This is a genomic window from Streptomyces sp. NPDC056160, from assembly GCF_042268205.1.
In the GTDB taxonomy this organism is placed as follows: Bacteria; Actinomycetota; Actinomycetes; order Streptomycetales; family Streptomycetaceae; genus Streptomyces.
Map to the genome: position 1 here is coordinate 1 of NZ_JBHJUW010000042.1, position 55250 is coordinate 55250.

General features: G+C 71.2%; 57 protein-coding genes and 1 riboswitch (1 of these 58 running past the window's edge). Of the genes, 28 read left to right on the plus strand and 29 right to left on the minus strand.

Annotation, left to right across the window (positions count from 1 at the left end):
• Positions 1-142: 142 nt before the first annotated feature.
• From ACFC02_RS17590 to ACFC02_RS17600, 3 genes are all read left to right on the plus strand, one after another.
• Positions 143-325, plus strand: coding sequence for a DUF6104 family protein (locus tag ACFC02_RS17590; RefSeq protein ID WP_019075209.1), 183 nt, complete (start codon positions 143-145; stop codon positions 323-325).
• Positions 326-573: 248 nt separating this feature from the next.
• A complete protein-coding gene (locus ACFC02_RS17595; RefSeq protein WP_376357472.1) occupies positions 574-1491 on the plus strand; it encodes a DUF4097 domain-containing protein in 918 nt (305 codons plus the stop codon).
• A gap of 1 nt (position 1492) precedes the next feature.
• Complete coding sequence (locus ACFC02_RS17600) at positions 1493-2575, plus strand: helix-turn-helix transcriptional regulator (protein ID WP_376357474.1); 1083 nt, start codon at positions 1493-1495, stop codon at positions 2573-2575.
• Between the two features lie 43 nt (positions 2576-2618).
• On the opposite strand, the gene ACFC02_RS17605 is transcribed toward ACFC02_RS17600, so the two are convergent.
• The 4 genes from ACFC02_RS17605 to ACFC02_RS17620 all read right to left on the minus strand — a co-directional run bounded on the left by ACFC02_RS17605 (position 2619) and on the right by ACFC02_RS17620 (position 5844).
• Positions 2619-3188 carry a Clp protease N-terminal domain-containing protein gene (locus ACFC02_RS17605; protein ID WP_376357476.1) on the minus strand — a complete coding sequence of 190 codons (570 nt, stop codon included), beginning with the start codon at positions 3186-3188 and terminating at the stop codon, positions 2619-2621.
• Positions 3188-3397, minus strand: a complete 210-nt coding sequence (locus tag ACFC02_RS17610; protein ID WP_018571396.1) for a helix-turn-helix domain-containing protein — start codon at positions 3395-3397, stop codon at positions 3188-3190. The genes ACFC02_RS17605 and ACFC02_RS17610 overlap by 1 nt, the downstream gene beginning before the upstream one ends.
• A gap of 80 nt (positions 3398-3477) precedes the next feature.
• Positions 3478-4443 (minus strand): zinc-binding dehydrogenase, encoded by a 966-nt coding sequence (locus tag ACFC02_RS17615; RefSeq protein WP_376357479.1) that lies wholly within the window; start codon positions 4441-4443, stop codon positions 3478-3480.
• 177 nt (positions 4444-4620) lie between these two features.
• Complete coding sequence (locus tag ACFC02_RS17620; protein WP_376357481.1) at positions 4621-5844, minus strand: NADP-dependent malic enzyme; 1224 nt, start codon at positions 5842-5844, stop codon at positions 4621-4623.
• A 547-nt stretch (positions 5845-6391) separates the two neighbouring features.
• On the opposite strand from ACFC02_RS17620, the gene ACFC02_RS17625 reads away from it, so the two are divergent.
• Genes ACFC02_RS17625 through ACFC02_RS17635 form a run of 3 tightly spaced genes read left to right on the plus strand, consistent with a single transcriptional unit; the run spans position 6392 to position 9126 of the window.
• Complete coding sequence (locus ACFC02_RS17625; RefSeq protein WP_360969419.1) at positions 6392-7354, plus strand: ABC transporter substrate-binding protein; 963 nt, start codon at positions 6392-6394, stop codon at positions 7352-7354.
• Positions 7355-7387: 33 nt separating this feature from the next.
• Entirely contained in the window at positions 7388-8323 is a 936-nt protein-coding gene (locus ACFC02_RS17630) for an amino acid ABC transporter permease (protein WP_376357483.1), read from the plus strand.
• Positions 8324-8373: 50 nt separating this feature from the next.
• Complete coding sequence (locus ACFC02_RS17635; RefSeq protein WP_376357563.1) at positions 8374-9126, plus strand: amino acid ABC transporter ATP-binding protein; 753 nt, start codon at positions 8374-8376, stop codon at positions 9124-9126.
• Positions 9127-9246: 120 nt separating this feature from the next.
• Here the strand turns inward: ACFC02_RS17635 and ACFC02_RS17640 are convergent, their stop codons facing one another.
• Positions 9247-10023, minus strand: a complete 777-nt coding sequence (locus tag ACFC02_RS17640; protein WP_376357485.1) for a class I SAM-dependent methyltransferase — start codon at positions 10021-10023, stop codon at positions 9247-9249.
• A 101-nt stretch (positions 10024-10124) separates the two neighbouring features.
• Between ACFC02_RS17640 and ACFC02_RS17645 the strand changes: the two genes are divergently transcribed.
• The gene (locus tag ACFC02_RS17645; RefSeq protein WP_376357487.1) at positions 10125-10754 is read left to right on the plus strand and encodes a CGNR zinc finger domain-containing protein; all 630 of its coding nucleotides are present in this window, start codon (positions 10125-10127) and stop codon (positions 10752-10754) included.
• Here the strand turns inward: ACFC02_RS17645 and sodX are convergent.
• Positions 10658-11092, minus strand: coding sequence for a nickel-type superoxide dismutase maturation protease (gene sodX / locus ACFC02_RS17650; RefSeq protein WP_376357565.1), 435 nt, complete (start codon positions 11090-11092; stop codon positions 10658-10660). The genes ACFC02_RS17645 and sodX overlap by 97 nt on opposite strands.
• A 145-nt stretch (positions 11093-11237) precedes the next feature.
• On the opposite strand from sodX, the gene sodN reads away from it, so the two are divergent.
• The gene (gene sodN / locus ACFC02_RS17655; RefSeq protein WP_055688839.1) at positions 11238-11633 is read left to right on the plus strand and encodes a superoxide dismutase, Ni; all 396 of its coding nucleotides are present in this window, start codon (positions 11238-11240) and stop codon (positions 11631-11633) included.
• Between the two features lie 129 nt (positions 11634-11762).
• Here the strand turns inward: sodN and map are convergent, their stop codons facing one another.
• Complete coding sequence (map, locus tag ACFC02_RS17660) at positions 11763-12545, minus strand: type I methionyl aminopeptidase (protein WP_376357490.1); 783 nt, start codon at positions 12543-12545, stop codon at positions 11763-11765.
• Positions 12546-12611: 66 nt separating this feature from the next.
• On the opposite strand from map, the gene ACFC02_RS17665 reads away from it, so the two are divergent.
• From ACFC02_RS17665 to ACFC02_RS17680, 4 genes are all read left to right on the plus strand, one after another.
• On the plus strand, positions 12612-12905 hold the full coding sequence (locus ACFC02_RS17665) for a helix-turn-helix domain-containing protein (RefSeq protein WP_376357492.1): 294 nt from the start codon (positions 12612-12614) through the stop codon (positions 12903-12905).
• Positions 12906-12967: 62 nt separating this feature from the next.
• Positions 12968-13378 (plus strand): helix-turn-helix transcriptional regulator, encoded by a 411-nt coding sequence (locus tag ACFC02_RS17670; protein ID WP_376357494.1) that lies wholly within the window; start codon positions 12968-12970, stop codon positions 13376-13378.
• A 24-nt stretch (positions 13379-13402) separates the two neighbouring features.
• Positions 13403-13819, plus strand: a complete 417-nt coding sequence (locus ACFC02_RS17675; RefSeq protein WP_360969432.1) for a VOC family protein — start codon at positions 13403-13405, stop codon at positions 13817-13819.
• Positions 13820-13884: 65 nt separating this feature from the next.
• On the plus strand, positions 13885-14700 hold the full coding sequence (locus ACFC02_RS17680; RefSeq protein WP_376357566.1) for a VOC family protein: 816 nt from the start codon (positions 13885-13887) through the stop codon (positions 14698-14700).
• Here the strand turns inward: ACFC02_RS17680 and ACFC02_RS17685 are convergent.
• From ACFC02_RS17685 to ACFC02_RS17695, 3 genes are all read right to left on the minus strand, one after another.
• Positions 14660-15241 (minus strand): dihydrofolate reductase family protein, encoded by a 582-nt coding sequence (locus ACFC02_RS17685; RefSeq protein WP_376357496.1) that lies wholly within the window; start codon positions 15239-15241, stop codon positions 14660-14662. The genes ACFC02_RS17680 and ACFC02_RS17685 overlap by 41 nt on opposite strands.
• 421 nt (positions 15242-15662) lie before the next feature.
• On the minus strand, positions 15663-16853 hold the full coding sequence (locus tag ACFC02_RS17690) for a family 2 encapsulin nanocompartment cargo protein polyprenyl transferase (protein WP_376357498.1): 1191 nt from the start codon (positions 16851-16853) through the stop codon (positions 15663-15665).
• A 118-nt stretch (positions 16854-16971) separates the two neighbouring features.
• Positions 16972-18378 (minus strand): family 2B encapsulin nanocompartment shell protein, encoded by a 1407-nt coding sequence (locus ACFC02_RS17695; RefSeq protein WP_376357500.1) that lies wholly within the window; start codon positions 18376-18378, stop codon positions 16972-16974.
• A gap of 256 nt (positions 18379-18634) precedes the next feature.
• On the opposite strand from ACFC02_RS17695, the gene ACFC02_RS17700 reads away from it, so the two are divergent.
• Positions 18635-19546, plus strand: coding sequence for a 1-aminocyclopropane-1-carboxylate deaminase/D-cysteine desulfhydrase (locus tag ACFC02_RS17700; RefSeq protein WP_376357502.1), 912 nt, complete (start codon positions 18635-18637; stop codon positions 19544-19546).
• Between the two features lie 105 nt (positions 19547-19651).
• On the opposite strand, the gene ACFC02_RS17705 is transcribed toward ACFC02_RS17700, so the two are convergent.
• Positions 19652-21247 (minus strand): Na+/H+ antiporter, encoded by a 1596-nt coding sequence (locus tag ACFC02_RS17705; protein WP_376357504.1) that lies wholly within the window; start codon positions 21245-21247, stop codon positions 19652-19654.
• 79 nt (positions 21248-21326) lie between these two features.
• Between ACFC02_RS17705 and ACFC02_RS17710 the strand changes: the two genes are divergently transcribed.
• The 3 genes from ACFC02_RS17710 to ACFC02_RS17720 all read left to right on the plus strand — a co-directional run bounded on the left by ACFC02_RS17710 (position 21327) and on the right by ACFC02_RS17720 (position 23460).
• A complete protein-coding gene (locus tag ACFC02_RS17710) occupies positions 21327-21587 on the plus strand; it encodes a UBP-type zinc finger domain-containing protein (RefSeq protein WP_360969444.1) in 261 nt (86 codons plus the stop codon).
• Positions 21588-21844: 257 nt separating this feature from the next.
• Positions 21845-22261, plus strand: coding sequence for an anti-sigma regulatory factor (locus ACFC02_RS17715; protein WP_146465655.1), 417 nt, complete (start codon positions 21845-21847; stop codon positions 22259-22261).
• A gap of 17 nt (positions 22262-22278) precedes the next feature.
• Entirely contained in the window at positions 22279-23460 is a 1182-nt protein-coding gene (locus tag ACFC02_RS17720; protein ID WP_376357567.1) for a SigB/SigF/SigG family RNA polymerase sigma factor, read from the plus strand.
• Positions 23461-23513: 53 nt separating this feature from the next.
• On the opposite strand, the gene ACFC02_RS17725 is transcribed toward ACFC02_RS17720, so the two are convergent.
• Entirely contained in the window at positions 23514-23972 is a 459-nt protein-coding gene (locus ACFC02_RS17725; protein ID WP_376357507.1) for a hypothetical protein, read from the minus strand.
• 116 nt (positions 23973-24088) lie between these two features.
• Here ACFC02_RS17725 and ACFC02_RS17730 point away from each other — a divergent pair, with 116 nt between their 5' ends.
• Both ACFC02_RS17730 and ACFC02_RS17735 read left to right on the plus strand, forming a co-directional pair.
• Positions 24089-25057 carry a diacylglycerol kinase family protein gene (locus tag ACFC02_RS17730; protein WP_360969448.1) on the plus strand — a complete coding sequence of 323 codons (969 nt, stop codon included), beginning with the start codon at positions 24089-24091 and terminating at the stop codon, positions 25055-25057.
• Positions 25058-25376: 319 nt separating this feature from the next.
• Positions 25377-25634, plus strand: a complete 258-nt coding sequence (locus tag ACFC02_RS17735) for a WhiB family transcriptional regulator (protein WP_016639615.1) — start codon at positions 25377-25379, stop codon at positions 25632-25634.
• A 320-nt stretch (positions 25635-25954) separates the two neighbouring features.
• Here ACFC02_RS17735 and ACFC02_RS17740 read toward each other — a convergent pair whose 3' ends face one another.
• Together ACFC02_RS17740 and ACFC02_RS17745 are read right to left on the minus strand one after the other, a co-directional pair.
• On the minus strand, positions 25955-27421 hold the full coding sequence (locus ACFC02_RS17740; RefSeq protein ID WP_360969624.1) for a PAS domain-containing sensor histidine kinase: 1467 nt from the start codon (positions 27419-27421) through the stop codon (positions 25955-25957).
• Positions 27422-27909: 488 nt separating this feature from the next.
• A complete protein-coding gene (locus ACFC02_RS17745; protein WP_376357510.1) occupies positions 27910-28572 on the minus strand; it encodes a TetR/AcrR family transcriptional regulator in 663 nt (220 codons plus the stop codon).
• A 105-nt stretch (positions 28573-28677) separates the two neighbouring features.
• Here ACFC02_RS17745 and ACFC02_RS17750 point away from each other — a divergent pair, with 105 nt between their 5' ends.
• Positions 28678-29466: an SDR family oxidoreductase gene (locus tag ACFC02_RS17750; protein ID WP_376357570.1), complete on the plus strand. Its 789-nt coding sequence runs from the start codon at positions 28678-28680 to the stop codon at positions 29464-29466.
• 352 nt (positions 29467-29818) lie between these two features.
• Positions 29819-30604 (plus strand): glucosamine-6-phosphate deaminase, encoded by a 786-nt coding sequence (gene nagB / locus ACFC02_RS17755; protein WP_376357512.1) that lies wholly within the window; start codon positions 29819-29821, stop codon positions 30602-30604.
• A 419-nt stretch (positions 30605-31023) separates the two neighbouring features.
• On the opposite strand, the gene ACFC02_RS17760 is transcribed toward nagB, so the two are convergent.
• The 4 genes from ACFC02_RS17760 to ACFC02_RS17775 form a co-directional block, all read right to left on the minus strand.
• A complete protein-coding gene (locus ACFC02_RS17760) occupies positions 31024-32532 on the minus strand; it encodes a glycoside hydrolase family 3 protein (protein WP_376357514.1) in 1509 nt (502 codons plus the stop codon).
• Positions 32533-32541: 9 nt separating this feature from the next.
• On the minus strand, positions 32542-33408 hold the full coding sequence (locus ACFC02_RS17765; RefSeq protein ID WP_360969457.1) for a carbohydrate ABC transporter permease: 867 nt from the start codon (positions 33406-33408) through the stop codon (positions 32542-32544).
• Positions 33405-34391: a sugar ABC transporter permease gene (locus ACFC02_RS17770; RefSeq protein WP_360969459.1), complete on the minus strand. Its 987-nt coding sequence runs from the start codon at positions 34389-34391 to the stop codon at positions 33405-33407. The genes ACFC02_RS17765 and ACFC02_RS17770 overlap by 4 nt, the downstream gene beginning before the upstream one ends.
• A 138-nt stretch (positions 34392-34529) precedes the next feature.
• Positions 34530-35813 (minus strand): extracellular solute-binding protein, encoded by a 1284-nt coding sequence (locus ACFC02_RS17775; RefSeq protein ID WP_376357517.1) that lies wholly within the window; start codon positions 35811-35813, stop codon positions 34530-34532.
• 466 nt (positions 35814-36279) lie between these two features.
• On the opposite strand from ACFC02_RS17775, the gene ACFC02_RS17780 reads away from it, so the two are divergent.
• From ACFC02_RS17780 to ACFC02_RS17805, 6 genes are all read left to right on the plus strand, one after another.
• Complete coding sequence (locus ACFC02_RS17780) at positions 36280-37044, plus strand: GntR family transcriptional regulator (RefSeq protein WP_360969463.1); 765 nt, start codon at positions 36280-36282, stop codon at positions 37042-37044.
• Positions 37045-37247: 203 nt separating this feature from the next.
• Positions 37248-37526 (plus strand): DUF3311 domain-containing protein, encoded by a 279-nt coding sequence (locus ACFC02_RS17785; RefSeq protein WP_376357519.1) that lies wholly within the window; start codon positions 37248-37250, stop codon positions 37524-37526.
• Entirely contained in the window at positions 37523-39148 is a 1626-nt protein-coding gene (gene mctP, locus ACFC02_RS17790; protein WP_376357521.1) for a monocarboxylate uptake permease MctP, read from the plus strand. Before ACFC02_RS17785 ends, mctP begins: the two co-directional genes overlap by 4 nt.
• A gap of 75 nt (positions 39149-39223) precedes the next feature.
• Entirely contained in the window at positions 39224-39730 is a 507-nt protein-coding gene (locus ACFC02_RS17795; RefSeq protein ID WP_376357523.1) for a GNAT family N-acetyltransferase, read from the plus strand.
• A 53-nt stretch (positions 39731-39783) separates the two neighbouring features.
• A riboswitch (cobalamin riboswitch) is annotated at positions 39784-39951 on the plus strand.
• Positions 39952-40072: 121 nt separating this feature from the next.
• A complete protein-coding gene (locus tag ACFC02_RS17800; protein WP_376357525.1) occupies positions 40073-42442 on the plus strand; it encodes a ribonucleoside-diphosphate reductase subunit alpha in 2370 nt (789 codons plus the stop codon).
• Complete coding sequence (locus tag ACFC02_RS17805; RefSeq protein ID WP_376357527.1) at positions 42442-43458, plus strand: ribonucleotide-diphosphate reductase subunit beta; 1017 nt, start codon at positions 42442-42444, stop codon at positions 43456-43458. Before ACFC02_RS17800 ends, ACFC02_RS17805 begins: the two co-directional genes overlap by 1 nt.
• On the opposite strand, the gene ACFC02_RS17810 is transcribed toward ACFC02_RS17805, so the two are convergent.
• Positions 43371-43643, minus strand: coding sequence for a hypothetical protein (locus ACFC02_RS17810; protein ID WP_376357529.1), 273 nt, complete (start codon positions 43641-43643; stop codon positions 43371-43373). The two genes, ACFC02_RS17805 and ACFC02_RS17810, sit on opposite strands and share 88 nt — an antisense overlap.
• Positions 43644-43736: 93 nt before the next feature.
• On the opposite strand from ACFC02_RS17810, the gene ACFC02_RS17815 reads away from it, so the two are divergent.
• Positions 43737-44702, plus strand: coding sequence for a helix-turn-helix domain-containing protein (locus tag ACFC02_RS17815; RefSeq protein WP_376357531.1), 966 nt, complete (start codon positions 43737-43739; stop codon positions 44700-44702).
• A gap of 28 nt (positions 44703-44730) precedes the next feature.
• Here ACFC02_RS17815 and ACFC02_RS17820 read toward each other — a convergent pair whose 3' ends face one another.
• The 10 genes from ACFC02_RS17820 to ACFC02_RS17865 form a co-directional block, all read right to left on the minus strand.
• Positions 44731-46107, minus strand: a complete 1377-nt coding sequence (locus tag ACFC02_RS17820; protein WP_376357533.1) for a cytochrome P450 — start codon at positions 46105-46107, stop codon at positions 44731-44733.
• On the minus strand, positions 46104-47141 hold the full coding sequence (gene cyc1, locus ACFC02_RS17825; RefSeq protein ID WP_376357535.1) for an epi-isozizaene synthase: 1038 nt from the start codon (positions 47139-47141) through the stop codon (positions 46104-46106). The genes ACFC02_RS17820 and cyc1 overlap by 4 nt, the downstream gene beginning before the upstream one ends.
• Before the next feature lie 384 nt (positions 47142-47525).
• On the minus strand, positions 47526-48176 hold the full coding sequence (gene def / locus ACFC02_RS17830; RefSeq protein ID WP_376357537.1) for a peptide deformylase: 651 nt from the start codon (positions 48174-48176) through the stop codon (positions 47526-47528).
• Between the two features lie 74 nt (positions 48177-48250).
• On the minus strand, positions 48251-49231 hold the full coding sequence (locus ACFC02_RS17835; RefSeq protein ID WP_360969482.1) for a hypothetical protein: 981 nt from the start codon (positions 49229-49231) through the stop codon (positions 48251-48253).
• A 124-nt stretch (positions 49232-49355) separates the two neighbouring features.
• Positions 49356-50558 carry an HD-GYP domain-containing protein gene (locus ACFC02_RS17840; protein ID WP_376357539.1) on the minus strand — a complete coding sequence of 401 codons (1203 nt, stop codon included), beginning with the start codon at positions 50556-50558 and terminating at the stop codon, positions 49356-49358.
• Complete coding sequence (locus ACFC02_RS17845; protein WP_376357541.1) at positions 50558-52018, minus strand: HD domain-containing phosphohydrolase; 1461 nt, start codon at positions 52016-52018, stop codon at positions 50558-50560. Before ACFC02_RS17845 ends, ACFC02_RS17840 begins: the two co-directional genes overlap by 1 nt.
• A gap of 113 nt (positions 52019-52131) precedes the next feature.
• Positions 52132-52461 (minus strand): mycothiol system anti-sigma-R factor, encoded by a 330-nt coding sequence (gene rsrA, locus ACFC02_RS17850; protein ID WP_360969487.1) that lies wholly within the window; start codon positions 52459-52461, stop codon positions 52132-52134.
• The gene (sigR, locus tag ACFC02_RS17855) at positions 52458-53153 is read right to left on the minus strand and encodes an RNA polymerase sigma factor SigR (RefSeq protein WP_376357572.1); all 696 of its coding nucleotides are present in this window, start codon (positions 53151-53153) and stop codon (positions 52458-52460) included. Before sigR ends, rsrA begins: the two co-directional genes overlap by 4 nt.
• Positions 53154-53411: 258 nt before the next feature.
• Positions 53412-54050 (minus strand): alpha/beta family hydrolase, encoded by a 639-nt coding sequence (locus ACFC02_RS17860; RefSeq protein ID WP_376357543.1) that lies wholly within the window; start codon positions 54048-54050, stop codon positions 53412-53414.
• Between the two features lie 26 nt (positions 54051-54076).
• The gene (locus tag ACFC02_RS17865) at positions 54077-54892 is read right to left on the minus strand and encodes an SOS response-associated peptidase (protein WP_376357545.1); all 816 of its coding nucleotides are present in this window, start codon (positions 54890-54892) and stop codon (positions 54077-54079) included.
• Between the two features lie 50 nt (positions 54893-54942).
• On the opposite strand from ACFC02_RS17865, the gene ACFC02_RS17870 reads away from it, so the two are divergent.
• Positions 54943-55250: the 5' end (the start) of a M50 family metallopeptidase gene (locus tag ACFC02_RS17870; RefSeq protein ID WP_376357547.1), read on the plus strand. It continues 415 nt past the right edge of the window; the window shows 308 of its 723 coding nt (coding positions 1-308); the start codon lies at positions 54943-54945; the stop codon falls past the right edge of the window.

The following is a 55250-nucleotide window of genomic DNA, read 5'->3' on the forward strand; positions in this document are numbered from 1 at the left end:
TTGGTGCGCGTGTTTTTCGTGGTGTGCCCCCCGGGGGGGGCTCCCGCGCTCCCGCGCCCGGCGCCCGCCGGGGCCCCCCCCCCCCGCCGGGGGTGCGGCCCGGCCGTTTCCGCGACGTTTCGGCGCCTCTATCCTTGACCTCATGTACTTCACTGACCGTGGCATCGAAGAGCTGGAGAAGAGGCGGGGCGAGGAGGAGGTCACCTTCGAGTGGCTCGCCGAGCAGCTGCGGACCTTCGTCGACCTGAACCCGGACTTCGAGGTCCCGGTGGAGCGGCTGGCGACCTGGCTGGCACGGCTGGACGACGAGGACGACGACGAGTAGGCACCGGCGAGCGGTCGGGACGGGCGCCCCTTCGGGGGCGCCTTTCGCGTTCTCACGGCGCGTACGGACGGTGCGTACGGATCGCGTTTCACGGTGTGTCTTGACTTTCCGTGTCCGCGATATATCGTGTCTAGTGAGGGACGCGATATGGCGTGTCGCGTCCGCCGCGCCCCTCGCTTCACCGACCCGGTCCCGTCTGCCGGCCCTGCCGTCCCGTGCGGTCCGGTCCGTCCCAGGAGGTCTGCACCATGTCCGAGTGGTCCGTGGGCGAGCCCACCAAGCTCACCTTCGACGAGCCCCCGACGCAGCTGAACGTCCGCATCGTCCACGGAACGGTCAACGTCGTGGGCACGGACGACGGTTCCGCACGCCTGGAGGTCTCCCGCATCGAGGGACCACCCCTGGTCGTCACCCAGCGCGGCTCCACCCTGACCGTGGCCTACGACGACCTGCCCTGGAAGGGCTTGCTGAAGTGGCTCGACCGCAAGGGCTGGCAGCGCAGCGCCGTCATCTCCCTGGCCGTCCCGGCGAGCACCCGGGTCGAGGTCGGGGTCGTCGGCGCCGCCGCCATGGTCTCGGGCATCGACGGGCGTACGGAGGTGAAGGGCGTCACCGGCGACACCACGCTGGTCGGCGTCACCGGCCCGGTCCGCGCGGACACCGTCTCGGGGAACGTGGAGGCGCAGGCCCTCTCCGGTGACCTCCGGTTCCACTCGGTCTCCGGCGACCTCACCCTGGTCGAGGGCTCCGGCTCCTCGGTCCGGGCCGACTCGGTGAGCGGGTCGATGATCGTCGACCTCGACCGGGTGGCCTCCCCGACCGACATCAGCCTGACGAACGTCTCCGGTGAGATCGCGATCCGCCTGCCCCACCCGGCCGACGCGGAGGTGGAGGCGAACACGGCGAGCGGTGCGGTCTCCAACGCCTTCGAGGACCTCAGGGTCAGCGGCCAGTGGGGCGCCAAGCGGATCACGGGCCGGCTGGGCGCGGGCCGGGGCAGGCTGAAGGCGACGACGGTCTCCGGCTCCATCGCCCTGCTGCGCCGCCCGCCGGCCGAGGGCGGCTCCTGGGAGCCGGGCCCGGGCGGCGAGGGCCCCGCCGACGCCCCGGCCGGCGGCGCGCCTGACGGCACATCCGCCGGCACGACCGACAAGAAGGTGCTCTGACATGCCCCCCGTCTTCGCCCACGGCCGCCTCCGCCTGTACCTGCTCAAGCTGCTCGACGAGGCCCCGCGCCACGGCTACGAGGTGATCCGCCTCCTGGAGGAGCGCTTCCAGGGCCTGTACGCCCCCTCGGCGGGCACCGTCTACCCCCGCCTGGCGAAGCTGGAGGCCGAGGGCCTGGTCACCCACACCACGGAGGGCGGCCGGAAGGTGTACGCCATCACGGACGCGGGCCGCGCCGAACTGGCCGACCGCAGCGGTGAACTGGCCGATCTCGAACTGGAGATCCGCGAATCGGTCGCCGAGCTCGCCGCCGAGATCCGGGCCGATGTGCGCGGCGCGGCGGGCGATCTGCGGCGCGAGATGCGCGCGGCGGCCTCCCAGGCCCGGCAGGGCTCCCCTGGTGTCAACGGCGCCCAGGAGGACGCGGGTGCCGCCGGGGCCGACGACAAGGAGGCCTGGCGCGCCGCCAAGGAGGAGATGCGCCGGGTCAAGCAGGAGTGGAAGGAGCAGGCCCGGCGGGCGAAGGACGAGAGCCGCCGGGCCCGCGAGGAGGCCCAGCGGGCCCGGCGCCAGGCCAAGGAGGCGCAGGAGCGGGCGCGGACCCAGGCACAGGAGGAGTTCCAGCGCATCGCCCGGCACATCCAGGACCAGGTGCAGGACCACTTCACCCGGGGCGACTGGCCGACCGGGGTGCGCGAGGGCCTGACCGAGCTGACCAAGGAGTTCGGCGACTTCGGCAAGGAGTTCGGCAAGGGCTTGGCCAAGGACTTCGGCTTCGGCCCGGCGGCTGGCGGCCCGCAGGAGCGCGCCGAGCGTGCGGAGCGGGCGGAGTACGCCGAATACGCCGAGTACTCCGACACCCCGAAGGGCTTCCCCGCCGCGTACGAGCCGTCCTGGGCGCACGACGAGTCCACGGGCGACCCGGCCCGCGATCTGGACCGGCTCCTGGACCGTTTCCGCGACGACATCCGTGACGCGGCCCGCGACCACGGGGTGAGCGCCGAGCAGCTCCGTGCCACCCGCCGCCATCTGTCGACGGCGGCGGCTCACATCGGGGCGGTCCTGCGCGGCCCGAAGGTCTGACACGGGGGCCAGGGGCCGGGGGCAGCGGGAGGGCGGGACGGCGTCAGCCGGTCGCCCGTGCCTCTCCGTCGCCGTACAGCACGCGGTTCAGCGCCTCGTAGGTCACGCCGTGGTCGGCGAGGACCTCCGAGGCGACGCCCGGGCGGACGGTCAGGGCGAGCAGGATGTGCTCGTCCCCGATGTGCTGGTCGTGGCGGGCCACCGCCATGCGCAGCGCCTGTTCGAGCGTGTCCTTGGCATCCCGGCCGAGGGCGCGGCGCCCCGACCACCAGGCGCGGTCCTTGCGGTCACCGGACATCGCCCCGACGCCGTGCGTCTCCTCCACCCGGGAGATGATCTCCAGGACGTCGATGCCGAGCCCGGCCAGGGCGTCGGTATCGGCCCGGGACAGCCCCGCGCGCCGCCGCGCCTCGTCCAGCGCCTGCCGTACGGAGTCCTTGCGCGTCGCGTCCAGGCCCAGCGCCGCCAGGGCGAAGGATGCGCGGCTCGCCTCCCGGTCGAGGAGGGCCAGCAGCAGCTGCCCGGCGTCCACGGTCTGCGCTCCGCGGCTCTCGGCGTGCTCCACCGCCGCCCGCACCACGGCGCGGGCGTCCTTCGTGAACCGTTCGAACATCACTGCCTCCCGTACTTCTTGTGCACGGCCTGCCTGCTGACACCGAGTTCGGCGGCGATCTCCTGCCACGACCAGCCCTGGTTGCGGGCACTGCGCACCTGCACGGCCTCCAGCTGCTCCAGCAGCCGGCGCAGCGCGGCGACGGCCCGCAGCCCGACCCGCGGATCGCGGTCGCCCGCCCGTTCGGCGAGATCCGTTGCTTCGGTCATTTCGTCAACGTACGTTGACACCCCCTCGCATGTCAACCAAGGTTGACATGCGAGGGGGTGGGAGGGAGCGATCGGGAAGGTCAGGAAGTGGTGAGCACGATCTTGCCGAACTGGCCGCCGGACTCCATCCGCTCGAAGCCCGCACGGGCCCGGTCCAGCGGAAGCACCTCGTCGATGACGGGACGGACCCCGGTGGTGGCGCAGAAGGAGAGCAGGTCCTCCAGCTCGTCCTTGGTACCCATGGTGGAGCCGACCACCTTCAGCTCCAGGAAGAAGATCCGCGTCAGTTCGGCGTGCGAGGGGCGGTCGCCGCTGGTGGCACCGGAGATGACGATCGTGCCGCCGGGGCGCAGCGACTTCACCGAGTGGGACCAGGTGGCCGCGCCGACGGTCTCGATCACGGCGTCCACCCGCTGCGGCAGCCGCGCACCCGACTCCACCGCCTCCACCGCGCCGAGTTCCAGCGCCCGCTTGCGCTTGGCCTCGTCACGGCTGGTGGCGAAGACCTTGAGCCCGGCCGCCTTGCCGAGCACGATCGCGGCCGTGGCCACCCCGCCGCCGGCGCCCTGCACCAGCACGGAGTCGCCCGGCCGGACACCGGCGTTGGTGAAGAGCATCCGGTACGCGGTGAGCCAGGCCGTGGGCAGGCAGGCGGCCTCCTCGAAGGAGAGCCCCTTGGGTTTGGGCAGCAGGTTCCAGGTCGGCACGGCGACCTGCTCGGCGAAGGTGCCCTGGTAGCGCTCGGTGAGGATGGAGCGGGGCTCTCGGGGGCCGACCCCGTGCCCGCTCTGGCCGATGACGGAGTGCAGGACGACCTCGTTGCCGTCCGCGTCGACCCCGGCGGCGTCGCAGCCGAGGATCATGGGCAGCTTGTCCTCGGACAGGCCCACGCCCTTGAGGGACCAGAGGTCGTGATGGTTCAGGGAGGCGGCCCTGACGTCGACGGTGCTCCAGCCGGGGCGGGCCTCGGGGGCCGGGCGCTCCCCCGTCCCCAGACCGTTCAGCGGCTGGTCGCGGTCGATTCGGGCGGCGTAGACAGCGAACATGACCTTGACGATAGGGGCGGGCCGACGCCTGCGGAACCACACGGCGCTGTGACACACGCCCTGTTGCCAAGCACTTCGCCCGGCGGGCGCCGGACAGCCGAACGGCCCCGTCCGGGGGACGGGGCCGTTCGGGTCACCTGGGCGAGGTGCGGGTGGGTCCCCCGCGCGGGGCCCGCGTCAGCGCCGGGCCACGCCCTCCGCGCGCGCCGCCGCCGCGACGGCCGCCGTCACGGCCGGGGCGACCCGCTCGTCGAACGGCGAGGGGATCACGTAGTCCGCGGCGAGGTCGTCGCCGACGACCCCGGCCAGCGCCTCGGCCGCCGCGATCTTCATGCCCTCGGTGATCCGGGAGGCCCGCACCTGGAGCGCGCCGGCGAAGATGCCGGGGAACGCCAGGACGTTGTTGATCTGGTTGGGGAAGTCCGACCGGCCGGTCGCCACGACCGCCGCGTACTTGTGCGCGACGTCGGGGTGGACCTCCGGGTCCGGGTTGGCCATGGCGAAGACGAAGGCGCCCTTCGCCATCGAGGCCACGGCGGTCTCCGGCACCGTACCGCCGGAGACGCCGATGAAGACGTCGGCGCCGGCCAGCGCGTCCTCCAGGGAGCCGGTGAGCCCCGCCTTGTTGGTGAACTCGGCCAGTTCCCGCTTGACCGGGGTGAGGTCGGCCCGGTCCACCGAGACGACGCCCTTGCGGTCGGCCACCGCGACGTCGCCGAGGCCGGCCTCGACCAGCATCCTGGCGATCGCCACACCGGCCGCGCCCGCACCCGAGATGACGGCTCGCAGCTCGCCGATGCCCCGGCCGCTCAGCCGCGCCGCGTTGCGCAGCGCGGCGAGGGTGACGACCGCCGTGCCGTGCTGGTCGTCGTGGAAGACCGGGATGTCCAGGCGCTCCTGGAGCTTGCGCTCGATCTCGAAGCACCGCGGCGCCGAGATGTCCTCCAGGTTCACGCCGCCGAAGGACGGCGCGAGGCGCACCACGGTCTCGACGATCTCGTCGGCGTCGGTGCAGTCGAGTGCGATCGGCACGGCGTCCACGCCGCCGAACTGCTTGAAAAGGATCGCTTTCCCTTCCATCACGGGAAGGGAGGCTTCAGGGCCGATGTCCCCGAGGCCGAGGACGGCCGTTCCGTCGGTCACGACGGCGACCACGGACGATTTCCACGTGTAGTCGTGGACCAGTTCCGGCTGCTCGGCGATGGCGGTGCACACCCGCGCGACGCCGGGCGTGTACGCCAGGGACAGGTCGTCCTTGTCACGGACGGGAACGGTGGCCTGCACGGCCATCTTCCCGCCACGGTGCAGCGCGAAAGCCGGATCGAAGGAATCGAGCGGCTCTGCCCCGCCGTCCTGATCCGTACTGCTGTCGCTGCGAGGATTGACGATCTCCGCTGCCACTTGGTTTTACCCCTTAATTGTTCATGGTTTGAGGGTGGCCACTCCTGGTGAGGGGTGGGCGGGACCGCGCACGGCCCGGTGAGTGATGCGTTCGTGCCGTACGCGACGGGCGCGCCGCACACGCGCCCTGAGCCCCGGATGAGGGGTGTAAAGAACCTTCTTACCGGACGGATGCCGCCGACGACGAGTCCATAACGCCAAGGTCACATGACGACCACACGACACGTGGCCCAATATGGGGACAAGTCCTCGCCGAAGCCTTGACAAGGGCTCGAATTCGCCCATAAGCCGTTCCCCGGCCGCCCGTATCCCGAGACGGGCCGAAGATCTTCCGGCCGGAAGGAGACATTCCCGTGGATGATCCGGTCCCGGGGGCCGGTCACCCGGGCTTCAGGGGTCACCCGTTATCCGATTTTGACATGGTGATTGCCCTGAACGGCGCAGCCCGAATGGCAAGATGCGTCAATCACACGAGGTCGCAACACCCGAAGGTGTGTGTTCTCGTCGACCCATCGGCATCTCCACCCATCCGCCGGAGGAACCCACCATGACCGCACGCTCCACCCGTCGTACGACCGCCGCGCACTCCCGTCTGGCAGCGGTCGGTGCGATCGCGGTCGCAGGCGCCTTGATTCTCACCGGCTGCGGTGACCAGACCAAGGACAAGGACAAGTCCTCCGGAAGTTCGTCCGCCACCGGCTCCGCCCCGCTCGCCGACAAGCTCCCGGCGCAGATCCGTGACAAGGGTGTCATCAAGGTCGGTTCCGACATCGCCTACGCGCCGGTCGAGTTCAAGGACAAGTCCGGCAAGGTCGCCGGACTCGACCCGGATGTGGCCGCCGCCCTGGGCAAGCAGCTCGGGGTGACCTTCGAGTTCGAGAACGGCACCTTCGACGCCCTGCTCACCGGCATCCGCTCCAGCCGCTACGACATCGCGATGTCGGCGATGACGGACAACAAGAGCCGCCAGCAGGGTGTCGACCCGACCACCGGCAAGAAGGTCGGCGAGGGCGTCGACTTTGTCGACTACCTGCAGGCCGGCGTCTCCATCTACACCCGCAAGGGCGACACCGGCGGCATCAAGTCCTGGTCCGACCTGTGCGGCAAGAAGATCGCCCTGGAGCGCGGCACCGTCTCGCAGGACCTCGCCAAGGCCGAGGCGAAGAAGTGTCCGAGCGGCAAGACGCTCACCATCGAGCCCTTCGACGACGACCAGCAGGCCCAGACCCGCCTGCGCTCGGGCGGCGTGGACGCGGCCTCCTCCGACTTCCCGGTCGCCGCGTACGCGGTGAAGACCTCCGGCGGCGGCAAGGACTTCCAGGTCGTCGGCCAGCAGGTCGAGGCGGCCCCGTACGGCATCGCCGTCGGCAAGAGCAACACCCAGCTGCGGGACGCGCTGCAGGCCGCGGTGAACGCGATCATCAAGAACGGCGAGTACCAGAAGATCCTTGAGAAGTGGGGCGCCCAGGACGGCGCCGTCAAGGAGTCCGTCGTCAACGGCGGCAAGTGACCGCGCCCGAGCGGCCGCTGAGAGGCGACATCCGTGACTGCTGACATCGACAAGACGGCGGGGCCCGGGGACGCACCCGCGACCGGCCCCCAGCCGATCAGGGCCGTCCCCGTCCGGCACTACGGGCGCTACATCACCGCGCTCGTCGCGATCGCCCTCCTCGTGGCGATCGTCTACGCGTTCGGCCAGGGCAAGATCAACTGGCATGCCGTTCCCGACTACTTCTTCGACGACCGGATCACGACCGGCGTCGGCAAGACCCTCCTGCTGACGGTCCTGTCGATGCTGATCGGCATCGTCGGCGGCATCGTCCTCGCGGTGATGCGCCTGTCGAAGAACCCGGTGACCTCGGCCATCGCGTGGTTCTACATCTGGTTCTTCCGCGGCACCCCGGTCCTGGTCCAGCTCTTCCTCTGGTTCAACCTGGGCCTGGTCTTCGAGTACGTCAACCTGATGCCGTTCTACAAGGACTACTGGTCGAACTTCATGACGCCGCTGCTGACGGCGTTGCTCGGCCTGGGTCTGAACGAGGCGGCGTACATGGCGGAGATCTGCCGCGCCGGCCTGCTCGCCGTCGACGAGGGGCAGACCGAGGCCGCCCACGCGCTGGGCATGAGCCACGGCAGGACCCTGCGCCGCATCGTCATCCCGCAGGCGATGCGGGTGATCGTGCCGCCGACCGGCAACGAGGTCATCAACATGCTGAAGACGACCTCCCTGGTGGCGGCCGTCCAGTATCCGGAGCTGTTCCGCTACGCCCAGGACATCGGCCAGGTCTCCGGCGCCCCGGTGGAGATGTACTTCCTCGCCGCCGCCTGGTACCTGATCATGACCTCCGTGCTGAGCGTGGGCCAGTTCTACATCGAGCGGTACTACGCCCGCGGCTCCAGCCGCAGCCTCCCGGCGACGCCGTGGCAGAAGGTCAGGGCGCACCTGACGTCCTTCTCCAGCAGGAAGGTCACGGCATGACCGACAAGCTCACCGAGCAGGACTCCGCCGCGCGTGACACGGGCGTGGCGATGGTGAAGGCCGAGGGCGTGCACAAGTCCTTCGGCCAGGTCGAGGTGCTCAAGGGCATCGACCTGGAGGTCAGGCCCGGCGAGGTGTTCTGCCTCATCGGCCCCTCCGGCTCCGGCAAGTCGACGTTCCTGCGCTGCATCAACCACCTGGAGAAGATCAACGCCGGCCGGCTGTACGTCGACGGCGAGCTGGTCGGCTACCGCCAGCACGGCGACAGGCTGTACGAGCTGCGCGACCGCGAGGTCGCGATGAAGCGCCGGGACATCGGCATGGTCTTCCAGCGCTTCAACCTGTTCCCGCACATGACGGCCGTCGAGAACGTCATGGAGGCACCGGTCCAGGTCAAGGGCGCCAAGCGGGCCGAAGCCCAGCAGCGTGCGATGAGCCTGCTGGAGCGGGTGGGCCTGGCCGACCGGGCGGGGCACTACCCCTCGCAGCTCTCCGGCGGCCAGCAGCAGCGCGTGGCGATCGCCCGCGCGCTGGCCATGGACCCGAAGCTGATGCTGTTCGACGAGCCGACCTCGGCGCTCGACCCGGAGCTGGTCGGTGACGTCCTGGACGTCATGCGCGACCTCGCCGAGTCCGGCATGACGATGGTCGTCGTCACCCACGAGATGGGCTTCGCCCGGGAGGTGGGCGACAGCCTGGTCTTCATGGACGAGGGTGTGGTGGTCGAGTCCGGCCACCCGCGGGAGGTCCTGACCGACCCGCGGCACGAGCGCACCCAGTCGTTCCTGTCGAAGGTGCTCTGAGGTGCTCTGAGGTGCTCTGAGCGGCGCCGCGGCACGTACGCGAAGGGGCGGTACGGAATCTCCGTACCGCCCCTTCCGGCTTCGTACCGCACCTTCGTGCGAGCGGAGGCTCACGCGTGATCACTTCAGCGCGAGCAGCAGCGTGTCCGAGGGCGAGCACCACACCGGGCGGGCCTCCGCGAAGCCCTTCTCGCGCAGGACGCGGGCGTGCCAGGCGGCGGAGGGCATGTCGCCGTCGGCGTGCTCCCCGTAGATCTCGAAGCGGCGGGCGGTCGGCGCGGCCAGGACCGGGTCCTCGGCGGCCACCTGCCACCACTCGGCCCAGTCCAGGGCCCCCCGCCCCCTGGCCGCGTCCATGCGCGCGTGCCGCTGGGCGCGTTCGGCCGCGTTGATCCGCGGGGTCGCCTCGTCGATCATGTGGTCCGCGTTCATGAAGACACCACCGTCGCGGACGAGTTCCGCGACCTGACCGTAGAGGGCGGCGAGGGGTTCGCTGTGCAGCCAGTGCAGGGCCGTGGCGGTCAGGACGGCGTCGTAGGAGTCGTACGGCAGCTTCGCCGGCCAGTGGGGGTCCTTCAGGTCGGCGGTGACGAAGGAGACGCGTCCGTCGCCCTCGAAGGTGCCCTCGGCGATCGCGAGCAGCGCCGGGTCGAGGTCGACGCCGGTGCTGGTGGCTTCGGGGAAGCGGGCGAGCAGGCGGGCCGTGATGGTGCCGGTGCCGCAGGCCAGGTCCAGGACCCGCGGCGCGGCGCCGACCAGGGCCTCGACCATGTCGAGCATGATGCGGAAGCGGTCCTCCCGGTCGGGCATGTACCACTCCTGCTGCCGGTCCCAGCTCTCCTGCCAGGCCCGCCAGTCCGTTCCCGCCGCTGTGATGTCCGTGCCCGTGCCGGTCATCGCCGCCCTCCCTCACCCGTAGCCCGCGTAATACCCTGGAAGTACGACCGGCTGTTACCGACCGCATCCATGACCATAGAGCGCCCTCGTAAGGACTACAAGTGGAACTGGCCTATTACTCGGATTACGCCGTGCGTCTCGTCAACAGCGAGGAACCGGCCCGGGGCAAGGACGCCCTGACCACGGTCGAGGCGGTCCGGGACCTGTTCGGCGCCAACGGCTCGGCGGCTCGCCGTGCGACGGATGCCGACGTCACCCGCTTCCGTTCGGTGCGGGCCCGGCTGCGCGCGGTCTTCGAAGCGGCCGACCAGGGCGACGAGACGCTCGCGGTGGCCCTGCTCAACTCCCTGCTGCTGGAGTTCCCGGTGAGCCCGCAGATCTCCGGGCACGACCACCGCGACGACGACGGCCGTCCGCTGTGGCACATGCACCTGGCCGACCACCCGTCCAACGCGACGGCCGGCTACGCGGCGATCGCGGCGATGGGACTCGCCTTCCACCTGACCGAGTACGGCGTGGACCGCCTGGGCCTGTGCGAGGCGGCGCCCTGCCGCAACGCCTACCTGGACACCTCGACGAACCGCTCGCGCCGCTACTGCTCCGACCGCTGCGCCACGCGCGCCAACGTGGCCGCCTACCGGGCCCGCAAACGCCTGGAGGCCGACCGGTCGGGGAAGACGGGCCTGACGGCCGACAGCGCCCAGCGCGCCACCGCCAGCGGCGAACGCTGAGCAGTCCTGCGCGGCCGGTAGCGCAGCCACGCCTTGCCCAGCACCAGCTCCTGGGGCACGGTGCCGTAGTCGGTGCTGTCCCCCCCGGCGTACGCGTTGTCGCCGAGCACCCACCAGCCGCCCTCGCGCCGCTCCACCGCACGCTTGACGACGAGCAGGTCCTGCTGGAACGGATGACGCAGCACGATCACGTCGCCCGGACGGACCCGCGCGCCGTACTGCATCACGAGCCGGTCCCCGTGGTACAGCGTGGGCACCATGGAAGGCCCGGTCACCTCGGCCAGCCCGAAGGGCAGTACGGCACCCCCGCGCTCGCTCTCCTGCAACAGCTCCGGCATCCCCGGCACCTCCCCGGTCCGTTCCTCCACCAGTCTCAGTCTGACCCTGGACTTTTGTCCTAAGCCCCAGGGGGCACCCGCGAAAACAGGCTTTGCAGGGAGTAATGTCCCACCTGAGAAGACGATCACGAGGAAGGAACGCTCCATGCTTTCCCGCCTGTTTGCCCCCAAGGTCAAGGTCAGCGCACACTGCGACCTGCCCTGCGGTGTGTACGACCCCGCCCAGGCCCGCATCGAGGCGGAGTCGGTGAAGGCCGTCCAGGAGAAGATGGCCGGCAACGACGACCCGCACTTCCAGGCCCGCGCCACCGTCATCAAGGAGCAGCGCGCCGAGCTGGCCAAGCACCACGTCTCCGTGCTGTGGAGCGACTACTTCAAGCCCCCGCACTTCGAGAAGTACCCCGAGCTGCACCAGCTGGTCAACGACACCCTGAAGGCGCTCTCCGCCGCCAAGGCGTCGACCGACCCGGCCACGGGCCAGAAGGCCCTGGACCACATCGCGCAGATCGACAAGATCTTCTGGGAGACGAAGAAGGCCTGACTTTCCATCACACCTTCTGACCTGCGATTTCCCTGATCGCCTGGTCTTCCTGTCCGCACCCGGACCGCAGAGCGCCGAACACGGCGTCCACGGCGGCCCGGGTGCGGCCACATCGAGGGCGTCACGTCCTCACGGCCGCGCGTGCTTCGGCAGGGTGAGGATCTGGGCCCCGTCGTCGGTGATGGCGATCGTGTGCTCGCTGTGCGCCGTACGGCAGCCGGTCGCGCTGCGCAGCGTCCATCCGTCGGCGTCGGTGACGAGGGTGGCGGTGTCCGCCATGACCCACGGCTCCAGCGCCAGCAGCAGACCCGGGCGCAGCTTGTATCCGCGGCCGGGCCGTCCGGTGTTCGGCACGTGCGGGTCCTGGTGCATGGTCGACCCGATGCCGTGACCTCCGAACTCGGTGTTGATCGGGTACCCCGCCTTGCCGAGAACCGTGCCGATGGCATGGGCGATGTCGCCGACGCGCGCCCCGGGACGGGCGGCGGCGATCCCCGCGGCCAGCGCGCGTTCGGTCGCCTCGATCATCGCGACGCTCTGCGCGGGCCGCGCGTCGCCGACGAGGAAGCTGATGGCCGCGTCCGCCGCGACTCCGTGCCGGGAGACGGCGAGGTCGAGGGTGAGCAGGTCACCGTCGGCCAGCGAGTAGTCGTACGGCCGTCCGTGGAGTACCGCGTCGTTGACGGCCGTGCAGATGTAGTGGCCGAACGGGCCGCGCCCGAAGGACGGCGCGTAGTCGACGTAGCAGGACTGCGCTCCCGCCTCCGCGATCATCTCCTTGGTCCACCGGTCGATGTCCAGCAGGTTCGTGCCGACCGTGCTGCGGCTCCTCATCTCCTGGAGGATGTCGGCGACCAGGGCGCCCGTGTCCTTCGCGCGGGTCAGCAGGGTGGGGTTCAGGATCTCGATCATGCGGCGACCTTCTCGTGGGCCCAATAACTATACCGGCCATACTATACCGGTACTAGAATCGGTCCCATGGTCAGGTTGCCGCTCACCCCCGCAGAGGTCGCACGCGGACAGCGCCTCGGCGCCCTCCTCCGCCGGGCCCGAGGAGGGCGCTCGATGCTCGATGTCGCCCTCGACGCACGCGTCTCACCGGAGACCCTCCGCAAGATCGAGTCGGGCCGCGTGGCCACCCCCGCCTTCCCGACCATCGCGGCGATCGCCGATGTCCTCGGCCTCTCCCTCGATGCGGTGTGGGCCGAGATCAACCGGCCCGAGCACGGCGCCGATCTGACGGCTCCGCTCGCCACGCACGCGAGCGGCTGACCTCGTAGGCCTTTTGCCGGCCGGGCTCTGCCCGGCGGTGGTCGTGCGATGCTGTCCGGGTGATGTCCCGAGAGGATCTGGTCCGGCTGCGGCGGGCCCGCGACCGTATGGACCGGGAGTACGCCGATCCCCTGGACGTGGCGGCGCTCGCGCGCACCGCGCTGATGTCCCCGGGTCACTTCCAGCGCAGTTTCCGCGAGGCCTACGGGGAGACCCCGTACTCCTACCTCATGACCCGTCGTATCGAGCGGGCCAAGGCCCTGCTCAGGCGGGGCGACCTGAGCGTGACGGAGGTGTGCCTGGCGGTCGGGTGCACCTCGCTGGGCTCGTTCAGTTCACGCTTCACCGAACTCGTCGGCGAGACCCCGAGCGCCTACCGGGCCCGCCCGCACGACGCGGGCGCGGTGATCCCCACCTGCGTGACCCGCGCCTTCACCCGCCCCAGGCGCACGGGTCCACCGCCCGCGCCGTAGCCGCAAAGTGGCTAGCGTGGAGGTATGGACCTCAAACTGCGCCAGTGTTTCATCGCCGTGGACGACCACGACAAGGCGCTCGCCTTCTACCGCGACGTGCTGGGACTGGAAGTCCGTAATGATGTCGGGTTCGAGGGGATGCGGTGGGTGACCGTGGGGTCGCCGTCGCAGCCCGATGTCGAGATCGTCCTGGAGCCGCCCGCGGCCCATCCGGACATCTCCCCCGCCGACAAGGAGATCATGGCCCGGCTGCTGGCCAAGGGCGTGCTGCGGGGGGTCAACTTCACCACCACCGACTGCGACGCCCTCTTCGCCCGGGTCCAGGAGTACGGCGCCGATGTCGTCCAGGAGCCGATGGACCAGCCCTACGGCGTACGGGACTGCGCGTTCCGCGACCCGGCGGGCAACATGCTGCGGTTCATGGAGCGCGCGCAGGGCTGACGTGCGGACGGGCCTGCCGCGGGCTCCCCTGCCGCGCGCCCCCGCCCTACGATCACGCCAAGGACATCCGCTGGACGTACGCCTTCGTCGACCGGCCCGCCGAGCACTTCGGGCGCGCCCTGCGGTTCTGGGCGGCCGTCACGGACACGCGGACGTCCGGACGCCGCGGTGACCGGGGCGAGTTCGCCACCCTGCTGCCGACCGGCGCCGGAGCCGACGCCTGCGCCAAGGTGCAGGCTGTCACCGGCGGGGAGGGTGGCGCGCATCTGGATCTCGCCGCCGACGACGTCCCTGGCCTGGTGGCGGCTGCCCTGCGGCTCGGCGCCGCGACGGTCGCCGAGCACGAGGGGTGGGCCGTACTGCGTTCACCGGCCGGGCAGCCGTTCTGCGTGGTGCCCTGGCACGGGGAGTCCGTGCGCCCTCCCGTCGTCCACGGCAGCCGCCTCGACCAGGTCTGCCTCGACGTCCCGCCCTCCGCCCACGAAGCCGAAGTCGCCTTCTGGAGCGGGCTCCTGGATGGCTGGGAGACGTGGCCCGGCTCCCGGCCCGAGTTCCACGTGATCGAGCCTCCGGCCGGTCTGCCGGTCCGCGTCCTGCTGCAACGGCTGGACGAGGAACGGCCCGCCTCCGCCCACCTCGACCTGGCCTGCGCGGACATCGGCGCCACTCGCGCCCGCCACGAGCACCTGGGCGCGGCCCCGGTGGCCGATCACCCGCACTGGGCGGTGCTGCGCGACCCGGCCGGCGGCCTGTACTGCCTGACCGGACGGGACCCTGAGACGGGCGGTCTCCCCCGGGCCGCGTCCTGCGACCGCCCCGTCGCCCCCTCCGCCCCGCCCCTCACTTCCTCCGGTACGTCCGCACCAGCACACCATTGCTGAACGCGCGCAGCCCGTCGAGGGCGAACTCCGTGATGCGGAAGTCCGAGCCGAACATCGGCATGCCGGTGTGGAGCACGACCGGGTAGGTCTTCACGACGATCTCGTCGATCTCGTCGGCGAGTTCACCGGCGAGCCGCGAGCCGCCGCACAGGTAGATGCCGGCCTCCCCGCCCTCCGACTTCAGGGCGCGGACCCGCGCGAGCAGATCCGTGGAGATGATCTCCACGTCCGGGTCGGGCGACTGCACCAGGGTGCGGGAGGCGACGTACTGGCGCAGGTGCGCGTAAGGGCTGGCGATGCCCTCCTTGAGGGCGAGGTCGTAGCTGACGCGCCCCTGCACGACCGTGTCGAAGCGCCGGTTCTCCAGGTGGTCGACGCCGAGCGCCCGGCGCCCGTGGGTCGCCAGGGTCTCCGGGTACTCCGCCGTCAGATAGGACAGGAACTCCTCGTCGGCGAAGCGGTGGAACATCGCCGCGTCTCCGCTCGGGTCCCCGATGAACCCGTCTATGGAGCAGGCGATGAAGTAGGTGAGCTTTCGCAATCCGCACTCTTTCCGTAGGCCGCGTGAACCACTTTGTTCGTAGTGGTTCAGTTGTAGTACTTCAAGCGTAGTGATCGCAAGGGTGTGACGACGGGAACCGGGGCGCCCGACTAAGTGGGAGAAGGGGTTCCGCATGGCTGAGCAGAATCGAGGCAGGCTGCGGAAACCCAGGAGGACTGCGGAGGGCTTCAGGCTCTCCGTTCTGGATTCTCCGTGCTGCCTTCTGCCTCCTGTCTTCCGCGTTGCGCGTTCTGCGGTGAGCCAGGCGCCCGTCCGGGAGGTCGAGCGCGCGGCCGGTGCACGGCGTGGCGCGGGCCCCGCACACCGTGGGGCAGTGCGGGACCCGCCGAGCCGGAGCCCCGGGTCCGTACGGGGTCAGGAGCCGTACGGACCCGAAGGCGCCGGAACCCGGGTACGCGCCTCAGCTGCTGCGCCGGGTCACGAACTCGGCCAGCGCCAGCAGGCCCCCGGCGGCGGCGGGGTCCGGGACTGCGCGGGAGAGTTCGTGAACGGCCCGGGCCATCCGGTCGGCCGCCTGGGACTGCGCCCAGTCCCGGCCACCGGCCCGCTCCACCACCAGTGCGGCGCGCTCCTCCTCTCCTTCCTGGTGGGGCCGGGCGTACAGCTCGGCGAGTTCCTCGGCGGCCGGGGTGCCGGAGGTCAGCGCGGCGACCACGGGCAGGGACTTCTTGCGTGCGGCGAGATCGGCGCCGGCCGGCTTGCCGGTGCGCCGGGGGTCGCCCCATATGCCGATCACGTCGTCGATGAGCTGGAACGCCAGTCCCGCCTGCCGGCCGAACGCGTCCAGCGCCTCCACCTCGTCCTCGCCCGCCCCCGCGTACAGCGCCCCGGCGGCGCAGGCGCAGCCGATCAGCGCCCCGGTCTTGGCCTCGGCCATGGCGAGCACCTCGCAGAGGGCGACCTGATCGGGCGGCCGGCGCTCCAGGGCGGTGTCCGCGTGCTGCCCCGCGCACAGCTCGACGACACAGGACGCGAGCCGGACTGCGACCGCCCTGGCCGCCGGATGCGGATCCTCGGCGAGCATCCGCAGGGCCAGCGCCTGCAGGGCGTCCCCGGCGAGGATGGCGTCGGCGTCGCCGAACACCGACCAGACCGTGGGCCGGTGGCGGCGGGTGGCGTCCCGGTCCATCACGTCGTCGTGCAGCAGCGTGAAGTTGTGGACCAGCTCCACCGCCGCCGCGGCCCGGGCGGCGGCCGCTCTCGCCCGCGGGCCGCCGAGCGCGGCGGCCGCGGTGAGGACCAGTGCCGGGCGGATCGCCTTGCCCGCGTGTCCCGCGGTGGGTGTGCCGTCCGCGCCCTCCCAGCCGAAGTGGTAGCGCGCGACCCGGCGCATGGAGGCGGGCAACGAGGCCACCGCCGAGCGCAGTTCCGGGTCGAACGACCGCCGCGCCTGTTCGAGGATCCCTGCCGCGTCCTGCCCGTCGGACACCCCCTCGACGTCGGTGACGGCGCTCTCCGGTCCGTCGAGGCGGTCCGTGCCGACGGGCCGGGGCAGCGACTCCACGGGTACCGCCCCTGCCTGCCGCGCCGTCGCCGCGGTGCGGCGCGCACCGGGCGGGCGTGGTGTCGTCCCCGTCATGAACTCGACCATCCGCTTCCCCTCGGACAGTTGGCGATCAGTGGCGTCCGCGCCCGCGGCTCCGGGCGCGCACCGCCGGGGTGTACTACCCGGGTCCCGGGGCGGGGACACCGCGAGCCGGCGAGGGGCCTCAGCGCCAACGACCGACCTCGACGTTCTCCAGCACGCCCAGCGCGTCCGGCACCAGCACGGCCGCCGAGTAGTAGGCCGTCACCAGGTACTTGATGATGGCCTGCTCGTTGATGCCCATGAAGCGCACGGACAGGCTCGGCTCGATCTCGTCCGGGATGCCCTTGGCCCGCAGCCCGATGACGCCCTGGTCCTCCTCGCCGGTGCGCAGCGCGATGATCGAGCTGGTCCGGGCGTCGGTGACCGGGATCTTGTTGCACGGGAAGATCGGCACCCCGCGCCAGGTGGGGATGCGGTTGCCGCCCATGTCGATGGTCTCGGGAACCAGCCCCCGCTTGTTCAGCTCACGGCCGAACGCGGCGATGGCGCGTGGGTGGGCGAGGAACAACTTGGTGCTGCGGCGCCGGCTGAGCAGCTCGTCCATGTCGTCGGGGCCCGGCACGCCGTCGTGCGGTTGGATCCGCTGGTCGTACTCGCAGTTGTGGAGCAGGCCGAAGTCGCGGTTGTTGATCAGCTCGTGCTCCTGGCGCTCCTTCAACGCCTCGACGGTGAGCCGGAGCTGCTGCTCCGTCTGGTTCATCGGCTGGTTGTAGAGGTCGGCCACGCGGCTGTGGATCCGCAGGACGGTCTGGGCGATGCTCAGCTCGTACTCACGGGGCCTGGCCTCGTAGTCCACGAAGGTGTGCGGGATGTCCGGCTCGCCGCTGTGCCCGGCGGCGAGGGCTACCTCCTTCTCGCCGTACTTGTTGGTGCGCTGCCCGGGGATCGAGCGCAGTTGCCTCAGGTGGGCGCCCAGCGAGTCGGCGCGCTCGGCGACCTGCTGGAAGTCGTCGCGGGACAGGACGAGCACGGTGCAGGTGGTGGCGGCGCGGACCGTGTGGTCCCAGATGGCGTCGTGGTCCAGCAGCGCCTGCTCGCCGAAGTAGGCGCCGTCGGCGAGGACACCGAGGACCTGGTCGTCGCCGTACGGGCCGGTGCCGACCTTCTCCGCCCGGCCGTGCGCGAGCAGGTAGACCTCCTCGGACTGGTTGCCGAAGGAGGCGATCACCTGGCCTGCTTCGATCTCCCGCTGCGTGCAGCGCTGGGCCAGTTCGGAGAGCACGTCGTCGTCCTCGTACCCGCGCAGCGCCGGCAGTTCGCCGAGTTCGGCGGGGATCACCTCGACGCGGTCGCCGGTCTTCACGAAGGTGACCCGGCCGTCGCCGACCGCGTACGTGAGGCGCCGGTTGACCCGGTACGTGCCGCCCTGCACCTCGGTCCACGGCAGCATGCGCAGCAGCCAGCGCGAGCTGATCTCCTGCATCTGGGGTACGGACTTGGTGGTGGTGGCCAGGTTCCGCGCGGCCGCGGTGCCGAGGCTCTGCTGCGGCCGGTCCTGTTCCGTGCGGACCTCATCGCCTACCGACATAGAGAATTGCCCTCCCGCTCATGCCCGGCCCGATCGGAGCCGGGCATCGATTCGCGAGGACCAGCCTTCCATCACGTAACGTGTCCGTGCTATTACACGAAAGAGCGGGAATGGAAGGCGTGCGGCCCGGGCACACATGGGGATCCCGCTCGGCGCGGGCATGGGTTTTCGGCCGGAGGCGGGCCGCGCCCACGCACTCGAGACCTCTGCGCCCGCACCCCCCGCGGGGCGCGGCTGCGCCGGGGACAATGGGCGGATGACCAGCCCCGCCGCCCCCGATCCCGCCGCGCTCTCCCCGAGGCTCCCCTCGCCGTTGCAGGAACTGGGCGACGACCGGTTCGCCCGGCGTGGACTGCGCCTGCTGCTCAAGCGGGACGATCTGATCCACCCGGAGCTGACCGGGAACAAGTGGCGCAAACTCGCCCCGAACCTGCGGGCGGCCGCCGGACGGACCGTCGTGACCTTCGGCGGCGCCTACTCCAACCATCTGCGGGCGACCGCGGCGGCGGGCCGTCTCCTCGGCGTGCCCACGGTCGGCGTGGTCCGCGGCCAGGAGCTGGCCGACCGTCCCCTCAACCCCTCTCTGGCCCGGTGCGCGGCCGACGGCATGCGTCTGCACTTCGTGGACCGGTCGACGTACCGGCGCAAGGCCGAACCGGCGACGCTGGCGGCCGTCCTGCGCGCGGTCGGGGTCCCCGGCGCGCACGTGGTGCCCGAGGGCGGCAGCAACGTGCTCGCGGTCCACGGCTGTACGGCGCTCGGCGCGGAGCTGGGCGACCGGGCCGACGTCGTCGCCGTCGCCTGCGGCACCGGCGGCACCCTCGCCGGACTCGCCGCCGGGCTGCCGGAGGGCGGGCGCGCCCTGGGCATACCGGTCCTCAAGGGCGGCTTCCTGGACACCGCGGTGCAGGCCCTGCAGGAAGAGGCCTTCGGCGCCCGGCGCGGCACGTGGTCCCTCGACGACCGCTTCCACTTCGGCGGTTACGCCCGTCCCGCCCCCGAACTCGACGCCTTCGCCGGGGACTTCGCCGCCCGGCACGGCGTCCCCGTCGAGCGGCTGTACGTCGCCAAGCTGCTGTACGGCCTGCTCACCCTGGCCGAGGAGGGCGCCTTCGCGCGCGGGACGACGATCGCCGCCGTCGTGACGGGCCGGCCCTTCCCGTCGTAGCCGCGGCCCCTCGGGTGGCGGGCGCCTTGAACCGGAGACCCGGAAGCGGAAGGCCGGAAGCGGGAAACCGGAAGCCGGGACAACCGCACCGCCGACCGGGGGAGGCTACGCGGCTTCCCGGTACGCGGCCGCCTCCTCCAGGTCCAGCCTGCGCAGCAGCGTGCGCAGCATCTCGTCGTCGATGTAGCGGCCGTCCCGCAGGCGTACGAAGACGGCGCGCTCGGCGCTGATCATGTCCCGGGAGAGCCTGCGGTAGGTGTCGTCGACCGATTCGCCGGTGACCGGGTTGGTCTGGCCGAGGCGTTCCCACACGGCGTTGCGGCGGCGTTCCAGGACCGAGCGGAGCCGGTCGGCCAGGGGGGGCGGGAGGGTGTTGCGCTCGTCGGTGAGCAGTTCCTCCAGTCGCTGTTCGGCGGCCCGGGAAGCCTGCGCCTGGGCGTTCGCCTCGGCGAGCGTGGCGGCCTGTGCGTCGTGGCCGGGGAGCTTCAGCAGGCGGATCAGCGGCGGCAGGGTCAGGCCCTGCACCACCAGCGTCCCGATGACCGTCGTGAAGGTGAGGAAGAGGATCAGGTTCCGCTGCGGGAAGGGGCCTCCGCCGTGCACCGTGAGCGGGATGGAGAAGGCGATGGCCAAGGACACCACGCCCCGCATCCCGGCCCACGCGGTGACCATCGCGCCTCTCCAGGTGGGGTTCTCCTCACGTTCGCGCACCCGCCGCAGCAGCAGCCTGGGCAGGAACGTCGCCGGGTACACCCACACGAACCGGGTGACCACGACCACGAGGAAGACGGCGACGGCGTACCAGGCGGCCGCGGCGCCGGCGTACTCCTCCAGCCCGCTCAGGACGATCGGCAGTTGCAGTCCGATGAGGGCGAACACCGCCGACTCCAGGACGAAGGCGACCATCTTCCACACCGCCTCCTCCTGGAGCCGGGTGGCGAAGTCGACCTCCCACGCGCGGTGACCGAGGTAGAGGGCGACCGTGACGACCGCGAGGACGCCGGAGGCGTGCACCTGCTCGGCGATGCCGTAGGCGACGAACGGGATCAGCAGGGAGAGCGTGTTCTGCAGCAGCGCTTCTTTCAGATGGGTGCGCAGCCAGTGCAGCGGCGCCATCAGCACCACTCCGACACCGACCCCGCCGACCGCCGCGACGAGGAACTCCTCGACCCCCCCGGACCAGGTCGCGCCCTCGCCGACGGCCGCCGCGAGGGCCACCTTGTAGGCGGTGATCGCGGTGGCGTCGTTGAGCAGGGACTCGCCCTGGAGGATCGTGGTGATGCGCGAGGGCAGGCCGACGCGGCGGGCCACCGCCGTCGCCGCGACCGCGTCCGGCGGCGCCACCACGGCGCCCAGCACCAGCGCCGCCGTCAGCGGCAGACCCGGCACGATCAGGTAGGCGGCCCAGCCGACCACGAAGGTCGCGAAGAGCGCGTACCCCACCGAGAGCAGCGCCACGGGCCGCAGTTGCGCACGCAGGTCGAGGTAGGAGCTGTCGGCGGCGGACGTGTACAGCAGCGGGGGCAGCAGCAGCGGCAGGACCACCTCGGGGTCGAGGGTGTAGTCCGGCACCCCGGGGACGTAGGAGACCGCCAGCCCCGCGGCGACCAGCAGCAGCGGTGCGGGCACCGGGGTGCGCCGGGCGGCCCCGGCCACCACGGCGCTGCCCGCCACCAGCAACAGCAGCGGCATCACGTCCATCGTCCTCGCCCACCCATCGTCTCGTCCCACCCGCTTCGTCCCGCGCGGTCATCCGCGCGGACGTCGTAATCTGGCAATCATGAAACAGTGCACGCACTCCGACGCGCTGCCGCGTCCGGAGCCCGATCCCCGCAGCGAGACGTGCCCGGAGTGCCTGCGGGACGGCACTCACCCGGTGCAGCTGCGGCTGTGCCTGACCTGTGGGCACGTGGGATGCTGCGACTCGTCGCCGGGGCAGCACGCCACGAACCACCACAAGGAGACCGGGCACCCGGTGATGCGGACCTTCGAGCCCGGGGAAGACTGGCGTTGGTGCTTCCTGGACCACGTCCTGGTGTGACCGGGTCTTCGGACGGTTCGACCGTCTGACGTGTGGGTACGTCAACCCGGCGCGCGTTGCTCCCATTTGGATCCGCCGAACCCCTAGCCACGGAGCGTATCCGTAGGTTTACTATGAGTGACAGAAAGGGGTCGGGGTCCCGGGACAGGAATGTCGAGGGCGCGGTAGCGTCACCGCTGGACCATGAATCGTGTGCCCCGGGGGGCGACCCTCGGCCCGAGAGAGCTTGTAGAGCTTGTACCACCTTGGAGGTGAGGGTGTCCCAGATCGCAGGCGAGCCCGCGGCGAACCAGGACTTCGTGGAAGTCCGGCTGCCGGCTGCGGGTGCCTACCTGTCGGTGCTGCGGACGGCCACGGCCGGCCTGGCGGCCCGTTTGGACTTCACCCTCGACGAGATCGAGGACCTGCGCATCGCGGTGGACGAGGCCTGCGCCATCCTGCTTCAGCAGGCCGTGCCCGGCTCGGTGCTCAGCTGTGTCTTCCGGCTGGTCGACGACTCCCTGGAGGTCACCGTCTCCGCCCCGACCACGGACGGTCACGCCCCCTCGCGGGACACCTTCGCCTGGACCGTCCTGTCGGCCCTGGCGGGCAAGGTCTCCTCCGCCGTGGACGACGACAAGACCGTTTCGATCAGCCTCTACAAACAGCGCGGCGCGGGACCCGGGCCGGCGTGACGAACGGGGACGGGCCGGTGCGGGACGAAGAGCGCGGCACACGGGAGCTGCCGGCCGAGGGCGTCACCTCGCCTCGCGCCGACGCGGCCGGGAGCCCTTCCGGGGGCGTCCCGGGTGGTCCGGCGGAGCCTTCGCGGCCCACGGGCGGCATCGACGGCATCCCCGAACAGGCCAGACCGCACCCGGACGACGAAACCCCGCGGTCCGGTCGTGCGGGCGGGGCTCCGCGGGGGCGGGACGACGCCGTGCAGGGCACGCCTCCACCGGTACGGGGCGAAGCCTCCGCCGGCCACGGGGGTCCCCCCGCCCGGTCCTCACGGCCGGGGGCGGGCCAGGAGGCGAGGGCTCGGGGAAGGGCGACGGGCGGGACGATGAGCGAGCACGAGCGATACTCCGAGGACGCCGCGCAGGGCGCCCCGAGCGTGCACGGCACGCGGCACGACCCCCATGACCGCAGCGGCGCACGCGCGATGTTCGTCGAGCTGCGCGCGCTGAAGGAGGGCAGCCCCCAGTACGCGGAGCTGCGCAACCAGCTGGTCCGGATGCACCTGCCGCTCGTCGAGCACCTCGCGCGCCGCTTCCGCAACCGCGGCGAGCCGCTGGACGACCTCACCCAGGTCGCCACCATCGGGCTGATCAAGTCGGTCGACCGGTTCGACCCGGACCGCGGCGTGGAGTTCTCGACGTACGCGACCCCGACGGTCGTCGGCGAGATCAAGCGGCACTTCCGGGACAAGGGCTGGGCGGTGCGCGTGCCGCGCCGGCTCCAGGAGCTGCGCCTCTCCCTCACCACGGCGACGGCCGAGCTGTCCCAGTTGCACGGCCGCTCCCCCACGGTGCACGAGCTGGCCGAGAAGCTCGCCATCTCCGAGGAGGAGGTCCTGGAGGGCCTGGAGTCGGCCAACGCCTACTCCACGCTGTCCCTGGACGTCCCCGACACCGACGACGAGTCCCCGGCGGTCGCGGACACCCTCGGCGCGGAGGACGAGGCGCTGGAGGGCGTGGAGTACCGCGAGTCGCTGAAGCCGCTGCTGGAGGACCTCCCGCCGCGCGAGAAGCGCATCCTGCTGCTGCGCTTCTTCGGCAACATGACCCAGTCGCAGATCGCGCAGGAGGTCGGTATCTCGCAGATGCACGTCTCGCGGCTGCTGGCCCGCACCCTGGCCCAGCTGCGGGAGAAGCTCCTGGTGGAGGAGTAGGCGCACAGGCGCCGCAGCCGCCACGGGGCTGCCCCACTGCGGCAGGCGAGGGGCTAACGCTGCTCGCTCTCCCGGGCTCGGCCCGGTCCCCGGATGCCGAGGGCGCGGGTCGTCGCCGGGTTGACGAGCAGGACCAGCGAGCCCACGGCCACGACCGCGAGCACGATGCCCGCGGGAATGGCCACGCTGTCCGCCTGGAGCAGGCTGTAGGCGACGGGCAGCGCCATGATCTGGGTGATGACCGCCGGCCCCCGGCTCCAGCTGCGCCGCAGCAGCAGCCCGCGGGCGGCCAGCAGCGGCAGCAGCGCCAGCACGAGCACGGTGATCCCGCCGGTGACGGCCTGCTGCCGGTCGCCGCCGTCGCCAGTGAGGCCGAGGACCAGCATCCAGACGCCGCCCGCGAGCAGCGCGAGCCCCTCCAGCCCGCACAGCGCCGCCGCGGCCGTCAGCCGTCCTGGGCACGGCCCGGAGGCGTCCGTGGTGTCGGTACGGGGGTTCTGCTCACTGCTCACCCCAGAAGGGTAGCCCTCGTCGCACGGACCACCGTGTCCAGGCTCACGCCCGTCCCTCTTACCCGATCCCTACCTCGGCCTGGGCCGAGTACTCCTCGGTAGGTACGCTGCTGACCATGCGTGCACTTCTCGTGGTCAATCCGGCGGCAACCACCACAAGCGCACGTACGCGCGACGTCCTGATCCACGCCCTCGCCAGCGAGATGAAGCTGGACGCGGTCACCACCCAGTACCGCGGCCACGCGCGCGACCTGGGCCGGCAGGCCGCCGATAGCGACGACGTCGACCTGGTCGTGGCCCTCGGCGGCGACGGCACGGTCAACGAGGTGGTGAACGGCCTGCTGCACCGGGGCCCGGACCCCGAGAACCTGCCCCGCCTGGCAGTGGTGCCGGGAGGCTCCACCAACGTCTTCGCACGCGCCCTGGGGCTGCCCAACGACGCCGTCGAGGCGACCGGCGCGATCCTGGACGCCCTGCGCGACGGCAGCGAGCGCACGGTCGGGCTGGGGCTCGCGTCCGGGACGCCGGGCACCGACGACGCGGCGGTCCCCGAACGCTGGTTCACCTTCAATGCCGGGCTCGGCTTCGACGCGGGCGTGGTCGGGCGGGTGGAGCAGCAGCGCGAGCGCGGCAAGAAGTCCACGCACGCCCTGTACGTGCGCCAGGTGCTGCGCCAGTTCTTCGGGGAGCCGAACCGCCGGCACGGCGCGATCACCCTGGAGCGGCCCGGCGAGGACCCGGTCGCCGACCTGGTGGTGGCGATAGTGTCGAACACCTCGCCGTGGACCTATCTGGGCAACCGTCCGATGTACACGTCCCCCCGGGCATCGTTCGACACGGGCCTCGACGTGCTGGGTCTCAGCCGTCTGTCCACGGCGGCCGTCGCCCGGTATGGCACCCAGTTGCTCACTTCGTCCCCGGAGCGCGGACCGCAGGGCAGACACGCCCTGTCGCTGCACGACCTGAGCAGCTTCACCTTGCATTCGAAGGCGCCCCTCCCCCTTCAGATGGACGGTGACCACCTGGGACTGCGCACGAGCGTGACGTTCACAGGCGTACGCCGTGCACTGCGTGTGATTGTGTGAGTGGAAGGGCCGAAAGTCCTTTCACTCGAACGTTTAGGCCAGGATCCACCCCATGGAAGTACGGCTGTGACCTAGTCGACACCGAGGAATCCAAAAAAAGTTTCCGGAAGGGGTTGTATCCGCCGCCGAGGTTTGCGAATCTCTACATGGCGATCGGGACGGCCCCCACACCGGGCCCCGGAGATCGCCGGAACCCCTCTTCAATCCACAGGACCACGCCAGGGAAACCTGACGGTCGGCCCTTCACTTGTTGAGGGATTCGTGAAAGCGTTCACATTCACAAGCAACTTGCACGTAATACCAAGGAGAGGTAGCAGCCATGGACTGGCGTCACAACGCCGTTTGCCGCGAGGAAGACCCCGAGCTCTTCTTCCCCATCGGCAACACCGGTCCTGCGCTGCTGCAGATCGAGGAAGCCAAGGCCGTCTGCCGTCGCTGCCCGGTTATGGAGCAGTGCCTGCAGTGGGCGCTCGAGTCCGGCCAGGACTCCGGCGTCTGGGGTGGTCTCAGCGAGGACGAGCGCCGCGCGATGAAGCGCCGCGCCGCCCGCAACCGGGCCCGTCAGGCCTCCGCCTGACCACAGCCACCCCGCTGACAGCCTGAGCTTGGCGGCGCGTACAGCGCGTACGCAACCCCCGCCCCCGAGCCGCAGCGCGCAGTACCCCCGATGCTCCCCCGGGCTCTTCGAGCAAGGGGCACCCCCATCGCGATGGGGCAGCAACGAGCGACTGGCCCCGGACCCGCAAAGGTCCGGGGCCTTTTGCTGTGCTTCCGGGCTTTCGGTGTCCCTCCGGGCTGCTGCGGAGCCTCCGGGCTTTTCCCGCACCCGGTACCGAGGAGTACCCGTCCCGCGGAGCGACCGCGCCGCCCCGCCGGTGAACCGCTCCCCCGCGCCGCCTACTTGGGCGTCGTCACCGGGATGTCGAGCACCACGCGCGTGCCCCGCCCGGGCGCCGGGACCATGTCGAAGGTGCCGCCCAACTCGCCCTCGACCAGGGTGCGTACGATCTGCAGACCGAGGTTGCCGGAGCGGTGCGGGTCGAACTCCTCGGGCAGTCCCACGCCGTCGTCCTGGACGGTGACGAGCAGACGACCCTCACGCGTGGTGCCGCCGCGGACCGCGGAGACCTCGACGGTGCCCGTGTCACCCTGGCGGAACCCGTGTTCCAGGGCGTTCTGCAGGACCTCGGTCAGCACCATCGACAGCGGAGTGGCGACCTCGGCGTCCAGGATCCCGAACCGGCCGCTGCGCCGGCCGGTGACCTTGCCCGGGGAGATCTCCGCGACCATGGCCAGCACCCGGTCGGCGATCTCGTCGAACTCCACCCGCTCGTCCAGGTTCTGAGACAGCGTCTCATGCACGATCGCGATCGAACCGACGCGGCGGACCGCCTCCTCCAAGGCCTCCCGGCCGCGTTCGGACTCTATGCGCCGGGCCTGGAGCCGGAGCAGGGCGGCCACTGTCTGAAGGTTGTTCTTGACCCGGTGGTGGATCTCCCGGATCGTCGCGTCCTTGGTGATCAACTCGCGTTCACGGCGGCGCAGTTCGGTGACGTCACGGAGCAGGACCAGCGAACCGATGCGGGTCCCCTTGGGTTTGAGCGGGATGGCCCGGAACTGGATCACCCCGTCATGGGCCTCGATCTCGAACTCGCGCGGCGCCCAGCCGCTCGCCAGCTTCACCAGCGCCTCGTCCACCGGGGCACGGGAGGGGGCCAGTTCGGCGGTGGCCTCGCCGAGGTGCTGGCCGACGAGATCGGCGGCGAGGCCGAGGCGATGGTAGGCGGAGAGCGCGTTCGGTGAGGCGTACTGGACGACGCCGTCCACGTCCAGCCTGATCAGACCGTCCCCGACCCGCGGGGAGGCGTCCATGTCGACCTGCTGGTCGGGGAAGGGGAACGAACCGGCCGCGATCATCTGCGCCAGGTCCGAGGCGCTTTGCAGATACGTCAGTTCCAGCCTGCTCGGGGTACGCACGGTGAGCAGGTTGGTGTTGCGCGCGATGACACCGAGGACACGTCCCTCGCGCCGTACGGGGATGGACTCGACCCGGACCGGCACCTCCTCGCGCCACTCCGGATCGCCCTCGCGGACGATGCGCCCCTCGTCGAGCGCCGCGTCGAGCATCGGGCGCCGGCCCCGCGGGACGAGGTGACCGATCATGTCGTCCTGGTAGGAGGTCGGACCGGTGTTGGGCCGCATCTGGGCTACGGAGACATAGCGGGTGCCGTCCAGGGTGGGAACCCACAGCACCAGGTCGGCGAAGGAGAGGTCGGAGAGCAGCTGCCACTCCGAGACCAGCAGGTGGAGCCACTCGAGATCCGAGTCGTCGAGGGCGGTGTGCTGGCGTACGAGTTCGTTCATGGAGGGCACGTCTGCGAGCGTACCCGGGCGTTTGTACGGTTTCGAAATACCCGGCGGTGCGGAGGCCGGGGGCTGCGGCCGTCGGTCCGGCTCCGAAGACACCCGCGGGCCGCGGCGCCTGGGAGGGACCCTCAACCCTCCCGGCACCGCAGCCCGGAGCAACATCGGCCGTGGGGTGTGCGGTCCCGGTCGGCCGAAGGATGAGGAGCCGGAGCAGTCAGGGCAGAGAGCACCGGTTCCTCGGTCCGTCCTCCTGTGCGGGGAGAACGGAGGTTCGCGTGTTCACCTCACGTGCGCGCAAGCGCCGCGTGCGTACTGCTGTTCGGGGTCCCACTCGATTCTGGACTAGACCACTTGCGCCTGTCCATGAGCGGGAAGCCGTTCGTTGTGCTTTCTTCATCGCTCTTCGTCGAACGGCCGGGCGGGGACCGGCCGGCCCCGAGGACGGACGCCAGGCGTTCGCCACGGAGCAGCCTAGCCCGCCCGGCTCAGCCACGGGGCCAGATGGTCAGGGCAATTTCCGCGAGCGCCTCCAGGTCCGTGCGGCTCGCCCCGTCGCGCGCCTGCTGGGACATGCCCTGGATGACCGCCCCGACGAACCGGGCCAGCGCGCCGGTGTCGGTGCCCGCGGGCAGCTCCCCGGCGGCGACGTCCGCCCGCATACGACTCTCGAACGCCGCGATGTTCTCGTTGCGCCGCGCACGCAGGGACTCCTCGACCTCGGGGGTCGTGCAGTGGGTGGCCGCGTGGATGACCAGGCAGCCGTGCGGGCGGCCCGGGGCGGTGTACTCGGCCGCCGCCTCGCGCAGGGTCCGCTCGACGGCGGCGCGGGCCGAGGGTTCCTCGGCCAGGGCGCGGGCGCCGAAGGACCCGTAGCGCTCGCCGTAGTCCCGCACCACTTCGGCGAAGAGTGCCTGCTTGTCGCCGAAGGCCGCGTACAGGCTGGGGGCGCCGATGCCCATGGCGCGAGTGAGGTCCGAGACGGAGGTGCCCTCGTACCCGTGCTCCCAGAAGGCGAGGACCGCCTTCTCCAGGGCTGTCGCCCGGTCGAACGAGCGGGGCCGGCCGCGCCGCCTGGCGGCGGGCACACCCCCTCCGACTTCTCCCGCACCCGCACCGACCTGCCCTTCTGCCTCCTGCTTCGCCACCATGGAGTGATTTTATAGCGGACACTAGAGAAATGACAGCAGGCTGCTGTACGGTCTTTCTGTAGCGACCGCTAGGTAAATCGGGAGGGGCTTCACGTGGGGACGGACATGCACTCGGGCGCGGCAAGCGGCACGGACCGGGCGGCGGGGCCGCTCGCGGGCCGGACCGCGCTGGTCACGGGGGCGAGCAGGGGTATCGGACGGGGCGTGGCCGAGCGGCTGGCGCGGGACGGCGCGCGCGTCGCCGTGCATTACGGGAACAACGAAGCGGCGGCCAAGGACACGGTGGGCGCGATCGAGGCGGCCGGCGGCTCGGCGTTCGCGATCGGCGCGGAACTGGGAAGACCCGGCGACGCCGAGGCGCTCTGGAGGGAGTTCGACCAGCACGCGGACGGCCTGGACATCCTGGTGAACAACGCCGGGATCGGCACGTCACGTCCGCTGGAGGAGATCGGTGAGGAGGAGTACGACCGGGTCTTCGCGGTGAACACCAAGGCGCCGTTCTTCATCGTCCGGCAGGGCCTGGGGCGGCTGCGTGATGGTGGCCGGGTCGTCAACATCTCCTCCGGCCTCGCCCGCACCGCGGTCATGCCCGACAAGGTGGCCTACGCGATGACGAAGGCCGCGCTCGATGTGTTCACCCGGGACCTGTCCAAGCTGCTGGGGCCCCGAGGCATCACCGTCAACTCGGTGGCACCGGGCCTCATAGACACCGACAACACGGCCGAGCTGCTGCACGCAACACCGGGCGGCTGGGACCGGGCGGCGGCGATATCGGCACTCGGCCGAGTGGGCGCGCCGGCCGATGTCGCGGACGTGGTGGCGTTCCTCGTCTCCGACGCGGGGCGATGGGTGACGGGGAGCTGGGTGGACGCGACGGGGGGCTCGCTGATGTAGGGCCGGGGCGACGGGCTGCCGGAACGTGAGGTGGTGAGAGGGGGGAGGTGACCTGGAGGTTCGCGGGCCGAGGGCGGGGAGCACAGCACAGAGGGGCTCGGGCCGAAGGGGTCCGGGCAGCGGGGAGGGCGCAGGTCCGAAGGGAGTGAGGCAAGGGGCGTGGCGGGCCCGTCAAGAGGGGGTGTGACGGGCCCGGGAGGAGGGGGTGTGAAGGGACGGGGAGGAGGGGGTAGGCCGCTTCGTGCGGGTCGGGTCTCGGCAACCCGATTCTGCTAGATTGGTCTAAACCACACGACCCCTCCTTTCCGGGTCCGGTCCCCTTCTCGGCTCTCCTCAGATCGGCAGGCCCAGCGTGGAAGTTGTCATCGTTCCCGATGCCAGGGCGGGCGGCGAGCTCATCGCCGAGGCCATGGCGCAGCTGCTGCGGCGGAAGCCCGGCGCCCTGCTCGGCGTCGCCACGGGTTCCACTCCGCTGCCCGTCTACGAGGCGCTGGCGGCCAAGGTGCGCTCCGGTGCCGCGGACACCTCCCGGGCCCGGATCGCGCAGCTCGACGAGTACGTGGGGCTGCCCTCCGACCACCCGGAGTCCTACCGCTCCGTCCTGCGCCGCGAGGTGCTGGAGCCCCTGGGGGTCGGGATGGAGGCCTTCCTGGGACCCGACGGCACCGCCGACGACGTTCAGGCGGCCTGCGAGGCGTACGACAGGGCGCTGGTGGAGGCCGGCGGTGTGGACCTGCAACTGCTCGGGATCGGCACCGACGGGCACATCGGGTTCAACGAGCCGTGCTCGTCGCTCGCCTCACGGACGCGCATCAAGACGCTGACCGAGCAGACCCGTGTGGACAACGCGCGCTTCTTCGACGGCGATGTCGACCAGGTCCCGCACCACGTCATCACGCAGGGCATCGGCACGATCCTGGAGGCCCGGCACCTGGTGCTGCTGGCCACGGGCGAAGGCAAGGCGGACGCGGTCGCCGCGACCGTCGAGGGACCGGTCGCCGCGGTGTGCCCGGCCTCGGCGCTGCAGCTCCACCGGCACGCCACCGTCGTCGTCGACGAAGCCGCCGCCTCCAAGCTGAAGCTCGCCGACTACTTCCGCCACACCTACGCCAACAAGCCGCAGTGGCAGGGAATCTAGCGCGCACGCGCGACAGGCGAAGGCGCCGGTGCCCGGAGAGGGGCAACCGGCGCCTTCGCCGTACCGCCACGGGAGGACCGGGGGGCTCCCCACCCGGAGGAAGGCCCCCTACGCCGTACCGCCACCGGAGCACCCGGGAAGTCCCCGCCTCGGAGAAAGACCCCAAGACCCCTTCGCCGCACCGCCCCCGGAACGCCGGGGAAGGCCTCCCCACCCCGGAGGAAGCCCCCCTTCGCCGCACGGCCACCGGAACGCCGGGGAAAGCCTCCCCACCCCGGAGGAAGGACTCCCCGCTTCGGCGTACTGCTGCCGAAGCGCGGCGGGAGGGCCACCCGGTAAGGCCGCCGCCCGGGAGGTACCACCCGTGGGTCCCCCTCCGCAGGCGGGGCCACCGCCCCCCGCGCCTCACTCCCCCCGCCTCACTCCCCCGCGATGACCTCCGCCGCCGCCAGGCCGCAGACGCGGGCGGCGCCGTGGGTGGCGATGTGGAGTGAGCCCCTGGGGGGAGCCTGGGGGACGCCCATCTCGACGACGACCGTGTCGGGGCGGGCCGCGATCAGGGTGTCGAGGGCAGCCGACATCCAGGGGTGGCGGTGTTCGTCGCGGACCACGGCCACCACCCGCCGGTCGCCGGCCGCGGCCAGCGCCGCCTGCCCGGCGTCCTCGCCGCTGAAGCTGCCGGTCTCCGTGCCGGGCAGGAGGCGGCTCAGTTCCGCCGCCACGCCCCAGGGCGTCTCGGTGCCGACCGCGATGTTGGCGCCGGGGGCGAGGGCGGCGACGTAGGGCGGCCGACTGATCGGAGTGAACGTTTCAGCGACGGTGACCCGCAGGGCGCGGCGCGCCGCCCTCAGCCCGACCTCCGGGTCGGCGGGGGTGCGCGCCGCGGTGGCCGACGCGGCGGCGGTCCAGCGGGCGAGGGCGCGGACGCGTCCGGCGGCGTCCGCGAGCCGTTCCTCGGGCAGGTCGCCGGAGCGGACCGCGGTGACCAGAGCGTCGCGCAGTCGGCGCACGGTCTCCTCGTCCGCGAGACCGCCGCCCACGCAGATCGCGTCCGCACCGGCGGCGACGGCGAGGACACTGCCCCGCTCGATGCCGTAGGTGTCGGCGATGGCCTTCATCTCGACGGCGTCGGTGACGATCAGGCCCTCGTAGCCGAGTTCGCCGCGCAGGAGGTCGGTCAGCACGCGCGGGGACAACGTTGCCGGAAGATCCGGCTCCAGGGCCGGGACGAGGATGTGGGCGCTCATCACGGCTTTGGTGCCGGCGGCGATCGCCGCGCGGAACGGGGCCAGGTCGCGCGCCTGGAGCACCTCGGCGTCCACGTCGATGCGCGGCAGCGCGTGGTGGGAGTCGACCGCGGTGTCGCCGTGCCCGGGGAAGTGCTTGGTGCAGGCGGCCACGCCCGCCGCCTGGAGTCCGGTGACATAGGCGGCGGTGTGGCGGGCGACCAGGTCGGTGGAGGCACCGAAGGAGCGGACGCCGATGACGGGGTTGCCGGGGTTGGAGTTGACGTCGGCCGAGGGCGCCCAGTCGAAGTTGACGCCGCACTCGGCGAGCCGCCTGCCGAGTTCACGGGCGACGTCCTCCGTCAGCTCCACGTCGTCCACCGCGCCGAGCGCGTGGTTGCCGGGGAAGCTGGAGCCGGCGCGCACCTCGAGGCGTGTGACGTCGCCGCCCTCCTCGTCGATGGCGACCAGGACGTCCTCGCGTTCGGCGCGGAGCCGGGCGGTGAGGGCGGTCAGCTGTTCGGCCGTGGCGACGTTGCGGCCGAACAGGCCGACCGAGGCCAGCCCCTCACCGAGGTGGCGCAGCAGCCAGTCGGGTGCCGCGGTGCCGGTGAAGCCGGGCTGGAGAACGGTCAGCGCGTCGCGGGCGAGAGCGTCGTTCTGCGAGTTGGACGCAGTGGTGCCGCTGGCGAATGTCGTCATCGGGTGGCGTTATCCCTTCACGGCGCCCGCGGTCAGGCCCGCGGCCATCTTGCGCTGTACGAGGAGGAACAGAACGACGATCGGTACGGCCATCATGGTGGCTCCGGCCATCATCGGGGCGTATTCGGTGCCGTGCTTGGTGGTGAAGTTGCCGAGCCAGACAGTAGCGGTCTCGTGCTCCTGGCTCATCAGCATCAAGGCGTAGAGGTACTCGTTCCAGGCCTGGATGAAGCCGTAGACGGAGGTGGCGACCATGCCGGGGGCGAGCAGCGGGAAGACCACCCGGATGAAGGCGCCGGTGCGGGTGCAGCCGTCGACCATCGCCGCCTCCTCCAGCTCCTTGGGGATGTTGACGATGAAGCCGCGCAGCGTCCACACCGTGAAGGGGAGGATGAAGGTCAGGTACGTGATGATCAGGCCGGTCAGCTTGTCGTACTGACCCAGGTCGTTCAGCAGCAGGAAGATCGGGATGATCATGGCGACCAGCGGCACCATCTGCACCGCCAGGATGCCCACGATCACGATCTTGCGGCCGCGGAAGGCGAACCGGGAGATGGCGAGCGCGGCCAGCGTGCCGACGACCATGCCGACCACGACCACGACGAGCGAGACGATCAGGCTGCGCCCGACCGGCCCCCAGAAGTCGGCGATGTCCAGGGCGCGTTTGAAGTTGTCGAAGGTCAGGCCGGTCGGCAGCAGGCTGGGGTCCGGGTCGATGGCGTCCTTGGCCGGTTTGAACGCCGTGTTGAGCATCCAGTACAGCGGGAAGCCCAGGACGAGGAAGACCAGGAGGCCGAGCAGGTTCCAGCCGAGCTTCGGCGTCCGGCGGCGGCGCACCGCGGGGGCGGCGGCGTTCGTGCCGCTCAGGGTGCTCATTCGACCTCTCCGATCTTCAGCATCTGGCGCATGTACACGGCGACCACACCCAGCAGCAGCAACACGGTGACCAGTGCGATCGCCGAGCCCTGCCCGTAGTCGTTGACCACGAAGGCGCGGTCGTAGGAGTAGGTGTTGAGGATCTGGAACTCGGCCTCGGGGTGGCCGCCTCGCATGACGAACACCTGCGGGAAGACGCCCATGTCCCAGATGACCGACAGGGTCGTGAGCATCACGATGATCGGCTTGAGGATGGGCAGCGTGACGTAGCGGAAGACGCCCCACGCGCCGGCGCCGTCCAGCCGGGCGGCCTCCTCCATCTCCTTGGGCACCTGGGTCAGGCCCGCGCTGAGCGTGATGACGACGAAGGGGACGGCGCCCCACACCACGAGGAGCATGATCACGGCGAGACCCTGGGGACCGCTGGCGAACCAGTTGTGGCCGATCATGTCGACCCCGGGCAACTTGCTGACCAGCGCGTTGAGGATGCCGTAGTCCGAGTCGAAGATCCACTTGAAGACGGTGGTGGCGACGATGACGGGCATGCCCCAGCTCGCCACCAGGACGATGTTGATCAGCGTCTTCACCCAGCCGGAGACCCGCTGCTGGAGCAGGGCGAGCGCCATGCCGATGACCATGGTGAGGACCACGCAGCCGACGGCGAAGACGATCGTGCGCACGACGACCGCCCAGAAGTCGCCGTCACCGAGCACCTTGCCGAAGTTGTCGAACCCGACCCACTCGGCGCCCTGGAAGCCCCACAGCTGCGGCTGTCCGAACTTCTGGAAGGACAGGGTGACCAGGCGGACCAGCGGGTAGGCCATGACCAGGGCCAGGACCAGCAGGCAGGGCGCGAGGAGCAGCCATGGTGTCGCCGCGCCGCCCGACGTCCGGTGTCTGCGTGGCCGGTCCGCCGCGGCGGGTGGCGGCGCCTGCCGCGGTGGCGGCACCTTGGCAGGGGTGGTCGTGTCTGCGGCACTCATCGCGCGCTCCTCAGCGGTCCCTCAGGTGGTACGAAGGCGAAGCAAGGCAAAGCCGTGCACGGCCGCACGGGGGCGGGGCCCCGGTCAACGGCCGTGCGAGAGGCAGGACCCCGCCCGCGGCGGGGCCCTGCGCCCGGGTCACTTCGTGTTGATGACCTTGTCGATCGCGGCGTCCGCGTCCTTGGCCGCGGCCTCGACCGACTTCTTGCCGGTGCCGATGCTCTGGAGCATGGTCTGGAGCACCTGGGCCTTCTCGACCTGGCCCCAGCCCGGCGCCATCGGGACGAACCAGCTGGACTCGGCCGCGGTGGCCGGGACCGCCGTCTTCGGGTCGTTCTTCAGCGTCGCGAGGTCGGTCTTGTTGTTGGGCAGGTTGCCCTTGGCGATCAGGCCCTTCTGGCCGGTGGAGCCGGTGAAGGCGTTGATCCACTCGGCGGCGATCGCCTGCGCCTTGGACTTGACCGGGACGGCGAGGTCCGAACCGCCCAGGAAGACGGGCATGTTCTTGCCGGACGGGCCGGGCATCACGAAGTTCTCGACCTTGTCGGCGAGCTTGCCGACCTTGTCGTTCTTCGGGTCGGCGGCGGTCGCGCCCTCCCAGGCGGCGGCGAAGATCATGCCGGACTTGCCCTGGCCGTAGACGATCGGCCGGTCGGCCTCGTCCTTGGTCTTGTCACCGTGCATGTACTTGTCGAGGACGGCCTTGTAGTCGTTCAGGCCCTTGAGGGACTCCGGCGAGGACAGGTTGGCCTTCCACTGGCCGCCCTCCTCCTTGGCGATGGAGCCGCCGGCGTCGTAGACGAAGGACATGGCCGCGTACCAGTCACGGCTGGGCTGGTACCAGGCGCTGAACTTGTCGCCCTGCTTCTTCTGGACCTTGTCCAGGTCGGAGAGCAGTTCCTGGTACGTCTTCGGGGTGGTCTTCACACCGGACTGGGCGAAGACGTCCTTGCGCCAGTTGGCCACGCGGCCGCCCGCGTAGTAGGGAACGCCGTAGGTCTTGTCCTCGTAGGTCACCGAGGCCTTGAGGCCGTCCAGCCACCCGGAGGAGTTGTCGAACTTCGACGCGTCCAGGGGGGCGAAGGCGCCCTTGACCATGTAGCCGAGCATCTCGGTGTTGCCCATCTCGACCACGTCGGGGGACTTGTCGGTGGCGAGCACCGCGTCCAGCTTGGTGTTCTTGTCGGGCCAGCCGTAGTACTCGTGCTTGATCTTCAGGCCCGGGTGCTTCTTGACGACCGCGTCGTCGGCCGCCTTGACCAGGTCCGGCCAGTTGTTCTGCGCGTCGACGGTGAGCCAGACGGTCAGCTCCTTGGCGTCGGTCCCCTTCGAGCCCTCGTTCTTGTCGTCACCGCCGCCACACGCCGCGATGGAGACCATCATGCCCGCGATACCGATCGCAGCAACCAGCTTGCGCTTCACGCCACCCTCCTCAGGGATGCCACAAACCCCCCTGCCTCCCCGCGGTTGTAGTGACAAGTGGAAGCGTCAGCGCACACCGCCCATGGGGCCGGGACCTGGACCAATGGTGTAGACCAGTACGGGGAGCTTGGCCCAGACCAATAGGGCTGTCAAGGGTGCGCCGACCTGCTCAGCTGCTCCGTTATGGGACCGCGATATGCAGGGACCTTTCATTGCGCATGCGGTCAAACGGACGTCTCCGCTCCACTGGACCACCGGCCGTCACTTCCCGCTGGCAGCAGGCCTGTTCGCGTGGACCACCCGCACCGCGGGCGGACGATGGACTAGACCAGCCGGAGTCACGGCGGTATACAGAGGAGATCACGGAGCGTGCGGGTGGACACCCGACACAAGAAGCCGTGCCACGATGTGAGCCGTGGCCGACGGGACGTCGGTCGCTTCGGCACTGGAGCCGGGAAGGCAGAGCATGAGCACCGACGTCAGCAGTGCGGAGAACGAGGGTGGGGCGACCGTCCGTACCGCGCGCGTGCCCAAGTACTACCGCCTGAAGAAGCACCTGCTCGACATCACCCAGACGCAGTCGCCCGGAACCCCCGTGCCGCCCGAGCGGACGCTGGCGGCCGAGTTCGACACCTCGCGCACGACCGTGCGCCAGGCGCTGCAGGAACTGGTCGTCGAGGGCCGGCTGGAACGCATCCAGGGCAAGGGCACCTTCGTCGCCAAGCCGAAGGTGTCCCAGGCGCTGCAACTGACCTCCTACACCGAGGACATGCGCGCCCAGGGCCTGGAGCCGACCTCGCAGCTGCTGGACATCGGGTACATCACCGCCGACGACCGGCTCGCGGACCTGCTCGACATCACCACCGGCGGCCGCGTCCTGCGCATCGAGCGGCTGCGCATGGCCAACGGCGAGCCGATGGCCATCGAGACCACGCACCTGTCCGCCAAGCGCTTCCCCGCGCTGCGCCGCAGCCTCGTGAAGTACACCTCCCTCTACACCGCCCTGGCCGAGGTCTACGACGTCCACCTCGCCGAGGCCGAGGAGACCATCGAGACGTCGCTGGCCACCCCGCGCGAGGCGGGCCTGCTCGGCACCGACGTGGGCCTGCCGATGCTGCTGCTCTCCCGGCACTCCCAGGACCGCACGGGCCAGCCCGTGGAGTGGGTGCGCTCGGTGTACCGCGGCGACCGCTACAAGTTCGTGGCACGGCTCAAGCGCCCGATGGACTGACCTCCCGGGCCGCCGGACCGGCCCCGCCCGCCGCGCACCCCGCCCCCGCGGCCGGTGCCCGGACGGCGGCCGGGAAGCACCCGGGCGGCGGCCGGGCGAGGGACGCGCAACCGGTATGCGGACAAGGGGTTCCGTTCACTTGTCACCGTGACCTAGATTGCCTGCGCAATCGCACGGCTGACCAGCGAGGGGACGGAGCCGACATGTCAGATGGGCCAGGAGTGGGCAAAGGGGTGGTGACACCCCTGCGGGTGGTCATCGGCCTCTGCCTCGTCGCGCCGTTCGTGGCGATGCTGTGGGTCGGTTCGTACGCCAAGGTGGGGCCCACGTTCATCGGCATCCCGTTCTTCTACTGGTACCAGATGCTGTGGGTGGTCATCTCCACGGTCCTCACGGTGATCGCCTACCGGCTGTGGCAGCTCGACCAGCGTGGTCGCCGCTCGGCGGACACCGCCTCCCCGAAGGGCGGTGCGACCCGGTGAAGGACGGCGTCAACGGCGTCGCGCTCGGCGTCTTCATCTTCTTCTTCCTGCTCGTCACCGTCATGGGGTTCCTGGCCGCGCGCTGGCGCCGGGCGGAGAACGAGAGCCTGGACGAGTGGGGTCTGGGCGGCCGGTCGTTCGGCACGTGGATCACGTGGTTCCTGCTCGGCGGCGACCTCTACACCGCGTACACGTTCGTGGCGGTGCCCGCGGCGATCTACGCGACCGGCGCGGCCGGGTTCTTCGCGGTGCCGTACACGATCCTGGTCTACCCCCTGATCTTCACCTTCCTGCCGCGGCTGTGGTCGGTCTCGCACAAGCACGGGTACGTGACGACGTCGGACTTCGTACGCGGCCGGTTCGGGTCCAAGGGCCTGTCCCTGGCGGTCGCCCTCACCGGCATCCTCGCCACCATGCCGTACATCGCGCTCCAACTGGTCGGCATCCAGGCGGTGCTCGACGTGATGGGCGTGGGCGGCGGCGAGAACACCAACTGGTTCGTGAAGGACCTGCCGCTGCTGATCGCCTTCGGCGTGCTGGCGGCGTACACGTACTCCTCGGGACTGCGCGCCCCGGCGCTGATCGCGTTCGTCAAGGACGCGCTCATCTACATCGTCATCGCGGTCGCGATCATCTACATCCCGATCAAGCTGGGCGGCTTCGACGACATCTTCGCCAAGGCCGCCCACGCGTTCAGCCAGACGAATCCGGCCACCGGCAAACCACGCGGCGCGGTCGTGCCGGGCGAGGCGAGCCAGTGGACCTACGCCACCCTCGCCCTCGGCTCCGCGCTCGCCCTGTTCATGTACCCGCACTCGATCACCGCCACGCTGTCCTCGCGCAGCCGTGAGGTGATCCGCCGCAACACCACGATCCTGCCGCTGTACTCGCTGATGCTGGGCCTGCTGGCGCTGCTGGGCTTCATGGCGATCGCGGCGGGCGTGAAGGTCCAGAACGGGCAGCTGGCCATTCCGCAGCTGTTCGAGGACATGTTCCCGGACTGGTTCACCGGCATCGCCTTCGCGGCGATCGGCATCGGGGCGCTGGTCCCGGCGGCGATCATGTCGATCGCGGCGGCGAACCTGTTCACCCGCAACATCTACAAGGACTTCATCAAGCCGGACGCGACGGCCGAGCAGGAGACCCGGGTCTCCAAGCTGGTCTCGCTGCTGGTGAAGGTGGGCGCGCTGGTCTTCGTCCTGACCATGGACAAGACCGTGGCGATCAACTTCCAGTTGCTGGGCGGCATCTGGATCCTGCAGACCTTCCCGGCGCTGGTGGGCGGCCTGTTCACCCGCTGGTTCCACCGCTGGGCACTGCTGGCCGGCTGGGCCGTCGGCATGGTCTACGGCACGGTCGCGGCCTACGGGGTCGCCTCGCCGACGCAGAAGCACTTCGGTGGCTCGGCCAAGGAGATCCCGGGCATCGGCGAGATCGGCTACATCGGCATGACGGCGTTCGCCCTGAACGTCGTCGTCTCCGTCGTCCTGACCTTCGTCCTGAAGGCGCTGAAGGCCCCCGAGGGCGTCGACGAGACCAGCCCGCAGGACTACACCGCCGACGCGGGTGACCCCGGCGTCGCGGTCGAACTCCCGCCGGCCACGGCGGGCAGCGCTCACTGAGCTGCCGGAACCAGGGCACGGGCCGCCGGGAAGACCGGCGGCCCGTTGTCGTACCCGTGCGGCACACTCGGCCCCATGGACCTCGTGATCAGGCCGGCCGAGCCCGGCGAGTACGACACCCTCGGTGAGATCACCGCCCAGGCCTATCTCCAGGACGGGCTGCTGGACTTCGGGGAGAGCGACCCCTACCTGAGCGAGCTGAGGGACGTCGCCAAGCGGGCGGCCGCCGCCGAGGTGCTGGTGGCCGTGGCGGACGAAGCGGTGCTCGGCGGAGTCGCGTTCGTGCCGTCCGGCGGCGCCATGGCCGACATCGCCGGACCCGGCGAGGCCGAGATACGCATGCTCGCGGTCGCGCGCGCCGCACGCGGCCGGGGCGCGGGTGAGGCGCTGGTGCGGGCCTGCCTGGACCGGGCGCGGGCCACCGAGGGCTGTGCGCGCCTCGTGCTGTCAACCCAGCGCACCATGCACGCCGCCCACCGCCTCTACGAGCGCCTGGGCTTCGTCCGCACCCCGCAGCGGGACTGGAACCCGCTGCCGGACCTGGACGACATCACGCTGCTCACCTACGCGTTGGCGCTCTGACAGCGACCGACACCCTCCGCAGTCGACGCGACACATCCCAGGCACAACATATGGGGGTGGCTTCCGCACCCGGCACAAGATGTATGCTCATGCTCGCTGTCGTCGCAGGGGAATCCGGTGCGAATCCGGAACTGTCCCGCAACGGTGTACTCGTACACATATGCCCTCAAGGCCGTGTACGAGCGTCAGTCCGAGGACCTGCCGACAGTGCGCCCGGCCGTCCGGTCCGGGTGCCTGACGTCCGGGCCTCGTGGAATGGGCCGGTGGACGCGGCGCCGTGTGCGCTCGTGTGCTGCCCCCTGCCCTCGGCGAGGCCCCGTGCCGAGCGAGGGAGAGCCCCAAGTGACCATCGCGCCAGCCGATCCGGCCTCAGCCACGGGCCTGGAGAACGACGGTCCCGGTGCCGCGCTGCTGCGGACCCTGACCGAGCTGACCGCCGACCTCCCCGACGCCGACCCCGGCCGGGTCGCCGCCGCCGCGCTGCGCGGCCGGTCGGCGCACGCCGACGAGGCGGAGCTGCGGGAGCTGGCCACCGAGGCGGCGGCCGGGCTCATCTCCGAGGACCCCGCCTACTCGCGGCTGGCCGCCCGTCTGCTCACGCTCTCCATCCGCGCCGAGGCGGCCTCGCAGGGCGTCACGTCCTTCACCGAGTCGGTGGCCACGGGCCACCGCGAGGGACTGATCGCCGACCGGACCGCCGCGTTCGTCCGCCTGCACGCCGCCCGCCTGGACGCGCTGGCCGACCCGGCCGCCGACGACCGCTTCGGTTACTTCGGGCTGCGCACCCTGCACAGCCGCTACCTGCTGCGGCACCCGATCACCCGCAAGGTGATCGAGACGCCACAGCACTTCATGCTGCGGGTGGCCAGCGGGCTCGCCGAGGACGACAGCCCCCGGGCCGTCGACGAAGTCGCCGCGCTCCACGGGCTCATGAGCCGCCTCGACTACCTCCCCTCCTCCCCCACGCTCTTCAACTCCGGCACCCGCCACCCCCAGATGTCCTCCTGCTACCTGCTCGACTCCCCCAAGGACGAGCTGGACAGCATCTACGACCGCTACCACCAGGTGGCCCGGCTCTCCAAGCACGCCGGCGGCATCGGCATCGCCTACTCCCGCGTCCGCTCGCGCGGCTCGCTGATCCGCGGCACCAACGGGCACTCCAACGGCATCGTCCCGTTCCTGAAGACCCTCGACGCGTCGGTGGCCGCCGTGAACCAGGGCGGCCGGCGCAAGGGCGCGGCGGCCGTCTACCTGGAGACCTGGCACTCGGACATCGAGGAGTTCCTGGAGCTGCGCGACAACACCGGCGAGGACGCGCGCCGCACCCACAACCTGAACCTGGCGCACTGGATCCCGGACGAGTTCATGCGCCGCGTCGACGCCGACGGGCAGTGGTCGCTGTTCTCCCCGGCCGACGTGCCTCAACTGGTGGACCTGTGGGGCGGGGAGTTCGACGCGGCCTACCGCGCGGCCGAGGCGGCCGGGCTCGCGAAGAAGACCCTGCCCGCCCGTGAGCTGTACGGCCGGATGATGCGCACCCTCGCGCAGACCGGCAACGGCTGGATGACCTTCAAGGACGCCGCCAACCGCACCGCCAACCAGACGGCCGAGCCGGGCCACGTCATCCACTCCTCGAACCTCTGCACGGAGATCCTGGAGGTCACCGACGACGGCGAGACGGCGGTCTGCAACCTCGGCTCCGTCAACCTCGGCGCCTTCGCCGACCCCGAGCGCGGGGACCTCGACTGGGAGCGGCTGGACGAGACCGTCCGCACGGCCGTCACCTTCCTGGACCGGGTCGTCGACATCAACTTCTACCCGACCGAGCAGGCCGCCCGCTCCAACGCCCGGTGGCGGCCGGTGGGCCTGGGCGCGATGGGCCTCCAGGACGTCTTCTTCAAGCTGCGGCTGCCCTTCGACTCGCCCGAGGCGAAAGCGCTGTCGACCCGGATCGCCGAGCGGATCATGCTCGCCGCCTACGAGGCCTCCGCCGACCTCGCCGAACGGAACGCCCCGCTGCCCGCCTGGGAGAAGACCCGCGCCGCGCGCGGTGTGCTGCACCCCGACCACTACGACGTGGACCTCGCCTGGCCCGAGCGCTGGGCGGCCCTGCGCGAGCGGATCGCCGCCGTCGGCATGCGCAACTCACTGCTGCTGGCGATCGCGCCGACCGCCACCATCGCCTCCATCGCGGGCGTCTACGAGTGCATCGAGCCGCAGGTCTCCAACCTGTTCAAGCGCGAGACGCTCTCGGGCGAGTTCCTCCAGGTCAACTCCTACCTGGTGCGCGACCTCAAGACGCTCGGCGTGTGGGACGCCCGTACCCGGGAGGCGCTGCGCGAGGCGAACGGCTCGGTGCAGGACTTCGCGTGGATCCCCGAGGACGTGCGGCGGCTGTACCGCACGGCGTGGGAGATCCCGCAGCGCGGCCTGATCGACATGGCCGCCGCCCGTACCCCGTTCCTGGACCAGGCGCAGTCGCTGAACCTGTTCCTGGAGACGCCGACCATCGGCAAGCTCTCCTCGATGTACGCCTACGCCTGGAAGCAGGGCCTGAAGACGACGTACTACCTGCGCTCGCGACCGGCTACCCGGATCGCCCGCGCGGCCCGGGCGCAGACCCCCGCCGCCGTCCCCGTCCAGCAGGTCGCCGACCCCGACGCGGTCGCCTGCTCCCTTGAGAACCCCGAGTCCTGCGAGGCATGCCAGTGATGACCAGCACCCGAAACACGAACCTGCTCGACCCGGGCTTCGAGCTGACCCTGCGCCCCATGCGCTACCCCGACTTCTACGAGCGCTACCGGGACGCGATCAAGAACACCTGGCACGTGGAGGAGGTCGACCTCCACTCGGACGTCGCCGACCTCGCCAAGCTCTCCCCCGGCGAGCAGCACCTGATCGGCCGGCTGGTCGCGTTCTTCGCGACGGGCGACTCGATCGTCGCCAACAACCTGGTACTCACGCTCTACAAGCACATCAACTCGCCCGAGGCGCGCCTGTACCTGAGCAGGCAGCTGTTCGAGGAGGCCGTGCACGTCCAGTTCTACCTGACGCTGCTCGACACCTACCTGCCCGACCCGGACGACCGGGCGGCGGCCTTCGCGGCCGTGGAGAACATCCCGTCCATCCGGGAGAAGGCCGAGTTCTGCTTCAAGTGGATGGACTCGGTGGAGAAGCTGGACCGGCTGGAGACCAAGGCGGACCGCCGGCGCTTCCTGCTCAACCTGATCTGCTTCGCCGCCTGCATCGAGGGGCTGTTCTTCTACGGCGCCTTCGCCTACGTCTACTGGTTCCGCAGCCGCGGCCTGCTGCACGGCCTGGCCACGGGCACCAACTGGGTGTTCCGCGACGAGACGATGCACATGTCGTTCGCCTTCGACGTGGTGGACACCGTCCGCAAGGAGGAGCCGGACCTCTTCGACGACGGGTTGGAGCAGCAGGTCACCGACATGCTGCGGGAGGCCGTCGAGGCCGAGCTGCAGTTCGCGCGCGACCTGTGCGGTGACGGCCTCCCGGGCATGAACACCGACTCGATGCGGCAGTACCTGGAGTGTGTGGCCGACCAGCGTCTGACGCGGCTCGGTCTCGCTCCGGTGTACGGCTCCGAGAACCCCTTCTCCTTCATGGAGCTGCAGGGGGTTCAGGAGTTGACCAACTTCTTCGAGCGGCGTCCGTCGGCGTACCAGGTGGCGGTGGAGGGCACCGTCGACCTGGACGAGGACTTCTGAGCCTTCTCGCGCCGCGCCTGTGCCTCGCGGTACTCCTGGTCCCGGTGGGCCTGCTGTGCCTGCCTGATGCTGCGGTCGATGCGCTTGTCGCGCAGGACTCCGAGCATCGAGGGCAGCGCCATCAGGACCAGGAGTCCGAAGGTGGCGGCCATTCCGATCAGGGCTTCTGTCTGGTCTGCGTTCATGCACACCACTCTCGCGCCGGGCACGCCCGTGCGTGAGTGGCAGGACTGCCGCAGACCTTCAAATTCCTGCCACTTGCGAGGCACACTGGTGGCATGTTGCAGAACGTGGCGGCCGTCCTGCTGGACGGCGTGCATCCCTTCGAGCTGGGTGTGGTCTGCGAGGTCTTCGGCATCGACCGCAGCGACGACGGACTCCCGGTGTACGACTTCGCGGTGGTCTCCGCCGAGGGGCCGTCGCTGGGCACCCATGTCGGCGGTCTGAGCGTCGCGACCCCGTACGGACTCGACCGGCTCGACGAGGCCGACCTGATCGCCGTCCCCGCCGGGAACGACTTCGCCAGCCGGGTGTACCCGCCCGAGCTGCTGGCCGCCCTGCGCCGGGCCGTGGACCGGGGCTCGCGGGTGCTGAGCGTGTGCTCCGGGGTGTTCGTGCTGGGCGCGGCCGGGCTGCTTCAGGGGCGGCGCTGCGCCGTGCACTGGCACCACGCGGCGGAACTGTCCCGGCAGTACCCGCACGCCACCGTCGAGCCGGACGTGCTCTACGTCGACGAGGACCCGGTGATCACCTCGGCCGGCACGGCGGCCGGCATCGACGCCTGTCTGCACATCGTGCGCAAGGAGCAGGGGCCGGAGGTCGCGAACAAGATCGCCCGGCGGATGGTGGTGCCGCCGCACCGCGACGGCGGGCAGGCGCAGTACATCGAGCGTCCGCTGCCCAAGTCCCGCTGCGACACCGTGGGCGAGGTGCTGGTCTGGATGGAGCGGCACCTCGGCGAGGAGGTCACGGTCGAGCAGCTCGCCGCCCGCGCCCACATGTCGCCGCGCACCTTCGCCCGCCGCTTCCAGCAGGAGACGGGCACGACCCCGTACCGCTGGATCCTGCGGCAGCGGGTGCTGCTGGCGCAGGACCTGCTGGAGGCCACGGACGAGACGATGGACGCGATCGCGGACCGGGCCGGGTTCGGCACGGCGGCGGCGCTGCGGCACCAGTTCGTCCGCGCGCTGGGCACCACGCCGAACGCCTACCGGCGTGCGTTCAGGGGCCCGCAGGCCGCCTGAACGCACGCTCGCCGGTGGGCGGGCGGTGTCAGCGGGGCAGGGCGTTCAGCAGCAGGCGGCGCGGGCGCAGCGTGATCCCGATGCGCGGCCTGGGGTCGGAGCCGGGCGCCTGCTCGAAGCGGTAGGCGCCGGCGATCGCGGCCGTGAGCAGCGTGAGTTCGGCCATCGAGAAGTGGTCGCTCGGGCACTTGCGGTTGCCCACGCTGAACGGGCTCATCGCGTGCTTGGGGACCTCCTTGGCCCGCTCCGGGAGCCAGCGGTCCGGGTCGAACTCCTCGTGCCGGTCGTAGGAGCGGTGGTCGCGCTGGATGGCGTACGGGCTGTAGATGACGTCCGCGCCGGCCGGGATGCGCCAGCCGCCCAGCTCGGTGTCGGCGACCGTGCGGCGGGTCAGAATCCAGACCGCGGGATAGAGCCGCATTGTCTCCACGACGACATTCGCTGTGTACCTCAGTTTTCGGACGTCGTCGAATGCGACGGGCCGGTCACCGACCACGGTTTTCACCTCGTCGCGGATCTTGTCGCCGAGATCCGGGTGCTCGGTGAGGACGAGAAGCAGCGACATGACCATGGAACCGACAGTTTCGCTGCCCGGCGTGAGTATCGCGATGACCTGATCGTGGATCTCCTGCTCCCCAATAGGCTCGCCATTCTCGTCCTTCGCCTCCAGCAAAGCCGTCAGCAAATCGTCCGGTTTTTGACCGCTTGCCCGGCGGTCGGCGACGATCTCGTCGACCAGGAGATGCAAATCGGCCAATGCGCGATTGAATTCGCGATTGGACCTGACCGGCACCTTGTAGAGGGGGCCGAGCGGCACCACCATGCGCTGGTACATGCCGCTGAACAAGGTGGCGAGGGCCGCGCAGATGCGCTCGGCGCGGGCGTCCATGTAACTGCCGCGCATCAGGCACCGGGCGGCGACGCGCACGGCCACGCGGAAGGACTCCGCGGTCACGTCGAGGACCTCGCCCGAGCGCCAGCGCTCCACCAGGGCGTGCGCCTCCTCGGTCATGATCGGCCCGTACTCGGGGATCACGTCGAGCCGGAAGGCGGGCTGGATGGTGCGCCGCTGGCGGCGGTGGAGCGGCCCGTTCGCGGTGGCCACGCCCTCCTTGCCGAGCAGGCTCTCCAGGGACTCCCACAGCGGGCCCGCGATGATGTAGTCGGGGCTGAGCGCCAGCGCCCCGGTGAGGGCGGGCGCGGTGACGGCGTACACCGTCTTGGGGCCGAGCCTGAGGCGGACGATGTCGCCGTGGTCGCGCAGCCCGCCCAGGAAGGCCAGCGGGTCGCGGGCCAGCCTCAGGCCGTGGCCGAGGAGCGGGACCGCGCCTCCGGCCAGCGGGGGCTCGCTCAGCCGGGGGGCCGTGCGCGACCCGTCCTCGGGCTTCACCGACTCGACGGTCATTTCTCACCTGCCGCTTCGTTGTCGACGTACGGGGGCGTGGACCGGTCGTCCCAGTCGTCGACCATGTACCGGCCGGACTCGTGGTGGAACCAGTAGACGGAACTGAACCAGTTGCGCATATTACCGAGGCAGGCCCGCACGGCTGAACTCAGTTCCTTTCCCCGCACCGTGCCGTCCGCGAGACCGTCAGCGAAAGTCAATGCCTCCTGCTCCGCCGCACGGAATTCAGTGATGCATTCCTCGACCCGGCGACGGATTTCCGCGATGGATTCCTCGAGACTCAGCCTCTCGTGTTTGACGAGACTTATCCCGAGGTTGTGCACCTCGTCACCCGCTATTTCCTTGGGCAGGGAGCACAGGTCGTTGTACCAGGCGGCGAATTCCTGGCTGAGCAGGGCCGGGCGCCGGTACGCGGGGTTTTTCCGGACGGCGGCCGGGAGTTCGATCCCGGCGCTCGGCTCCAGCAGGTCCGTCCAGATCCAGTGGGCGAAGGTGAGCCGGCGCAGGGCCAGGTACTCCTCGACCGTGGGCACGACGCCCTCGCTGCGGTTGTGGAACTCGCGCTCGTACGCCTCGATCACCGCGTGGAAGTGCCGGGCGAAGCGGGCGTTCCAGGTGGCCGGGAGGAAGGAGAACAGCCGCAGCACACTGTCCGCGAACCCCGCTACCAGGGCGTCCGGGTGGTGCAGGTGTTCCCGCGGGGCGTCGAGCGCCGTGTGCAGCGCGCGCCGCAGCCTGCGCCAGGCGACGGGACGCCCGTGCACGATGTCACGGTCGTGCCGGTCGTCCCAGAGGAAGAACCACGCGCTGTAGTCCGCGATGGCCTGCAGGACTTCGTCCGGGGCGCCGAGGTAGTACCCCGCCATCAGGTCGGTGTAGCGCAGGCCGTCGGCGTGCTGCTCCACCTTGTCCGCGGGCATGAGCCGCTTTTCGAGCAGCCAGCCGCGGGTCTTCTCCTGGAGTTCGGGCCAATAGGCGTGCAACTTCCTGGGAAACGCCGCCTCGATCACCGGGAGCGCGAGCGCCGGTGGCACCGCGACCGCTGTCGGTGTCGATGTGGATGTCGATGTGGTGCTGTATGGGAAAGCCGGCACGAACAACCCCTCTCAGCCGCCGGTGGCGCCCGCCCCTTCCGCTGTGCCCGGCGCACGCCGTCGCGCATCCCCGCACTCCCATTCAGCACCACAACTGACCGCTCTGGGAATGGATTTGCCTCACTCGCCAGCGCGGATGCCGAGAATATCCCCTTGTGTGACTGATTCTGATTCAACAGATGCGCACAGAGGATCGAATGAGTGAGTGGCGGTGCCATGGACACAAAGAGACGCCCGACCGGCATGCGGTCGGGCGCGGTGCGCGCGGGGAGCGCGCCCCCGGTGTGCCAGGGGCGCTCACGCGCCGGGGGTGCCAGGTCGTTCTCAGTCGTTGGCGACCACGGGGTAGCGCGGCTCGTTCTCGGCCATCTGCCGCAGCGCGTCCTTGCGCTCCCGCTTGGAGAGCCGGTCGATGTAGAGGTAGCCGTAGAGGTGGTCGGTCTCGTGCTGCAAACAGCGAGCGAAGTAGCCGGTGCCGCGCACCTTGACCGGGTTGCCGCGCTCGTCCTGACCGGTGACCTCGGCGTAGTCGGGGCGGGCGAGCGGCGCGTAGGCGGTCGGCACGGACAGGCAGCCCTCGTTGCTGTCGTCCAGGCGGCGGCGGTCTGCGGGCAGCTCGACGAGGCGCGGGTTGCAGACGACACCGGTGTGCCGGACGCCCTCGTCGTCGGGGCAGTCGTAGACGAAGACCTTCAGGTCGACACCGATCTGGTTGGCGGCCAGGCCCACGCCCTCCGCGGTGCGCTGGCTGGCGAACATGTCCGCGACCAGCTGCTCCAGCTCCTCGCCGAACTCGGTGACGTCCCTGCACTCCTTGTGCAGCACCGGGTTGCCGACGACCGTGATCGGCCGCGAGGTACCCCGCTCACGCCACGCCGCCTCGCGGGCCTCGCAGTCCTCCGTGTCGACGACGTACCCTTCGTCGTCGACGGGGAGCACGCCCGCCTGCTGCTGATCGGTGTCCTGCTGCGCCATGACCGACGTACGCCTTCCTGCAAGCCTGAGAAGTTCTGCCCGTACAGCCTACGGGGACCGGTGGGCGCCCGGCTTCAGCAGACCTCTTCGAGGTCCCGCCAGTCACGCGAATCGGGGCTGTCCGCGACCCAGCCGTCCAGCAGCCCCCGGACCAGGGAGGCCGGCGCGGCCACCCCGCACTCCCGCTCGGGCACCCACAGCTGCCCGTCGGTGCGGTGGCCCAGCGGCCCGGGGTGCCCCGGCTCGCTGTGGTCGTGCGGGTCCAGGTGCACGCCGTCGCCCTCGTCGGAGGGCATCCGCGACTCCGAGCACGTCCGGCACAGCAGCCGGACCGAGGACGACCAGTCCTCGGCGGCGAAACCGGCGTCCGCCGCGAGCTGCTCCAGCGCGTCCCGGTCGGCCTCGGTGGCGGCCTCCAGGAGGACCACCCAGGTGGGCACGGGCGAGGGCGCCCACAGTTCGATCTCGTCGAAGACGGGGAAGCTGTGCCCGGCCGCGGTGGTCCGTTCGCCGTGGGGCACCCCGTCGTGCAGCACGACCTCGCCCCAGCGCCGCCCGGAGGAGGGCAGCGGAATGGACAGCACCTCGATCCGGGCCGGGTCCAGGCGCCGGCCCCAGACCACCTCGGCCTCGCCCTCCGGCGACAGCCGCACGGCCGCGCTGCCCAGCTCCATGCCCACCGGCTCGGCCGCGGCGGTCGCGGCCCCGGGCACCTTCAGGCCGTACGCCTGCCAGGCCCGGCGGGCCAGCGGCCAGTCCTGCAGCGCGGTGGCCGCGATGCCGACGTTCCACCAGTCCGGCGCCCCGGTCTCCTTCTCCAGCAGGGCGACCGCCCTGAGGCCCGCCGCCCTCGCCTGTTCCCAGTCGTGCCGGAACTTGTGCAGCAGGGCGAGGTTGAACCAGGACTCCGACAGCCAGGGCTCCAGGTCGGCGGCGCGCGTCAGCAGCGCGCCCGCGTCCTCGTACCGGCCGTCGCCGATCAGGGTGAACGCGCGGTCGGTGGCCTGCCGCCAGGAGGCGGAGGGCCGGTGCCGTCCCTTGCCGAAGATCCTCACGATTCCCGCCTGCCAGTTCCGTCGTATGGGCTGGCTCTGCCCCCGGACACCCTTTCCTTCGCATCCAACCACGTACGGCTTGAGGGGCGCTCATTACCCATGGGTTACCCCGCGGCGGAGGGTGTCAGACCACCCCCCGCGCCAGGACCCGGGCCAGCGATTCCACCACCTCGGCCGCGTATTCGCCCGCGCCGGCCAGGCGCAGTTCCTCCAGCGCCGCCAGCGAGCCGCCGGGCCCCGCCCCCCGCGCCTTCTCGTCGTAGGCGTTCACGGCCCGTACGATCCGCGCGGGCAGCGGCTGCTCGTCGCACGGGTCGGCCTGCCGCTCCACGACGACCGCGACCTCCCGGTCCACGCCGGTCTGCCGCACCACGGCGCCGCCCAGCAGCGCGATCCGCCGCCGCTCGGTGGCGGGCAGACCCGCGGTGGCGCCCGCCGGCACCGGGTCCACGAGACTGAGCTGGCCGATGTCGTGCATGAGGGCCGCGTGCTCCAGCACGGTCAGCTCCGGCTCCGTCAGCCCGAGGTCCCGGCCCACGGCCCGGCTGAGCGCAGCGACCCGGCGGGCGTGCCCGGCCGGGGTGTACCCGGCGACCTCGGTGGCGCGGGCCAGCGAGGCGATCGTCTGCCGGTAGGTGTCCCGCACGGAGGCGTACCGCCTCAGGGACAGCTGGGTGAGCAGCAGCGGCACGCAGAAGACCGGCAGCGCCCACAGGCCCGCCACGGCCACCGCCAGGGCCATCACCGCGCCCGTGGCACACACCGCGGACCCGATCCCGAGCAGGCCGCGCAGCTCCTCGCGCAGCAGCGGACCGAACGGCCACCGGGTGCGCCGGTGGGCCTCGGCGGCGGCGAGCACGGCGCCGCACAGGGCGGTGAGCACCAGCAGGGCGACCAGCAGCGCGGCGTGCGCGGGGCCGCTCCGGCTCCGGAAGAGCCCGCCGTTGTAGAGGGGTTGGAAGCAGAGGGCCGCGAAGGAGACGGTGAGGACGCGGCGGGCCAGGTGGTCGGCGGTCCTGCCGCGGCCGCGGGCGACGTGCGGCACGCTGCCCAGGAGCGAGGCGGCGAACACCACGGCGACGACCTGGCACGCGCCGTGGTGGCTGGGCAGCCCGGCGTCCTCGCCTAGCAGGGCGTACGCGAGCGCTCCGGCGGCGCCGAGCGGCGCGGCCTCGCCCGCCTCGGTCCCCGGCCACCGGCTGAGTTCCCCGGCCAGCACCAGCACACCGAAGGCGAGGGCGGTCCCGCGTTCCTCCAGCCCGGTCCACAAGGTGACGGCCAGGCAGAGCAGGGCGACGAGCAGGGCGCAGCCGCGCACCGTCCCCATCAGCCGGGACCGCCGTGCCGACGGGCTCCGCCCGCACCGGGCGGCGGGCTCGGGGAGGCGCGCGGAGAGGCGTGCCGGGGGGAGAGTGCCGATGTGCCGGTGCCGGCGCCCGTGGGCGAGGGGGGCACGGCGCCGGCGGCCCGGCCCGACGGCGGCCGGGGCACGGCGTCGTCAGGGACCTCCTCGGCGGTGACCGCCGGGTGCCAGCCGTGCCGGTCCAGGGCCCGGACCAGGGCGGTGACCATGCGCGGGTCGAACTGGGCGCCGGCGCAGCGCTCCAGTTCCCGCAGGGCGGCCGTGACCGGCCGGGCCCGCCGGTAGGAGCGGGTGGACGTCATCGCGTCGAACGCGTCGGCCACGGCGACCACGCGCGCGCACTCCGGGATCTGGGCGCCCCTGAGGCCGTAGGGGTAGCCGCTGCCGTCGAGCCGTTCGTGGTGGTGCAGGATCGCGGAGCGGGCCTCGCCGAGGAAGGAGATGCCGCGCACCATCTCGTGCCCGTACTCGGGATGCAGTTCGATCACGCGCCGCTCCTCGGGGGTGAGCGGGCCGTCCTTGCGCAGCAGCCGGGTGGGTACGCCGAGTTTGCCGACGTCGTGCAGGATTCCGGCGAAGCGGAGCACCTCCACGCCTTCGTCGTCCAGGCCGAGTTCGCGGGCGATCATCATGGAGGCCTGCCCGACGCGTTCACTGTGTCCGCGCGTGTATCCGTCCTTGATGTCGACGGCCTGCACCAGCGCCCGGACGGTCGCCCGATGGGCGGCCCGCTCGCGGTGGTACTGGGCGTACACCCACCAGGACACGCACATGGGCAGCAGCACGAGGAGGGCCGCGACCGGCCCGTACGGGCTGCGCCACAGGACCGCCATCATCAGCCCGCCGAGGCCGTGCACGGCGATCGGCGCGAGCGAGCGGGCGAACAGGCCGCGCCAGGCGTGGCGCACCGGCGGCCGCGCCCACCGTCCGCGCGGTACGGCCGGCCCCCCGGCCGCCAGCAGGCGGATGCCCCCGTCCAGCGCGGTCAGCACCAGGCAGAACGCCGTCACGGCGGCGCCCGCGGGGACGAGGGCGTAGGGGAAGTCGCAGCCGACGACGGCGTCCCGGCCGCCCAGCTCCCAGTGCACGCGGGCCGCCGCCCACACGGCGAGGACGAGTTGCGCCGCCCGCCACAGGCGCCGCAGCGTCTCGGGCCGCCGGCCGGCCGGGGTGAGCAGGGCGCCGGGCAGCGGGACGAGCGCGGCGGCGGGCGGCGGCAGCAGGAAGGCCGCGGCCAGCAGGACGGGGTAGAACGGACCCGCGAAGTGCCGGCGGACGACCTGGTTGCAGCCCGCGTAGAGCGCGGCGAGCGTGACCAGCGCCCACCAGGGCGCGGGCATCACCGGCAGTGGCAGCAGACAGGCCAGCGCGCCGAGGGCGACACAGGTGACGTACGCGCGGGCCCGCGGCGGAACCGCCTCCATGACGCCCCTCCCCGGTCATGCCTGTCCACGGCCAGTGGGCCGAGCCTAGGGCGCGGGAAGGGCGGTCCGCGGGCCGATAACCCGCGGATTAGCACGTAAGGGTGAACCGGAGGTCAGGACTCCTGCGGAGTCACCGGCGCCGTCGTCACGTCACGGTCGGAAGCGACGGGGCGGTCGGAGACCGGCTGTCCCGAGCGGAGCAGGTCGAGCCGGCCCATCACCTTGGCACGCAGGTCCGAGGGCACGTCGTCATGGCCGCAGCACCGCTTGACCAGCTTCTTCACGGCCTGCTCCAGGCCGTACTTCTCCAGGCACGGCGAGCACTCGTCGAAGTGCTGGCGGAACTTGTCGCGGTCGACGTCCGGCATCTCGCTGTCGAGGAACTCGTACAGGTGGTCGAGTACCTCACTGCAGTCCGTTTCGTGCGGATCTCCGCAGCTCATGAGCCCGAGCCTTTCGCTTCGTTCGACTCTCCGGCGCCGGCCGGGACCAGCCCGCGCTCGCGGGCGTAGTCCTCGAGCATGCCGCGCAGTTGACGGCGGCCCCGGTGCAGCCGGGACATCACCGTGCCGATGGGTGTCCCCATGATGTCCGCGATCTCCTTGTACGCAAAGCCCTCTACGTCCGCGAGATAGACGGCGATGCGGAATTCCTCGGGGATCGCCTGCAGCGCTTCCTTCACGTCCGAGTCGGGCAGGTGGTCGAGCGCCTGCGACTCCGCGGAGCGCAGACCCGTCGACATGTGCGACTCGGCACGCGCGAGCTGCCAGTCCTCGATCTCCTCCGCGGCGCTGCGCTGGGGTTCACGCTGCTTCTTGCGGTAGGAGTTGATGAAGGTGTTGGTGAGGATCCGGTACAGCCACGCCTTGAGGTTGGTGCCCTCGCGGAACTGGTGGAAGGACGCGTACGCCTTCGCGTACGTCTCCTGCACCAGGTCCTCGGCGTCGGCCGGGTTGCGCGTCATGCGCAGCGCCGCCGAGTACATCTGGTCGAGGAATTCCAGGGCGTCCCGCTCGAAGCGCGCGCTGCGCGCGGCGGTCGACTCCGCGGGCGACTCCACGCCCGTGCCCCGGCCCTCGGGCAGCTCCGCCCGGCCGTTGTCGGTCCCTGCGTCGGTACCGGGAACCGGACCCACCTCCTCAAGCGACGTCGCGGGACCGAAGGCGGCCCCACTCGTTTCGGAGGATAGACGACGATCCGGTCCGCCCGCCGCCCGAATAGGGGCGGTCCTGGCCACGTGCAGCACCGACCAGTCCAGGTCGTTGTGGCTGCTACGGGCCGGGCAGATGGTCGAACCCATGCGGCGGACTCCCTCTCCTGACGACGGTGGCGCTGGGGCCCCAGCACTTCTGTCCGCCTCAACAGTGCGCACCGGGCCCGCATTCCCGGGGCGTCACCCGAGTGACGCGGCCCACCGCACCACACCGTCGGTGAGGACGCCCAGGGCCTGCTCCTGGGTGATCTCCGCCCTCTTCGGTACGGCGAAGCCGTGATCGCCGTACGGCACGGTGATCAGCTCGAAGGGCCCCTCGGGGAACTCCTCCGGCTTGCCGAAGGGGTCGTTGCCGCCCTGGACGACCAGGGTCGGCACGCCCGCCCCGAGCAGTTCGGCGGCGCGGGACTTCTCCGGCCTGCCCGGCGGGTGCAGCGGGAAACCGAGGGCGAGCACGGCGTGCGCGCCCAGCTCGGCGGCCGTGCGGCAGGCCACGCGTGCGCCCGCGCTGCGCCCGCCGGAGACGACCGGCAGGCCCGGGGCGGCGAGCGCGGGCCAGACGCCGCGCCAGCCGGTGTCCAGCGTCTTCGGCGCGGGCGCGACCTTCTTGCCCGCCACCCGCCAGGGCTGCTCGACGAGCGCGACGCTCACGCCGTGCCCGGGGAGCGTGCGCGCCAGGGCCTGGAGGTCGCGGGCCTCGACGCCGCCGCCGGCGCCGTGGCCCACGGCGAGGACGAGGCGTGCCCGCGCCGCCCGGTGCCAGGTGACGCGGGCGGCTCCCGCCGGTGTCTCGACGGTCTCACGTGTGTCAGGGGTCACCCGGGAGAGGATGGCAGACGGGGAGGTCAGAAGAGGGTTCCCGCCTCCGGCGCGGGCAGTTCCTTCAGCAGCTCGGGGCCGTTGTTGCGGACGTTGCTCACCGCCGTGGCGACCGGGTACGCGCGCATCAGGCCCCCGGGCGGGGGTGCCAGCAGCGACCGCAGCTCGCCGGCGTCCGTGCGGGCCGGGTCCAGCCAGGCGTCCCAGCGGTCGGGGGTGAGCATCAGCGGCATCCGGGGGTGGATGTCGGCGAGCGAACGCGGTCCCTCGGCCGGGGCCGCCGCCAGCGGGGCCGTCTCGGCCTCCGTGGTGATCACCGAGCAGGTCACCCACCAGGCCCGCGGGTGGTCGTCGGGCAGCGTACGGTCCCGCCAGAACTCGTACAGCCCCGCCATCGCGAACACCGATCCGTCCGCCGGGGTCACGAAGTACGGCTGCTTGCGCGGGCGTTTGCGCTTGCCCTCGACCTCCAGCTCCCGCTCCTCGGCGGCGGTGACCCACTCGTAGTAGCCGTCGGCGGGCACGATGCAGCGCCGGGCGGCGAAGGCGCGGCGGTAGGAGGGCTTCTCGTGCACCGTCTCCGCGCGGGCGTTGATCATCCGGGCGGCGCCCTCGGGGCTCTTCGCCCAGGACGGGACCAGTCCCCACCGCAGCTTCCGCAGCTGCCGAACCGGGCGGGTGTCCCCAGCGTCCTTCAAGGGGCGGTCGAGGACGACGTGGACCTCCTTGGTGGGGGCCACGTTGTAGTCGGGTTCCAGGGCCTCCTCCGGCTCCGACTTCTCCACTTCGAAGATTCCCGCGAGATCCTCGGCCCCGCGACTCGCTGCATACCGTCCGCACATGCGTGCCACACTGCCAGACTCCGTACGACGACAGGGAGCCCAACGGAAACATGGACAGCCTCGCCTCCGTCGCACTGCCCGGCCTGTGGGACCGGCTCGTCGGCAGCCAGCCGGGACCCGACCTGTGGGTGGTGCTCGCCACCGCGGCCGCCGCCCTGGCCGTGGTGGTCCCCCACACCCTGTGGCGGATCTCCCGCAACGCCATCACCATCGCCCACGAGGGCGGCCACGGCCTGGTGGCGCTGCTCACCGGCCGCACGCTGACCGGTATACGGCTGCACTCCGACACCAGCGGCCTCACCGTCAGCCGCGGCAGACCGTACGGCCTCGGCATGATCCTGACCGCCGCCTCCGGCTA

Excerpts from the sequence above, each read along its gene's own strand:
- ACFC02_RS17590 (WP_019075209.1), top strand. The coding sequence starts at position 143 with ATGTACTTCACTGACCGTGGCATCGAAGAGCTGGAGAAGAGGCGGGGC.
- ACFC02_RS17595 (WP_376357472.1), top strand. The coding sequence starts at position 574 with ATGTCCGAGTGGTCCGTGGGCGAGCCCACCAAGCTCACCTTCGACGAG.
- ACFC02_RS17600 (WP_376357474.1), top strand. The coding sequence starts at position 1,493 with ATGCCCCCCGTCTTCGCCCACGGCCGCCTCCGCCTGTACCTGCTCAAG.
- ACFC02_RS17605 (WP_376357476.1), bottom strand. The coding sequence starts at position 3,188 with ATGTTCGAACGGTTCACGAAGGACGCCCGCGCCGTGGTGCGGGCGGCG.
- ACFC02_RS17610 (WP_018571396.1), bottom strand. The coding sequence starts at position 3,397 with ATGACCGAAGCAACGGATCTCGCCGAACGGGCGGGCGACCGCGATCCG.
- ACFC02_RS17615 (WP_376357479.1), bottom strand. The coding sequence starts at position 4,443 with ATGTTCGCTGTCTACGCCGCCCGAATCGACCGCGACCAGCCGCTGAAC.
- ACFC02_RS17625 (WP_360969419.1), top strand. The coding sequence starts at position 6,392 with ATGACCGCACGCTCCACCCGTCGTACGACCGCCGCGCACTCCCGTCTG.
- ACFC02_RS17635 (WP_376357563.1), top strand. The coding sequence starts at position 8,374 with ATGGTGAAGGCCGAGGGCGTGCACAAGTCCTTCGGCCAGGTCGAGGTG.
- ACFC02_RS17640 (WP_376357485.1), bottom strand. The coding sequence starts at position 10,023 with ATGACCGGCACGGGCACGGACATCACAGCGGCGGGAACGGACTGGCGG.
- sodX (WP_376357565.1), bottom strand. The coding sequence starts at position 11,092 with ATGCCGGAGCTGTTGCAGGAGAGCGAGCGCGGGGGTGCCGTACTGCCC.
- sodN (WP_055688839.1), top strand. The coding sequence starts at position 11,238 with ATGCTTTCCCGCCTGTTTGCCCCCAAGGTCAAGGTCAGCGCACACTGC.
- map (WP_376357490.1), bottom strand. The coding sequence starts at position 12,545 with ATGATCGAGATCCTGAACCCCACCCTGCTGACCCGCGCGAAGGACACG.
- ACFC02_RS17665 (WP_376357492.1), top strand. The coding sequence starts at position 12,612 with ATGGTCAGGTTGCCGCTCACCCCCGCAGAGGTCGCACGCGGACAGCGC.
- ACFC02_RS17670 (WP_376357494.1), top strand. The coding sequence starts at position 12,968 with ATGTCCCGAGAGGATCTGGTCCGGCTGCGGCGGGCCCGCGACCGTATG.
- ACFC02_RS17675 (WP_360969432.1), top strand. The coding sequence starts at position 13,403 with ATGGACCTCAAACTGCGCCAGTGTTTCATCGCCGTGGACGACCACGAC.
- ACFC02_RS17690 (WP_376357498.1), bottom strand. The coding sequence starts at position 16,853 with ATGGTCGAGTTCATGACGGGGACGACACCACGCCCGCCCGGTGCGCGC.
- ACFC02_RS17695 (WP_376357500.1), bottom strand. The coding sequence starts at position 18,378 with ATGTCGGTAGGCGATGAGGTCCGCACGGAACAGGACCGGCCGCAGCAG.
- ACFC02_RS17700 (WP_376357502.1), top strand. The coding sequence starts at position 18,635 with ATGACCAGCCCCGCCGCCCCCGATCCCGCCGCGCTCTCCCCGAGGCTC.
- ACFC02_RS17705 (WP_376357504.1), bottom strand. The coding sequence starts at position 21,247 with ATGGACGTGATGCCGCTGCTGTTGCTGGTGGCGGGCAGCGCCGTGGTG.
- ACFC02_RS17710 (WP_360969444.1), top strand. The coding sequence starts at position 21,327 with ATGAAACAGTGCACGCACTCCGACGCGCTGCCGCGTCCGGAGCCCGAT.
- ACFC02_RS17730 (WP_360969448.1), top strand. The coding sequence starts at position 24,089 with ATGCGTGCACTTCTCGTGGTCAATCCGGCGGCAACCACCACAAGCGCA.
- ACFC02_RS17735 (WP_016639615.1), top strand. The coding sequence starts at position 25,377 with ATGGACTGGCGTCACAACGCCGTTTGCCGCGAGGAAGACCCCGAGCTC.
- ACFC02_RS17740 (WP_360969624.1), bottom strand. The coding sequence starts at position 27,421 with ATGAACGAACTCGTACGCCAGCACACCGCCCTCGACGACTCGGATCTC.
- ACFC02_RS17745 (WP_376357510.1), bottom strand. The coding sequence starts at position 28,572 with ATGGTGGCGAAGCAGGAGGCAGAAGGGCAGGTCGGTGCGGGTGCGGGA.
- ACFC02_RS17750 (WP_376357570.1), top strand. The coding sequence starts at position 28,678 with ATGCACTCGGGCGCGGCAAGCGGCACGGACCGGGCGGCGGGGCCGCTC.
- ACFC02_RS17760 (WP_376357514.1), bottom strand. The coding sequence starts at position 32,532 with ATGACGACATTCGCCAGCGGCACCACTGCGTCCAACTCGCAGAACGAC.
- ACFC02_RS17765 (WP_360969457.1), bottom strand. The coding sequence starts at position 33,408 with ATGAGCACCCTGAGCGGCACGAACGCCGCCGCCCCCGCGGTGCGCCGC.
- ACFC02_RS17770 (WP_360969459.1), bottom strand. The coding sequence starts at position 34,391 with ATGAGTGCCGCAGACACGACCACCCCTGCCAAGGTGCCGCCACCGCGG.
- ACFC02_RS17780 (WP_360969463.1), top strand. The coding sequence starts at position 36,280 with ATGAGCACCGACGTCAGCAGTGCGGAGAACGAGGGTGGGGCGACCGTC.
- ACFC02_RS17785 (WP_376357519.1), top strand. The coding sequence starts at position 37,248 with ATGTCAGATGGGCCAGGAGTGGGCAAAGGGGTGGTGACACCCCTGCGG.
- ACFC02_RS17795 (WP_376357523.1), top strand. The coding sequence starts at position 39,224 with ATGGACCTCGTGATCAGGCCGGCCGAGCCCGGCGAGTACGACACCCTC.
- ACFC02_RS17805 (WP_376357527.1), top strand. The coding sequence starts at position 42,442 with ATGACCAGCACCCGAAACACGAACCTGCTCGACCCGGGCTTCGAGCTG.
- ACFC02_RS17810 (WP_376357529.1), bottom strand. The coding sequence starts at position 43,643 with ATGAACGCAGACCAGACAGAAGCCCTGATCGGAATGGCCGCCACCTTC.
- ACFC02_RS17815 (WP_376357531.1), top strand. The coding sequence starts at position 43,737 with ATGTTGCAGAACGTGGCGGCCGTCCTGCTGGACGGCGTGCATCCCTTC.
- ACFC02_RS17820 (WP_376357533.1), bottom strand. The coding sequence starts at position 46,107 with ATGACCGTCGAGTCGGTGAAGCCCGAGGACGGGTCGCGCACGGCCCCC.
- def (WP_376357537.1), bottom strand. The coding sequence starts at position 48,176 with ATGGCGCAGCAGGACACCGATCAGCAGCAGGCGGGCGTGCTCCCCGTC.
- ACFC02_RS17840 (WP_376357539.1), bottom strand. The coding sequence starts at position 50,558 with ATGGGGACGGTGCGCGGCTGCGCCCTGCTCGTCGCCCTGCTCTGCCTG.
- ACFC02_RS17845 (WP_376357541.1), bottom strand. The coding sequence starts at position 52,018 with ATGGAGGCGGTTCCGCCGCGGGCCCGCGCGTACGTCACCTGTGTCGCC.
- rsrA (WP_360969487.1), bottom strand. The coding sequence starts at position 52,461 with ATGAGCTGCGGAGATCCGCACGAAACGGACTGCAGTGAGGTACTCGAC.
- ACFC02_RS17865 (WP_376357545.1), bottom strand. The coding sequence starts at position 54,892 with ATGTGCGGACGGTATGCAGCGAGTCGCGGGGCCGAGGATCTCGCGGGA.